Raw genomic sequence first — 57,671 nt, forward strand, 5'->3', positions numbered from 1 at the left:
GGTCTACTACACCAGTGAACGTGAATGGGTCCGCAAGCAGGGTGATAACTACAACGCAGACGGCGGTGGCCATGGTGCTCCGTCCAACTCGCACGGTTAGGAGGCTGAACAATGGATAGCAAACTCTTCCCGGAAGGGGTGCAGCGGTGCTCGTTCGGCCAGTTCCTTATCTGGACTGCCGTGATTCTCGGGTTCTTTACCTGGGGTCTGTATGCCGCCGTTCTCGTACTCTATAACGGAATCGGTACCACCGGACTGGATAACTACTTCGGGTTCGGTGCCTGGATTACCTTTGACCTTGCCGTGATCGCTCTTGGCGCCGGTGCGTTCTTCACCGGTCTGCTCAAGTACATCCTCAAGATCAAACAACTTGAGAAAATCATCAACCTGACGGTTGTTGTCGGATTTATCTGCTATTCCGGCGCAATGCTGGTGTTGACGCTCGATATTGGCCAGCCGGGCCGTGCCTGGTTCGGTTACTGGCATCCGAACGTTCACTCCATGCTGACTGAAGTTATCTTCTGTATCACCTGCTACTGCACCGTTCTGATCATCGAGTTCGTCCCGCTGGTCCTGGAACAGAAGCAGTTGAACAAGATTCCCTTCATCCACGCGCTGGCTCACAACATGCATGTCAACATGGCTCTGTTCGCAGGCCTGGGTGCATTCCTGTCTACCTTCCACCAGGGTTCCCTGGGTGGTATGTACGGTGTCCTGATCGGTCGTCCTTACGCTTTCCGCGAAGGCTTCTTCATCTGGCCCTGGACCTTCTTCCTCTTTGTGCTTTCCGCTGTTGGTACCGGTCCGGTCTTCACCGTCCTGGTCGCCACCTTCATGGAAAAGCTCACCGGCAAGAAGCTCGTGGATTACAAGACCAAGGCCCTCATGGGCAAAATCGCCGGCACCATGCTCAGCGTCTACATGTTCTTCAAGATCATTGACACCTGGGCCTGGGCAACCGGTTACCTGCCTTCTGTCGGTCTGACCTTTGACGACATGTTCTACGGCTTGGTTTACGGTAAGTGGTTGCTGTACACGGAAATCATCATTTGCGGAGTTATTCCTGCCATCATGATGATTACTCCGAGCATTCGCAACCGTCCGGCTATGCTCTATATCGCAGCCATCCTGGCATGTATCGGTGTTTCCATAAACCGCTACGTGTTTACGGTTCAGACCATTGCACAGCCCGCATTGCCTTTTGATAGCTGGCAGGTTTACGCACCCAACTGGGTTGAGTACGCCTCCTCTATCATGATCGTGGCTTACGGCTTCCTGGTTTTGACGCTGGTTTACCGTTATCTGCCGCTGTTCCCTCAGGAACGTGAGCTGAATAACTAGGTTCGAACTCGCTAAGATTAAAGGTCCGCTCGGTAGAGCGGGCCTTTTTTTTCGATAAAGGCAGGTTGGTCTTGCCATGCTTATCGAGTTTTTTTGACGGAATAGTGAGGGCTGACAGGGAGCTATCGCCCCAGATTACTCGTATTCATTATTCTTAATCTCATTGCATGAAAATATATTTATTGTTAATAACCTAGTTTGGAAGAATTGTGTATTATGTGGCTGAATCCGAGGGGTAATGGTTTCAGTTCAATTGTTTTAAATGATTGTGAGTTCTCTAGCTGGCACCAGTTTTCGAGCTGCGTTGAACCTCATTTTTCGTATATTGCGGGGGTGTTTGAATGAAGACCGTGTTGAAGATGATTGTTGCAGCAGCTATACTGGCTTTGCTTCTATCATTGCATGCCTGTGGTGAAGCGCCACAAGAGAAGATGGACAAGCAGAAAGCCCCTGTCACTCCGCACAAATCCACCTTTGTGACTATTGGTACAGGGGGGATCACAGGAGTCTACTATCCGACCGGTGGCGCCATTGCCAAGATCGTCAACAAGAAGAAGGACGTCTACCGCATCCGTGCAACGGTCGAATCCACAGGCGGTTCCGTTTTCAACATCAATGCTGTCGTGGCTGGTGATCTCGAATTCGGTATTGCTCAGTCAGACCGTCAATATCAGGCCATGGAAGGCATCGCCGAGTGGGAAGGCAAGGGCCCTCAGGACAAGCTCCGTTCGGTTTTCTCCATACATCCGGAATGTGTCACCCTTGTTGCAGGGGCGGACACAGGGATTGTCGGTATAAAGGACCTCAAAGGGAAAAGGGTCAACATCGGGAATCCGGGATCTGGCCAGCTCCAAAATTCCATTGACGCGCTTGGGGCTGCCGGGCTGACGCTGAACGATTTGCAGGAATCTGTGAAGATCAAGGCGGCCCAAGCTCCAGGGCTGCTTCAAGATGGTCGGATTGATGCGTTCTTTTATACGGTGGGGCATCCTTCGGGAGCCATCAAGGAAGCATGCGCAGGGTCACGAAAGGTCACCATTGTGCCCATTGTCGGCATTGATTCCCTCTTTACCAAGTATCCGTACTATGCTCCTGCGATTATTCCCATGGGGCATTATCCCAATGCCGTGAATGCAGGAGCTGATGTCTTGACCTTTGGCGTGAAAGCAACGCTTGTTACCTCTGCCGATGTTCCGGACGAGGTCGTTTACGCCATTACAAAGGAAGTCTTTGAGAATTTCGAAGAGTTCAAGGGGTTGCATCCGGCATATGCAACGCTGACCCGGGAGGGCATGCTGCAAGGTTTGTCCGCGCCGATTCATCCTGGTGCCATGCGGTACTACAAGGAAGCAGGACTCAAATAGTGCTGCTTGTCATTGAGAGCTTGTGGAGTTCGGAAGAGGGGCGTTGCTTTTTAATTACGGGGTAAGGTGTGCATGAGTGTTGTTCTTCCATGCTCCGTTTGTCCCTTGTGTTTTGGAGTCGCAAAGCACGGTTGTGGAGGATTGATTCAGTTGCTTTTGATGGGGCTGAAGGCGTTGTTGTTCGGGATGCATGAGGTTGTGTTCACGTGTCGTAGAATGTGTGGAATACGAACTGTTTCTTGACTTTTTTCATATATCGTAGAATATGTTTGTTTGTTCAGGGAAATCTGTCTGACGCGCAGGGGCAAGGCTTCAGACAGCACTCCATCGTTAGTTTTCTTTTATTTACCTCGGAGAATTGTTAAATGGCTATGATAGAAGTGCAGAAGCTGCATAAATGGTATGGCGATTTCCACGTTTTGCAGGGCATTACCGAATCCGTTAACAAGGGCGAGGTGCTTGTAATCTGTGGCCCTTCCGGTTCCGGCAAGTCCACATTCATTCGCTGTATCAATCGGTTGGAAGAATATCAGAAAGGGCAGATTCTCTTTGACGGTAAGGATATCCTCGACAAAGACGTTAATGTCAATGATCTGCGTGCTGAAATCGGCATTGTCTTCCAGCAGTTCAATCTGTACCCGCATCTCTCCGTTCTCAAGAATGTTACCCTGGCTCCCATCAAGGTTCGCAATACCCCAAAGGACGAGGCTGAGGCCATTGCCTTGAGTCTGCTTGAACGAGTGGGCATTCACGATCAGGCCCATAAATATCCCGCAGAACTTTCAGGCGGTCAGCAGCAACGTGTGGCTATTGCCCGCTCTTTGGCCATGAAGCCCAAGGTCATGCTTTTTGATGAACCGACCTCGGCTCTTGACCCGGAGATGATCAACGAGGTCCTGAACGTAATGAAAGACCTTGCGCGCGAAGGTATGACCATGCTTTGTGTCACCCACGAAATGGGTTTTGCCCGCGAGGTGTGCGACCGTGTCCTGTTCATGGACGGTGGCGTAGTGGTGGAGCAGGCTCCCCCGGATGAATTTTTCAAGAACCCGCAAAATGAGCGTACAAAGAACTTCCTGAAGGAAATTCTTTAATTGGTATATAATTATAATCTCAAGAGAGGAGAGAAGATTATGAAACGTTTGGTTATTATTCTGGCTCTGGTGCTGTCTTTCATGTTTGCAGCATCTGTCTCGTTTGCCGGCAAACTCGAAGATGTGAAAGCCAAAGGCGTTTTGGTTTGCGGTGTCAAAGACTCCGTTAACCTGTTCGGCTTCATTGACGCTGACAGCAAGGAACTTGTTGGCTTTGACGTTGATGTCTGCAAGTACATCGCCTCCAAGCTCGGCGTGAAGACCGAGTTCAAGGTTGTTACTTCCAAGAACCGTATCCCCATGCTCGCTCAGGGTTCCGTTGACATGCTGGCCGCCACCATGACGCACAAGTTCTCCCGTGACCAACAGATCGACTTCTCCATCACCTACTTCATGGATGGTCAGAAGCTGCTGGTCAAGAAGGATTCCGGCATCATGTCCACTGACGATCTGGCCAACAAGAAAGTCGGTACCGTCAAGGGTTCCACCTCTGAAAAGAACATCAAGGCTGCCCAGCCCAAGGCTCAGGTCATCTCTTACGACGAGTACCCTCAGGCTTTCATGGCTCTGAAGCAGGGTAAGGTCAAAGCTGTGACCACTGATTCCGGTATCCTGGCTGGCTTGAAAGCTGGCGACGACAACCCCGAAATGTGGGAAATCGTCGGTGACTTCTTCTCCTCCGAGCCTTACGGCCTCGGCGTTCCTTCCAATGATTCCGCTTTCCGCGATTTCGTCAACAAGTCTCTGAACGAAATGTGGCTCGACGGCACCTACCACAAGACCTTCAAGAAGTGGATGGGTTACGACCTGCCCGCAGGTTGGACTCTCGAATTGTGGCCCATGTAAGGCTGATATAGTCTGATTCACCGGGGGCGCATCGTGCGCTCCCGGTTTTGGGTAACCCTTTAAATAAACGGATAACGTTTTGGATTATAATTTTCACTGGGCTCAAATGTTTTCCGGCGAACCCGTTCAATGGATGTGGGAAGGGTTTGTCACGACAATGCAGGTGTCCGTTATATCGCTCATCAGTGCCATGCTGCTTGGTATACTTATATGTCTCATGCGTATGACGCCATTCAAGCCAGTGCAGTGGCTGAGTCTTGCATACACCGAGTTCTTTAGAAATACGCCGTTACTCATTCAGATATTTTTTTGGTACAACGCATCGCATTACGTGCTCCCCGCTGTGGTCAACGAATGGATCAATGATTTGTACTATTGGTTCCCGGGTTCCTTTTCCCTGTTCGGCCATGAGTTTGTCGGTGAGTGGATGCTGTTCAATGCGGAGCTTATTTCAGGTGTGATTGCCCTGACTGTGTATACATCGGCATTTATCGCCGAGGAGATTCGTGCCGGAATCTTTTCCATCCCCAAGAATCAGCTTGAGGCGTCACGGGCAGTGGGGCTTTCATTTTTGCAGGGGTATCGTTTTGTCATTCTCCCGCAGGCCCTGCGTATTGTCATTCCTCCGCTTATTTCCCAGGCATTGAATCTGATCAAGAACTCTTCGCTGGTCATGGTACTTGGAGTTGCCGATATCATGTACCAGGCCACGCAGATTGAATCCTATCATGCCATGCCTTTCGAGGCGTTCACCGTTGCCTTGTTGATTTATCTGGTCATTTCACTGATCGTGTCTTTCTGCATCAACATGTACAACAAGCACTACATGATTCAGGTCATGTACTAGGGGGCATGTGATGCATTGGGAAGTACCTATCCACAACTTTGACTATTTCCTGTACGGGAACACGGTCCTTGATTCGACCTTTCCCTTTATCCACAATCCCGAAGGGCTTGTTGCCAGTGTCATTCTGGCTATCTTCGGTATATTTGGCGCCTTCTGGCTCGGCCTTGCTGCCGGGCTCATGCGTCTCTCGAAAAAATGGTGGGTGAAGTACCCGGCTGTTTGTTATATTGAAATGATACGCGGCATGCCTTTGTTGCTGCTCATTTTCTGGTTCTATTATCTGGCTCCGGTCATCACCGGGCAGACCATGCCTGCTTTTACCACAACGATGTTCTGCTTCATGTTTTTTACTGGAGCGTATGTAGGCGAAATTGTCCGCGCGGGTGTCATTGCTCTGCCCAAAGGACAGATGGAAGCGGCCCGAAGCACTGGGTTGTCTCATTTTCAGGCAATGCAGCTCATCATTTTGCCTCAGGCGTTGCGGAATATGATTCCTTCCTTTGTCAATCAGTTCGTCTCATTGACCAAGGATACGTCGCTGGCCGCCATTCTCGGTGTTATTGAGCTGACCCGTACTGGCGTACAGGTGAACAACAGAGACATGGCTTCGTTTGAAGTCTGGATTACCATTGCCTGTTTGTACTTCATGATCTGCTATGTTCTGACGTCTTACAGTCGTCGTCTGGAAGCACAATTGTCCCGTTATCAGGCGAGAGACAGGTAATTGTCTCGGTGATACGCGGCTGAATTGAAAGAAATATGTACCTATGCGGTTCGGGAATTGTGAAAAAACGTTCCCGGACCGTTCGTTTTTTTGCTATTTACTACATCAGAAATTGAAATAATATGTTCCTTGGAGTGGTCTGTTTTGCGCAAAATAACTCTTCAGAATTTTACAAGACCCGAAGATATCGAGTCTGAATCGTTTCGAATTATTGATTTCGAGGTGCCTGCACCCCGTCCGTTTGAGGGTGCAGAGTGGGAAATTGTTCGCAGAATGATTCACACAACAGCCGATTTCGAGATGTTGGAGCTGGTGCGATTCCACGGTAATGCCGTGGATTCGGGGCTAAAAGCACTCAAATCAGGATGTGTCATTGTATCGGATACCGAGATGGCCAAACGGGGTATGCCTGTCCGTAGGCTTGATCCTCTGGGCTGTGTGGTGCAGTGCCTGATCAATGACAAGCGCGTGGTGGAAAGAGCCGCCCACGAAGGGATTACACGGGCCAAAGCGGCTGTTGATGTCGCAGTAAACGAACTCAAGCCAGCAATCTATGTCATTGGAAATGCGCCGACTGCCTTGATTCGTCTTGTGGAACATATTGATAATGGCATGCCTGTTCCGGCGTTAGTAGTTGGAATGCCAGTCGGTTTTGTGAACGCGGCCGAGTCCAAGGCGTTGCTTATGAGTCGGGATATTCCGTATATAAGTATTGAAGGTCGAAAGGGCGGAAGCGCTTTGGCTGCTTCCGTGATCAATGCTCTGGCGGTTCTGGCTGCGTAATTCATGCTTTTTCGTCCTGAAAAAAACGCTCGAAGAGAAAAACTTCGAGCGTTTTTTTTTGTTTTTCATTTACGTTTTTCGAGAGGGGTAAAAGAATTTTCTAAAACTGTTGGATACTCAGGCAAATCCTGCTAGTTGTTAAAGAAAGTACCTTGGCAATCGAAAAGTACTTTGCGTGAAATTAATGGTGTTTTTCAGGTTTGAACCCGAACAAACCTCATCAGAGCTGGAAGGAGCTATGGCTAGAAAAGACAAAGGGAACAACAAAGTCACTGTGTATCCGGATTGGTGCAAAGGCTGCGGCATTTGTGTTGAATTCTGTCCGGGAAAGGTGCTCAGTCTGAGCATGCAGGGCAAAGCGGAAGTGGAGCACGAAGAGAACTGTATCCGGTGTGGTTTTTGCGAATTGCACTGTCCTGACTTCGCCATTGTGGTCACGGACAAGGAGCCTGTTCAAGAGGATGAACCTAAAGCCGCTGCAAAAAAAGCGACCGGGAAGGGGGCTGAATAGACATGCCCAGACGTAAGAAGCGTAAGGAAATTTTTGCGCTCGGCAACGAGGCCGTTGTCGAAGGCGCATTGTTAGCCGGATGTTCGTTTTATGGTGGATATCCCATTACTCCGTCTACAGAGATCATGGAAATAATGGCGCAGCGTCTACCCATGATCAAAGACGGTGTCTTTATCCAGCTCGAAGATGAAATCGCCTCCATGGGCGCTGTTATCGGCGCTTCCATGGCTGGCCGCAAGGCTATGACAGCGACCAGTGGGCCCGGATTTTCGCTCATGCAGGAGAACCTTGGTTATGCCATTATGGCTGAAGCGCCCATGGTGCTTGTCAATGTCATGCGTGGCGGTCCGTCAACCGGGCTTCCCACCTGCCCGGCACAGGGGGATGTGCAGCAGGCTCGCTGGGGTACCCATGGAGATCACCCCATCATCGTCCTGTCTGCATCCAACGTGCAGGAGTGTCTGGACATGACCATTACCGCCTTCAACATGGCGGAGAAATATCGGACGCCGGTCATTCTGCTGCTGGATGAGGTCACTTCGCACACGCGTGAGAAGATCGAGCTGCCCAATGAGGGCGAGTACGAGGTCTTTTCCCGTTCGGTGCCGAGTATGCCGCCAGAGTGGTACAAGCCCTACGAAGAGACTGTTCGCGGGGTACCGCCCATGCCTCCGATAGGCTCCGGGTACCGTTTTCACGTGACCGGGCTGACCCACGATCGAAACGGGTTCCCCACGCAGAGACCGTCTGAAGTCGTGGAGCTTATGGATCGTATTCACCGGAAGATCGACCAGTTCTTTTATGACATCCAGCTTGTTGATGAAATTCAGACTGATGATTGCGAGATTTGTGTCATTGCCTATGGCAGTGTGGCCCGTTCGGCAGAGCTGGCTGTGCAGCAGGCCCGCGCGAACGGCGTGAAGGCCGGGCTTCTCAAGCTCAAGACCCTGTTTCCGTATCCCAGGCGGCATACCGAAAAGATCCTGGCCAAGGCCAAGACGCTCGTTGTGCCAGAAATGAATATGGGACAGATGTCCCGAGAGGTGAAGCGTGTGAATATGGGGCATGCGTCTGTTCGGACCATCAATAGAATTGATGGACAGATTGTCACGCCCTCTGAAATCCTCAAGGTCATCATGCAGGGGTAATCGACATGAGTAGTATCACTGGAAATGAAGTCATTCATCAATATCTGAGGCATAACAAGAAGTTTCCGCATGTACTGTGCGCAGGGTGCGGCCATGGTATTGTGCTGGGAACGTTGATCCGTTCCATCCATTCGTTGTCGATCCCCAAGGACGATGTTGTGGTTGTGGCCGGTATAGGCTGCTCAGGCCGGCTGGCTGTGTATGTGGATTTCAATACTGTCCATACCACACATGGCCGCGCCTTGAGCTTTGCCACCGGCATTAAAATGGCCAATCCCAAACTGAATGTAATCACCATCATGGGCGACGGAGATGCCCTGTCCATCGGCGGCAACCACTTGATTCATGCAGCCCGTCGAAATATCGGCGTTACGGCTTTGGTGCTCAACAACAATATCTACGGCATGACCGGTGGACAGAGTTCTCCGGCCACTCCGGCAGGTTCCACAACCATGACCAACCCATACGGTCAGCTCGACAAGAGTTTTGATACTGTGGAATTGGCCAGGGGCGCGGGGGCAAACTATGTGGCTCGCGGGACCGTCTTTCACGTTAACAAGCTTGAAAGCATCATGACCGAAGCCATTCAGCGTTCAGGTTTCTCGCTGGTTGAAGCCATTACTCCTTGCCATACCCAGTTCGGTCGCAAGAACAAGTACAAGAGCTCCGTGGACATGTATAAGTGGCTCAAGAAGACCGCAATCCCCGTGGAGCGGTACGAAAAGATGTCCGAAAAGGAACGCGAAGGCCGTATGCCCATCGGTGAGTTCGTGAAAAAGGATCGGACAGGCTTTGAGGAAAAGTATTACGCCATGCAGGCGGATTTCCTCAAGGCGGAAGCCAAGGGGGGCAAGTAGATGAAAGCGCAACAAGAACTCAATCGTTTTGAGATTCGGTTCTCCGGTCTTGGCGGTCAGGGGATCATCACCCTTGGCAAGATCATGGGACAGGGGCTTGCCCTTGGTCATGGGTACAACGTTACCCAGACGCAGAGCTATGGCCCTGAAGCGCGTGGCGGGTCCAGTAAATGCGATCTGGTCATCAGCTCCAATCCCATCAGCTATCCCAAGGCGGAAAGTCTGGATCTGCTCGTGGCGCTTTCTCAGGAGGCGTGCAACAATTATTACCCCTACCTCAAGCCGGGCGGACTCCTTGTTTTGGAAACCGATTTGGTCAAGCAGCCGCCTACCAATCAATTCCTTGGGCTGCCGTATACGACGCTGGCAAAGGACAAGGTCGGCATTGTGCAGGCCATGAATACCGTTGTCCTGGGCTCGTTGTCCATGTTGCTGCCCTTTGTCAATCAGGGCGTTATGCGCAAAAGCCTGGAGTCTGTGCTGCCACCCAAGATCAAGGCTGTCAACACCAAGGCCTTCAATCTTGGCCATCGTCTCGCCAAGAAGGAGTGGGGCGAAGATGCAGGGGATGTCTGGACAGTGGAGTAAGTGTGGTGCAGTCGTGAATACAGTTACAGAATAAACAAAAAGGGCCGTCGGTTATACCGACGGCCCTTTTTGTTTGCGCGCTGTTATTCAAACGACGTCTTCACTGTCGGGCTGAGTCCTTCATCCTTTTTGAGTTGGGGCAGCATTTCCCGGATGTTGTCCGTGATGGGCAGCGTCCAGTTGTGTGCGGAGACCACTGCCGAGTCAACCAGTCTGATGACCTTGGCGGACATGTAGATATATTGATCGGCGATGACATACGACCCGATGAGCATGGCGGATCTGGGCGGCAGGTCATCTCTCAGGGCGCTGCGGTTTGCATAGTCCGTCGCACTTTTCCCTTCGGCATACTGATAGTCGGTCTTGTTGGGTTTGCCATCAGTGATGAGGATGTCGTGTTGGACCAATCGGTCTGCTACCTGTTGCGTCATGACATACCCGAAAATCGCATTGTCGCCGGGGTCTTTCTGGTTGACAAAACGACGGACAAAAACAGCGGACTTCATGGTCAATTCGCCATCGTCAACATTGGCATACAGCACATCCGCCGCTTTGTAGTTCAGTTCTATGATAGGTATCTCAGCTGTGTCGTGGTAGGCGCGCGCCGTGGGAGCATCGTCGAACAGGAAGTCATACGTATCGCCTGCTCCTTCTTTGGTGTCTTCCCAGGCACGGTTGCCGCACCCGTAGACGAAGAAGAGAGCAGTGAGCAGCAGCAGGGTCGTGGTCGTTCGTTTCATGGTGTCCGTCCCGGAGTCACAGTTGAAAGCACATGCCAAAGCGTGAGTACTGATTACTCATACCTTTATTCGGTCAAGCCGGGGATTTCCTTTAGGACCGCACGGATAAGTTTTGTCATCGCGGCCGAGGATTTTTCCGCCTGGGCGATGACTTCATCCAGCGGGGCGTCTTTCATGCAGTCGGGGAGATTCTTGTTGGTCAGGCAGGAGATGCCGAGTACGCGGATTCCCATGTGATGGGCGGCTATGGCCTCCATGCAGGTGGACATGCCTATGGCGTCGGCGCCCATGCGTCTGTACATGCGGGTTTCTGCCGGCGTTTCCATGTTCGGTCCCATGACCTGCATGAATACGCCTCGCTCCAGGCGAATGCCAAGCTCAAGAGCCTTGTCCACTGCCAGAGCGCGCAGAGTGGGATCGTACACGGCGCACATGTCCGGGAAACGGTCGCCCCAGGCGTCTACGTTTTCGCCTCTGAGCGGAGTGTGCCCGGTCAGGTTGATATGGTCCTCGATAAGCATGGGGGAGCCGGTTTCAAAGGACGGGTTGAGTGCGCCTACGGCATTGGTCAGGATCAGTGTTTTGACACCGATTTCGCCAAGCACGCGGATATTGTGTGTAGCTTCCTGGGCCGAGAAGCCTTCATAGAGGTGAAAGCGTCCCTGAAGTGCGATGACAGGTACACCGTCGATGGTGCCATATATGAACTGTCCGGCGTGGCTTTTGACTGTGGAGACCGGGAACTCGTTAATGGCCTCATAGGGGATGGCAATAGGGTTCTCAATGGCCTCGGCAAGACCGCCTAACCCAGTCCCGGTGATGAAAGCAACGGTGCCATCTTGAATTTTGCCTAGCTTTTCTTGTATGTATGCGGCAGAATGATGTATCTTTTTGTGGTATTCCATGTTGACTCCTTCAGTGTGCTGTCGTGTGTGCTCGGGGGAGAGCATGTTGATCAAGCGTATCGAATTGAAATGTAAGGACAGGCTCGCTTTATGGATATTGTGACACTACTTGGACTCGCCGTTGGTTTGTCTTTGATTGGCGGTGCCATTTTACTCGGTGGTGCTGTTGACGTTTTTATCAATATATCCGGTATGATGATTGTTGTTGGCGGCACCCTGGCCTCCATTATGGTGGCCTTCCCGTTTGAAGAGGTTATACAGGCCTTCACCGCTGCGTTCAAGATGTTCGTGCAGCGCAAAAGTAAAGTCCGTGATGTGGTCAACATCATGGTCAAGGTGGCAGAGATCAGCCGCCGCGAAGGTCTTGTCGCCCTGGAAAATGTCCAGACCGAGAATATGGTTCTCAAAAAATCCTGCCAGCTCATCGCGGATAATGCCGATCCTGATCTTATTCGAACAACGCTTTCCATTGAAATCACTTCCATGCGTCGACGGCATCAGGTGGGCCAGGATGTGTTCAAGCGGCTGGCTGCTCTGGCCCCGGCATTTGGTATGATGGGGACACTCATCGGTCTGGTGCAGATGTTGTCCCAACTCAACGATCCCAAGGCCATTGGTCCGGCCATGGCGGTCGCTCTGCTGACGACTTTTTACGGTTCTGCCATGTCTACGCTCTTTTTTATTCCACTGGCAGCCAAGCTCAGAGCGCGTACCTTGCAGGAGCAGTTGCATCTGGAAGTCATTTTTGAGGGTGCCAAATCCATTCTTGAGAACAACAACCCCCGGCTGGTTTATGAAAAGCTCTCGTCTTTCCTGGCACCGGCCGAGCGTGAGAATCAGCGATGAATGATGACAATGATCGGTTGATAAACCTCAGTGACGAAGAGGATGATGGCGGAGGAGAGTGGCTGACCACGTTTGCCGATCTCTCCATGCTGCTACTTGTCTTTTTCGTATTGCTGTACTCGATGTCCACCATAGACAACGAGAAGTTTTCTGATACGTTTTCGTCGGTGACCAAGGCGTTGCAAGGGAAAATGCAGAAGATTTCCACCAGCAAGATTACGCAGAATGAAGCCGGTGTGCTCATTGATCAGGCGCTTATGCGACGTCAGATTATTGAATCCCAGCGCAAGGTTTTTGCCGAGGTCAAAACGCTGCAAACCAAAAAAGGTGTCGAAGGGTTGGTTAGTGCCAATTTCGAAGACGGCATCATCACTCTCCGTGTTCCCGGCGATGTCATGTTCCAGTCCGGCAGGGTGAAGCTCACCCCCAAAGGGGTGCAGATGGTCTTGACGCTCAAGGAATTCTTCATCAAACACAAGGATCAGAATATCAAGATCATCGGGTATACTGATAATATTCGGCCCAGTCAGGGGTCGCGTTTCCATGATAACTGGGAGATATCTGCCATGCGTGCAGTCAATGTTCTCCGAGAGTTGCTCAAGATGGGTCTGGAATCCACTCGTTTGACAGCGACTGGTCTGGCTTACCTCAACCCCCTGTATCCCAATACCTCTGAAGAGTACCGGGCGAAGAATCGCCGGGTGGAGTTCGTGCTTGAAAAACGCGTCTCAGGGAAGTAAGCTGCCTTTGGCGGATAACAGATATTTATGTATTTGGGGGAGATATGGATTTTCAAATAAGTATACCGGATGAAGAAGAACAGCTGCGAAAAGCCTTTCGAACCAAGGTTCCCGGGCTGACTGTTCGATTTCCTTCACTCAATCGCGCATTGGACGTCATGGACCTGAGCGCAACTGGTTTTGCCGTGCTTGATTCTGAAAATGGATTTCAGGAAAAGCAGACCATAGAGATTGAGTTGCTCATCAAGAACAAGCTGTTCATCAGCGGTGCTTCGGCTTTGGTCATGCGGTGTCTGGATAACGGCATCGTGGGCCTCAATTTTGTTGACTTGGAAAGACAAAAGCAGATCAAGCTCGACAAACTGGTGCTTGAAGTACAAAAGCGTCTTATCGCATTGAAAAAGAAAAAACGCGATCAGGACTGATCGGGGTTCGCATGAATATTGATCATCACAAGGTCCTCATAGCCAACCGTGGTGAGATTGCCATGCGTGTCATGGGGGCTTGTCGCCGTTTGGGGTTGGATTTTGTCTGTGTCTCTACGGCTGAAGACAAGGACTCCGGCCATGTGCGTTTCGCCAGGGAATTGGCGGGCGACAGCGCTATATACACCATCACTTCCTATCTTGATGCCAACGAAATATTTGCCGTGGCCGACGCGAGTGAAGCAACAGCTGTTCATCCGGGCTACGGTTTTTTTGCCGAAGACTTCCGGTTTGCCCGGCGTGTTGTGCGCAGGGATCGCCCCATGGAGTTTATCGGTCCTTCCTGGTGGGTCATCCGTGATCTGGGTGACAAGATCAATACAAAGCGTATAGCTCGTAGTCTGGGAGTGCCCACGGTTCCCGGATCGGATCGGCCTGTATATAGCGAAATAGAGGCTGAGGAGATCGCGTCCAGTCTGTTTGATTTTCAGATCAGCCAGGGCATTGCCGATGGTGTGGTCATGGTCAAGGCCTCAGCCGGTGGCGGCGGTATGGGTATTGAGGAAGTGGGCGACTTTGACGAGTTTCGTTCTGTTTTTCGGCGCATCCGCAATTATGCCAAACGCAATTTCGGCGATGAAGGCGTGCTCATTGAGCAGCGGATATTTGATTTTAACCATCTGGAAGTACAGGTGGTCTCGGAGCGCAGCGGCAAAAGACATGTGCATTTCGGCACCCGTAACTGTTCGGTTCAATCTACCGGCAAGCAGAAACGAATTGAAGTCGCTCCAGGGTTTGCACCGGGGGTGATCCCCTATACGTTCGATGCGGCCAGGGTGCTGGAGGAAATCACGCAGCATTCCCTGTCCATGGCCCGTGAGTCCGGCTATGACAACGTCGGCACGTGGGAATGGATCATCACCCCCATGGGTGAGCCGTTTCTTATGGAAGTGAACACCCGTATTCAGGTGGAAAACGGGGTGTCCGCAGTTATTTCTCGTGTCAATGGCGAACCCGTGGACATCATCACCGAGCAGATACGGTTGGCCCTTGGCGCTCCGCTTGGATACGGACAGGATAGCATCGAAACCGCAGGCGTTGGCATCGAGTATCGTATCGTGGCTGAAAACACCGCCAACCGCTTTACGCCTTGCGCCGGACGGATCAAACGCTTCGAATGGAATGCACACGAATGGCTGGATGTGTATACGCAGGTCCCGCTGGATTGCGAGTATGAAATTCCCATGGAATTCGACCCGAACCTGGCATTGGCCATTGTGTGGGGGAAGGATCTGGACGAGGTCAAGGCCAGAGGTTTGCAATTCCTGAACGAGCTGGTTCTGGAAGGTGAGGTCGGCGGAAAAGCGGAGTCATTCTTTAATAATATAAGTTATTTAAAAGATAAAACCACTCAACTCCTGGAGTTCTAGAATGGATGTGGAAAAAAGAATCCAGGATCTCAAGGATCGTTTGACGTACATTCGCGATGTCTTCATCAATCGTGAAGACGACTCCATCCGTCTGCTTTCTCACAAACTTAATGAGTTGCTCGCTCGATACAAGGAAATCCCAGCTGGCGTCGGCAACGACGATCTGGTCAGGATTGAGGATTTGTTCAATTTTTCCGAGCGAAAACTCGATCTTACGCTGACACCCATGGACCGGGTGCGCATTGTTCGTCACCCCCAGCGTGTCTGCCTCAAGGACATTCTCGAAAATGTCTATGACAATTATACCGAAATAGGCGGACGTGGAGAATACAACATCGACCCGAGCATGTGTATTGCACGGGCCGTGTTCTCCCGTAGGGTAGGCGACAAGCTCATCAATCAGATGGTCATGGTTATCGGGCAGGAAAAGGGACATGGCGAGGCCTTTCGCAATGGCGGGTCCGTCAAACCGTGGGGCAATGCCAAGGCGCTCCATTATATGAAGGTGGCGGAGACCGAGAATATCCCTGTGCACACCTATGTCTTTACGCCCGGAGCCTATCCTGTGGAAGACTGGCCCGGTGCTGCACAGCAGATTGCGCGCAATCTCTATGAACTGGCCGCGCTCAAGGCGCCGGTCATCTCTGTCTTTTCAGAGGGAGGATCGGGTGGAGCCGAGGCCGTGGGACTGGCTGATCGCAGGATAATGCTCTCTCATGGATATTATTCTGTTATTTCCCCTGAGGGCGCAGCGGCCATTGAAGGTGGATTGCGTGATGGGAAACGGGCTACCCCGGAACTTATCGAGAAATGTGCCAGACAACTGTGCATCACGGCCGAAGACAATTTGGAAAACGGCTATATCGATCGCATCATTCAGGAGCCTCCGCTCGGGGCCAGACCCAATCATTATGAATTTTTCCGGGAACTGCGACGTGAATTGATTCAGGCCACCAACGAAGCGGTGAGCGGGGTCAAATCCATGAAGCTGTACCGCGCCATGGCCGTCCGTGCCAGCAAGACCGATGACGCCGAATCCATCTACATGCGCTGGACGCTGTCTCCCCGTGCGTTGAATCGTCTTGTGGATTTGCGACAACGTAAATTCAGGGCCATGAGCCGGAATGCCCGGTTGGATGGCACGGGAATCGTCAATCGCGCCATGGCCGCCACAAAGGGAACCATCTGGGCCACCCATTCCTTTCTGCGGTATGATCTGCTTGGCAGGCAGAAAAAACGGTTGGACGCCATGTTCGAGGATCTCGGAGCCGAGGCCCATCTGGTTCGGCACAAGCTGCTCATGCCGCTCAAGAAGACCATGGACAAGGTGCTGCCCGGCGGTCAGGAAGAGAAAAATTCCCGTATCGGAGATGAGTTCAAGGAAAAGTTGACCCGCTTGTCCTGTCCCGAGGATGGGGCCTGTCTTGTGGGCAGCGAATGGGCATGGACCAGCCCTCGCAGTCAGGAGGATAGAACCATCACCTGCCCCAACGTGCGGACACAGCACTGTCCAGACCTGTGGGTGCCTGATCTCTTTGGTGATTTCGCTGGTGTCTGTCCGTCCTGTGGCCACCATTTCCCCATGGAATATCGGTGGTATCTGGAAAATGTTTTTGATTACAGCGTGTCCAAGGAGTTCAACCAGCAGTTGGAATCCGTCAATCCGTTGGGGTATGAGAAGTTCGACCTCAAACTGGATAAGGCAAAGGAAAAGACCGGGTTGAAATCCGCCTGTATTACTTTTGAAACCACCATTGAGGAAGTGGACACCACGGTGGCGGTTTTATGTGCGCCGTTCAGAGGTGGCAGCGTGGGCGCGGCTGAAGGTGAAAAATTTATTCGAGCGACTGAACGCGCACGTCGTAAGCGGCAACCGCTTATCGCCTATGTACATGGCACTGCGGGCATACGAATTCAGGAGGGTGTGAACGGCGTTATCCAGATGCCGCGTTGCACTATTGCGGTGCGGCGGTATATTGATGCCGGTGGACTGTACCTCGTGCTCTATGACACCAATTCCTATGCCGGTCCTGTGGCCAGCTTTCTCGGGTGTTCGCCGTACCAGTTTGCCGTCCAGTCCTCCAACATCGGTTTTGCCGGGCCCGGGGTGATTACCGAGACAACGGGTATAGCCGTGCCGCCGGACTATCATCGAGCCTATCACGCCCTTTCAAGAGGGCATATTCATGGCATTTGGGATCGTCGAGAGGTCAAGAAAAACCTGCATCAATCCCTCTTGACCATGGGCGGTCGTAACCTATACTATCGCTAGCTCAATTGAGGCGTGCCAACGCCTCCAGTGTTTTAAACAAGCTGAAATCATAGAGTGAAATCAAGGAAATATCGTGCTGAATATCAAAGAGTTACTTGATAAGGTCAAAGCGTCTCCCTACCGTGAAATCGTTATCCGTGCACCGCATACCGGCAAGGTTGAGTTTGCCGGACTGAAGCAGGGGGATATGGTTCGTGGTCCTGGTGGAGAGTACATGGAGAAGCCGGGAACTCTGCTTGCCAATCTGACCCGCGAAAAGAACAAGAAGCCCATTCCGGCACCGGAAAAGGGCATTATCGAAGCCGTACATCTTGAGCATGAAGGCAAATTCGTGGAAGCGGGTGAACCTTTGGTAACCATCAAGCACTACCTGACACGCAAGGAAGTCATCGAGCTTATTTTGCAGGAGGCGCTGTATCTTTTCCGTGCGCCTGAACGTGCCAAATACTATTTTGTTCCTGAAGTTGATCAGAAGCTCAAGGTTTCCGGCAAGCGTTCGGTGAAGGTCCATGATGGAATGGAGATTTTGATTGTATCCCGAATGAAGCGGGAAACGCCTCTGGCTTACAGCGGTCCTGAAGGAATTGTGTATTCTGTCTATTTCGGGCGTGGTGAAAATATCGATGAGGGAGAACCCCTGATTGGCATCTGCCCCGAAGATCAGCTGACAGTGATTCAGGACGTGGTGGCTCGCATTCAGAGTGAATGGGAAGAAGAGGAATAACACAAGGGGGGCTTATGGGTAAGGTTCTGCAGATCCGGGTGTCAGCCTGGACGTACAGTGAGGATGAGGTCAAGAAGACCTGGCCCAATCTGTGGCGGCTGATGTGGGAGGATGGTGGTGACGCCATTCGGTCCAAAGGTGTGATGGAACTTGCCAAGGCTGTACACGATGCGGGACGCGCAGGGTTGATTCCTGAAGATGCTGCCGCCGCACTGAAAGAGAAAGCCGCTGAGGTCGAAGTCATTCGTCTCAAGATTGAAAAGGCCTTGAATGACAGAGAGCCCAAGGTGGCCGATTCCCTGAGTTATGAGATTGAAGATTGTCTGGATGCTTTGGAAGACATTGCAGACAAATTTTGATATCTCTTTTACCTCATGAGCAAGTAATTTTTCTAAGGAGTAGATATGGCTGGAAGTATGAATAAAGTGATTCTCATAGGCAGGCTCGGACGTGATCCCGAGTTGTCGTATACACCCGCCGGGCAGGCACGGGCTAAGTTTTCCGTTGCCACGGACGAGGGATATAGGGACAAGCAGACAGGCCAGAAGGTCGAGAAGACCGAGTGGCACAACGTTGTCGCCTGGCGTCAGACAGCTGAGTTCTGCGGCAAGTTCCTTGGCAAGGGCCGTCTGGTCATGGTCGAGGGCAAATTGCAGACCCGCAAATGGCAGGATCAGAACACCGGACAGGATCGGTACATGACGGAAATCGTGGCCGACAATGTCCAGGGTCTGGATCGTGCTCCTGAGGGCCAGTATGCCGGTCAGCAGCAGGGTGGATACCAGCAGCAGAACAATAACTACCAGCAGCAGGGCGGGTACCAACAGCCTCAGCAGGGACAGGGGCAGCCGCAACAAGGTGGACAGCCCCAGCAGCCCCAGCAACCCCAGCAACCGGAAGAGGATCTCGGTCCGGCTTTCCCGTCCGAGGCCAGCGGCATGGACGACGTCCCGTTCTAATCTGCGTTTATACGATGATAAAAAAGGCGGTTCCAATCAGGAACCGCCTTTTTTTATGCTTTTTTGCGGGCGTAGATTGCCGAACTGGAATAAAAGGTGTTGTAGACCAGTGTGAGCAGGCAGGCAAAGATCGCTGAGCCTATGCCGATGAGCACATTGTAATAGGGCGGCGCTGTCAGGGCCAGCCTGATCAGCAGCGTGGCCAGAGCAAAGCCTGAGTTGCGGAAGACCGCGCTGAATTCCGGCAGGAAGCGCTGGGCAATGAGTACGAGCATGATGTCACTGAAAATCAGGACCGTATAGAAGGACTGGAAGAAACTGAACGGGTGATCCCCAGTGAGATAGAGCACTGTGTTCTGAAGGCCCATGTAGACAAAGATTCCGAGCATGATCAAGGCCACGAGCTTCTTGGCAGCGACGAATTTGAATAGAATGGGGCCGCCGCGAATTGTCTCATCGAGGTTGCGTCTGAGCAGCGTGTACACACCCAACAAGGCGAAAATGATCACAGCCCCGCCGCCGTCGGAGATAATGACCCAGAGTTCCTTTTCGTGGCCGGTGATAGAGATTGGTTCCGGGAAATAGGCCAAGGCTTTGAATGCGCTACGGAGCATGATCAAAGCTAGAATTTCAAACTGTTTGCCCACGGCCTTGGATATGGAACAGGGCAGGGTGAAGATGAGACTGACGACTTCAAGTATCAGCACCAGGGTAAAGGCAAGGTTGATGGCCATGTAATGGCTGGAGGGAATCAAATGCGCTTTAGGGCCGGTGATCATGCCCTGTCGTTTCATTTCAATAACGATCAGGGTCAAGGCAAAGATCACGACAAGAAACCCTGCCACAGCGCGTTGGGTTCTGTCGTGTTCCCAGAAGTGGTGCAGGGGGTCGAAAGTATATGTCGCCCATTTATAGACGAAATCCATGGGGTGTCTCATGGGGCTCCTGTAAGATGTGTCGCTTTAGTATGTCATTACGGTACAGTAACGACGATCTAACAGGATTATGACAAGTTGTAAATGGGAATAATTCCTGATAGTCGTCTATATTTCGAACAACATTTCCAGATCGTCTCTGGTGAGGCTCTTCAGTGCAGATTGACCGGGGATGATCGCATTGGCCACATCCTTTTTTTGTTCCTGAAGCTTGAGGATGCGCTCTTCCACAGTATTCTGGCAGATCATCTTGTAGGCAAACACCTGACGTTTCTGGCCGATACGGTGCGTACGGTCTGTGGCCTGATTTTCCACGGCCGGGTTCCACCACGGGTCGTAGTGGATGACATAGTCCGCACTGGTCAGGTTGAGGCCTGTGCCGCCCGCCTTGAGTGAAATGAGGAAAATCGGAATATCCGGACTATCGTTGAAACGATCCACCTGCTCGAAGCGATCCTTTGATGATCCATCCAGATAGGCAAAGGGAATCTCTCGAATCTGCAACCAGTTGCGAATGACGTGGAGCATCTTCACGAACTGGGAGAAGACCAACACCTTGTGTCCACCGTCAATGATATCGACGATAAGATCCTTGAATGCGTCGAACTTGCCTGAGGGCAGGTTGGTGGACACGCCAGGCATGTCGAGTTTGAGCAGACGAGGATGGCAACAGATTTGGCGCAGTTTGAGCAGGGCGTCCAGGATGGACATCTGGCTCTTGGCCATGCCTTTCTCCTCGACATCGCGCAGGACCTGATCCTTGAGCTTCTTGGCCAGAGCATTGTAAAGCTCGCGTTGTTCGTCGACCAGTTCGCAATAATGGGTCGTCTCGATCTTGGGCGGCAGGTCTTTGGCGACTTCCGCCTTGGTGCGGCGAAGAATGAACGGCTTGACGCGGGTGCGCAGGTATTCCAGCGTTTCCTCGTCGCCATCCTTGATGGGTTTGACGATGCCGCGTTGGAAGGAGTGCTGCGACCCGAGGAATCCGGGCATGAGAAATTCAAACAGTGACCACAGCTCAAAGAGATTGTTTTCAATTGGCGTACCAGACAGGCAGACGCGCAGTCCCGCTTGCAGTTTGCGCACGGATCGGGCTGTGATCGTATTGGGATTCTTGATGTTTTGTGCTTCATCAAGAATGACGCTGGCGTATTCGAACTTGAGCAACTCGTCCAGATCACGACGGAGCAGCGCATAGGTCGTGATGACCATGTTCGAATCCTTGATGTGCTGGAAAAGTCCTTCGCGCTTGGCGCCGTAAATGGTCAGCAGCTTCAGCGTCGGAACAAATTTTTGCGCCTCTCGCTCCCAGTTGGGCAACACGGAAGTCGGCACAATGATCAGGTTCGGGCCTTCGATCCCTCTATCCACCAGCGACTGGATGTATGAAAGAGTCTGGATGGTTTTACCCAGCCCCATTTCATCAGCCAGGATGCCGCCGAAACCGTATTCACGCAGGAAGTTGAGATAGCTCAATCCCTGAGCCTGATACGGTCTGAGCGTGGCCTGCAGGGCCTCTGGCTGCTCAATGATCTTGATCTCGTCGAAGTTGTTGATCTTCTCTTTGAGTTTAACGAAAAATTCATCAGTCTGGGCCTGGGGCAGGTCTTCCAGAATCTTTTCAAGAACAGGGGTCTCGAATTGATTGAAGTGCTGCTTGGGTGCCTTTTCCGGGTCAAAGCCAAGCGCCTTGAGTTTGTGGCCCAGCTTGTTGAGCCACGATTCGGGCAGACTTGTGTACGAGCCGTCTTTGAGCTGCACATAGCGTTTGCCCTTGGTCCAGGCTTCCCAGATAACATCGATGGGAACGCGCTGATCGTCGTATTCCACCGACAGTTCGAGGTTGAACCATTTCTCTTCTTCGTCTGTCTCGACCTCGGCCACAACCTGAGGCTGTGTGGTGCGAACTTTGTAGCGAGTCAGGTTCTGTTCGCCGAAAACTCTATAGGCCTCAACCAGTTGCGGGTAATAGTCGAGCAGGAAGTTGATCGCTTCCTCCTGCTCCATGAACCAGATGTGGTTGTTTCTGGCCTGGAAATTCATGTCCTGCAATTCAGCGAACAGCTGTGCTTCCTCATCCTGCGCACGGCGGATAAGATAAGATTTGCCACCCTCATGATAGCTGCCGGTTTGCAGATCCGGGTTGGGACCGGGCATGACGAATTCACCATGTTCGTTGGTGTAGATGTTCTGAATCTTGAGAACCAGCAGGGAACCTTCTTCATCAAGGTACAGCTTGGGATCGTACTCGGCGTCCTGGAAGATGGGGCCGACGCGTTCAAGGAAGTCTTCCTGGCCATACAGGGCGGAAACAGGAATCTGTGTCCAGACGCGGTCCAGGAATTCGGACACGTCCGCATGCGGTACGATGGGTTTCTGCTCCACCATGGCCTGTACGAGCTTGGGTTCTAGCCCGGTCTGTACCGGGTAGAAGGAATTCTTGTAATAAACCCACAGCGGCAGGCGGCCATAGAAATAGATTTCTTCCTCATCGGTGATGGGGAACGGCATCTTGTCTTCACGGGCCAGCAGAATTTCGAAATTCAGACCGTCTTCGCTCAGATGCGGTGACAGTTTGAGCTGCATGGTTTTGGACTCGACAGTCACGGGCTGGTCGGACTCACGCAGATAGAGGTAATATTCTCCCTTGATTGCACGGAAGAACCAGGAGTGCAGGCCAGCCGGGATTTCGACTTTGTGCCCCCAATAGTCCAGATAGTGGCCGATCTGTTCAGCCACGCCTGGCAGAGCCGGTGAGGTGTCGCACCAATCGGAATTCTCTACGATCTGGGCAAGCGTGATTTCGTTCTGCACCTGAGATATGCCGGACTTGTTCTGACGGGCGCGGAAGAAAGCCACCTGAAGGCGACCAAGTTCCGGATAAATTCGATATATGATGTAATGCCGTCCGGCTTCAGGCTCAAGCTCCGTGGCAAAGAACGGACGGAAGGTCTGGCGCCAGTCTGTACGGGGAGTGGGCATTGTTTCATCGGAATCCGTGTCCAGTGATTTCATCAATTTGACCGCAGTGGCAGCCACGTGGCGGCATACGCCGGAGAAAGAGTCCGGGCAATTGCAGTAATAGTTGATGGATTTTTCAGACAGATTCAGACCAATTTCAGACGTATAGTTCTGGAATTCATCGCCATGCACGGAACCGTCGATGTCCCAGTACTGCTCTCGTTTCTTGAGAGCCAGCTTGGCAACACCGTTGGCAGCAACTATTTCATGGGCGCTTTCCAGAATATAATCCGGTACGCTGTTCCCAATGAAATCTTGCAGAATGGATTTGACTATATGTTCTTCGCCGTTGCTCATCAGTATTCTTTAGCTAGTCGAAAGTTAGACAGGGTTCATTACATGTATCTATGGCAATGGGCAAGTGGGATATGTCTGAATTATGGATCATCATGTCCTTGGCTTTTTACATCCGTTGGGCCATAGTGACAACAGCATGCCATATTCATATAATTATATGGTCCAACCAAGCTCAATTTGCAAGGAAAAATGAGACTCACCAACCTGATTATCGTTATCTTTTGTCTGTTCAGCCTCGCCGCCTGCGGAGAGGGGGGAGGGCCTGCTACTCCTGTTAAACCGATACACCCTGCGGATATTCCGGCCCAACCTCAGACGGGGGGCTCATTTGTCGAGGCGAGTATTGGTGAACCAAGCAATCTTATTACCATTTTGTCCACCGATAGGCCATCGCACGAGGTCGCCAGCCGTATTTATGTTAATCTTTTGAAATATGACAAGAATATCAACCTGGTCCCGTATGCTGCGAAGTCCTATGAGGTCCTGGATGGTGGCAAACTGCTGAAATTTACATTGCGGAATGACATTTACTGGACCGATGGGGTGCAGCTCACCGCAGAGGATGTCGAATATACCTACAGGCTGACCATAGACCCCAAGACGCCCACGGCCTATGCAGGCAACTTCAAACAGGTCAAATCATTTCGATTGACCGGGAAGTTCTCGTTTGAAGTCGAATATGAAAAACCCTTTGCAAAGGCACTGGTTTCATGGGCAACGGATATCCTGCCCAAGCATGCTCTTGAGGGTGAGGACCTGCTCAACACGAAATATAGTCGACAACCGTTGGGGGCTGGTCCGTACAAACTCAAGGAGTGGACACCAGGCAGTCAGGTCGTGTTGGAAGCCAATCCGGATTTTTTTGAGGGTAGGCCGTACATTGATGAAGTCGTGTATCGCATCATTCCTGACATGGGCACCCAGTTTCTGGAGCTCAAGGCAGGGAATCTGGATACCGTCAGTCTGAATCCATTGCAGTATCTTTACCAGACATCCGGTCCTGGATGGGATGGGAGTTTCAACAAGTTCAAGTACACGGCCTCGGCTTATTCCTTTTTGGGGTTTAATTTTAAGCATCCGTTTTTTCAAGATGTTCGTGTGCGTCAGGCCATTGATTACGCTATTGACAGGCGCGAGATAATCAAGGGAGTTCTATACGGACTGGGCGAACCGGCCAATGGCCCCTACGAGCCTGGCACTTGGCAGTACAATGTCGATGTAAAACCGAGGAAATTCAATCTTGCCGAGTCTCGTCGTCTGTTGGCAGAGGCGGGATGGAGCGACACTGATGGCGATGGGATACTGGACAAGGACGGAAGGCCGTTTGCCTTTTCCATTATTACCAACCAGGGGAACACCCAGCGCATCAAGTGTGGTATTATCATTCAACATCGGTTGAAAGATCTCGGTATCAAGGTCGAGGTCAGAGCCATTGAATGGGCTGCTTTTTTGAAGGAGTTCATTGACAAGGGACGGTTCGACGCTATTATTTTAGGATGGAATATTCTTCAAGATCCCGATATTTATAATGTATGGCATTCTTCTATGGCCGTTAACGGTGGATTGAACTTTATCCACTATATCAACCCTGAATTGGATGAACTGCTCTCCAAAGGTCGGTACCTGGTGAAGCAGGAAGAGCGCAAACCCATTTATGACAAGGTTCAGCGTATCCTGCATGACGATGTACCGTATTGTTTTCTGTATGTTCCAATGACGTTGCCTATTGTGAAGGCCAGGGTGCAGAATATAACAGCGGCACCTGCCGGGATAGCCTATAATTTCAATCAGTGGTGGATTCCACAAACCTTACAGCATCAACCGTAAAGACCGGAATTTCATGATTCGCATCAATCAGATCACCGAACAGGTGGCTACATATATCGATAAGCCCGATTTGGACCTTATCCAGAGGGCGTATGTTTTTTCCGCACAGGCTCATGATGGTGTCGTGCGGCGGTCTGGTGAGCCGTATATTTCCCATCCCATAAATGTCGCGTATCTTTTGGCCAACATGCAGCTTGACGAAGCCACTGTTGCGGCCGGCCTCCTGCATGACACGGTGGAGGATACCGATACCACGGTTGATGAGATCGAAGAGCTGTTCGGCTCGGACGTGGCTGATATCGTGGATGGCGTCACCAAAATATCCCGGATGGATTTCGAGTCCAAGGCCGTGCAGCAGGCGGAGAATATTCGCAAGCTCATTCTGGCTATGGCCGAGGATATTCGTGTGCTTATGGTTAAGCTGGCCGACAGGCTGCACAACATGCGTACGCTGGAGCACATGAAGCCGGTCAAGCAGCGGCTCATTGCCCAGGAGACCCAGGATATCTATGCGCCGTTGGCCAACCGCCTCGGTTTGCACCGGATCAAGACCGAACTGGAAGATCTCTGTCTGCGCTTTTTGAAACCCGATGTTTTTGAACAGCTCTCGGAAGCTGTGTCCGAACACCGGGCCGCCGGTGAGCCGTATATCGACAAGGTTATCGCTCTCATGCAGAGCATGCTCAAGAAGAACAAGATGCAGGGGCAGGTCTATGGGCGCACCAAGCATCTGCATTCCATTCATGTCAAGATGGAGCAGCAGGGGTTGACGTTTGATGAGATATACGACCTCATCGCCTTTCGTATCATCGTCAAGTCGTTGAAGGACTGTTACGCTGTTCTCGGCCTCATCCATGCGGAATGGCGTCCTGTCCCAGGGCGTTTCAAGGATTATATTTCCATCCCCAAGACGAACATGTATCAGTCGCTCCACTCCACGGTCATCGGGCCGGATGGCGAGCGCATCGAGTTTCAGATTCGTACTGAAGAAATGAACCAGATCGCTGAGTATGGTGTGGCCGCTCACTGGCAGTACAAGGAAGTGGGCAAGGGAGCCAAACGGGGCAAGACCGCCGGGAAGCGGGATGCCGAGCGGTATACCTGGCTCAAGCAGATCATGGACTGGCAGCGGGAGTTGTCTGACCCTCGTGAGTTCATGTCCTCACTGCGGCTGGAGATGTTTCAGGACGAAGTGTACGTATTTACGCCCAATGGTGACATCAAGGAGTTGCCTGACGGGGCCACCCCGGTTGATTTTGCCTACGCCATTCATTCCGAAGTGGGAGATATTTGTGCCGGAGCCAAGGTCAACGGACGAATCGTACCGTTGCATTCGACGCTCAAGAACGGTGACTCCGTGGAAGTCATTACGGACAAGAATCGGGTCCCCAGTCGGGACTGGCTCAAATTCGTCAAGACCGCCAAGGCGCGTACCCGTATCAAGCAGTACATCCGTACCGTGGAACGCGAGCGGGCCATTGCCCTTGGCAAGGATCTGCTGGACAAGGAAGGGCGTCGTACCGGTATCAACGTGCAGAAAGCCATCAAGGATGGCGAGTTCATCCGGTTGGCTGAAGAGTTCAATTGCAGCAGTGTGGATGATCTCCTGACCCAGGTTGGTTTTTCCCGTTTTACACCGCGTAAGGTGTTGAAACGTCTGTACGCCCTTACTCACGACGAGCCGCTGGATGAACGCAAGCTCAAGGACAAGGAAAAGGGCACAGAAGGGGAGAGCAAGAAAAAACCTAAAGCTGACGGGTTGCTGATCTCCGGCGTAGACAATGTGCTTGTTCGTTTCGCGGTCTGCTGCAATCCATTACCCGGTGAGCCTATTGTAGGTTATATCACCCGTGGGCGGGGTGTGACCGTGCATCGTGTCGATTGCCCCAATGTCAAAAGTTTTGAAGATGAGCGGCTCCTTCAGGTGACCTGGGAAGGGATTGAAGAAAAGCCGTATCCAGCCAAGGTCAAAATCAAATGCCTTAACAAGCCCGGCATGCTTGGCAAGATTTGCACCATGCTGGCAGACATGGATGTCAATATTGACTCCGGTAGTTTCAAATCTCACGTGGACGGCACATCTCTTCTGGAGTTTACCGTTGAGGTAAAGGATCTGGATCAGCTCTATTCGGCTCTGGCTGAAGTCAAAAAGCTCAAAGCGGTGCAGGAAGCTCTGCGCGTATCGTGATTGTGCGCCATGGCGGGAGGTATGCCGCTCCCGACATCCCTTACAAATACCAGAAAGCCCGCAGATGAGCGGGCTTTCTGGTTAGAGGGTTGGGGGAGAGGCAGAGACTCAAAATTTACTTGGGGTGACAGGACTTGCAACTGACCGGGACCGGCTTGCCATCTCTCTTCTTCACGATCTTGTGACAGCCGAGACAGCTGTTTTCAGCCTTCTTGGAATGGAACGCTGTATAGTAGGCGGTCTTTTCCTTCTTGCCGGGTTGGTCATGGCAACCAGGGGTAGCACAACTCTGTATGTCACTCTTTCCGTCCCATGTGTGGTGGCAGGTTACACAGTCTATCTTGGCGTCGTCGTGCCGCTTGTGGGAGAAGTCCACCATGGTCTTTGAAGCCGTCATGCCTTCGGGCGGTCCAAGCTTCAAATCTCCGGGAGCATCAGGGGCTGCATTGGCCAACCCTCCTGCCAGGGTCAGCATACAGACTGTGAGTATGGTCATAATGAGGCGATACATGCGTTCCTCCGTTGTTGTGGGTCAGTATCATACGGGATAAGGCAAAGGGTGTGCCATATACTAATGTCTTGAAATATAGTGATTTATATTTTTGAGCGTATGAGAGGAGTACGCTTTTTGCGCACGATGCTCCATTCATGGTCACTGTTTTGTGTACACGTACAGGCTCGTTTCCAATCTGTTCTTTCATGGGGAGGACAGGTACAGGACACAAAAAAGGGGAAGCAGTCTGCTTCCCCTTGTATATTTGTGCGGAATTGAGTCTACATGTCGATGCGAACCCGCTCTGGGCTGAGTCGTCTTTCAAGCCGCTTTGCATAGAGGCTCATGATATAGCTGAAGATGAAGTAGAGTACGAGGATGGTCGTGTAGATTTCAAATGGATAAACCATGAGGCGGTTGTTGACTGCATATCCTGCCCTGAGGAGTTCCATGACACCGATGATATACAGTAGTGATGTGTCCTTGAAAGCGGCAATAAACATGCCCACCAGAGCGGGCAGCATTTGCTTGAGTGCCTGGGGCAGAATGATTTTTCGCATGGTTTGAAAGTAGGTCAAACCTGATGCCTTGGCTGCTTCCACCTGACCGGGCGGAATGTTTTCAATGCCACCACGAACCGTTTCGGCAATGTATGCGCTAAAGAAAAACGTCAAGGCAATGGTGCCGGCCCAGAAGGCTTGGATATATACTTTGAATACGAACGGAAGCACAACCATGTAGAACCAGAAAATGACAAGGATCAGAGGGACCCCACGAAACAATTCAATATAGAGTGTGCACGGAATTCTGAGAACGCGGTTTTTTGCAGATCGTCCCATGCCAATGATAAGACCAATAAAGAAGCTGCCGGTAATGGCTATGATGGCAATAAGGATTGAGCCCGCGAGTCCACCAAAACCCATAAAGAATTCAGTTTCGTCTCCGTTAGGGAAGCGCCAGAACAGCAGGGTCGGAAGGTTGGCCCAGATCACTGTGAAGTTGAAGTGAGCAATAGCCATGCCGATCGCATAGAGGCTATAGGCAAGGCCAGATATAAAGAGAATTTTGGCGAATAAGATGAGTTGTTTGACAGACGTTTTGGTAAGCCGGGTAATAGGAGAAACGGTTCGTTTGTCCGGCGATTTTCTAAAGTACCACAACACATATTCCAATACCTGACCGATCAAATCAAAAGGCCAGAATATGATATCCGCGATTTTGCGCAGAGGGGTAACCTTGTCTCTGGGCATAATTTTCAGCTTTTCGTTTACGACGTACATTATGCCAGCAATAATCAAAGACAAAATGAGATAGATGAGGGTCGCAACCACAATAGCTTCAAATGTACGGTAGGTGAGCGAGAGGACTTCCTGCATGGACCAGAACAGCTCGGTAACACCTATGGTCATGGCCAGAGACGTGTTCTTCATGTTGTTGAGGAATTCACTGCCGAGGGGCGGAATGATCTCGCGGAAAGCCAGGGGCAGGATGATCTTACGCAGGGTTTGAGTGAAGGTCAGGCCGGAAGAATAGGAGGCTTCCAACAATCCCTTGGGGATGGATTGGATGCCTGCGCGGATGATTTCAGCCATGAATGCGCCGGTAAAGATACCACAACCAATAGTAGCGCACCAGAATTCGAAGTCCATTTCAAAGAGTTTGAAACGGATTTCTTCGGGAAAGGCATTGGGCAGGGCAAAGTTCCAGAAAAAAAGTTGGATCATCAGGGGAGTGTTACGGAAAAACTCAACATAACAGGTGGCGAACCAATACACCGGTTTGAACTTTGACAGGCGGGCCAGGCCGAAAATGGTTCCACAGGCAAGCGCGATGAGTGTCGAATAGAAGGTAACTGTCAGAGTCGTATTAAGGCCGTTCAGCATGAGATGGCCCATGTGCCCGTATTGGCCTTCCGTCACAAAAACGGCCCAGTCGAAGTCGTATTTGAATTCGAAAACAAAGGCGAAATAATAGATAACCAGACCGACCATGCCTACTAGGATTGTGTTCTGGACCGGGGGTTTCTCGAAATACGTTTTAATCATCGTACTCTTTTTAGGAAGAAGGTCCCGGAGTCTGCAACTCCGGGACCTGATTAGGCTTTCGCTAGCAGCTTAGGGCCACAGTTCGATCTTGGAAGTCATGGGGAAGGGGTAGGCAGACTTGGGGCCGAACCACTTGTTGTAGATGGTCATGTAAGTGCCATCTTTCCACATGTCCTGGAGGGTAAAGTTGATGGCATCGCGCCATGCAGAGTCGTCCTGGGGCAGACCGATGCCGTAAGGCTCATCGGAAATGAATTCGCCAACCAATTCGTACTTGCCGGGAACCTTGGCAGCATAACCGAGCAGAATGGTGGAATCGGTGGAGATAGCCTGGACTCGACCGGAGTTCAGGGCCTCGAACATGGCGACTTCACCGTCATAACCGGTGACCTTGGGGTTAGCATTGCCAAGGGACTTCAGGTAGGCGGTGGCGTTTACAATGGAGGTGGTGCCCTGCATGGAGCCGATCTTCATGTTTGCCAGATCCTTGACGTCCTTGACAGCGCCTTTCTTGGCCAGGAACTTCTGACCGTCGAAGAAGTAGGTGATGGAGAAGTCGATCTTCTCGTCGCGCACGCGCTTGTGGGTCATGTTGGACAGAACCATGTCCACCTTGGGCGGGTTGGTCTGTACAAAGGAAATGCGGGTGTTGTTGTTCACAACGACCTTTTCGAGCTTGGCACCAAGGCGCTTGGCGATCTCGGTGGCCATGTCGACATCGAAGCCGACCCAGTCGTTCTTCTCATCAATGAAGCCGAAGGGGATACCCTGGTTGGAAATACCGGCTTTGAGAACTTTGGTAGACATCACACGGTCGTAAGTGGGGCCGGCGAAAGCAACGGAAGCTGCCATGACGAGCAGTGCTGCCATAGCAGCGATTTTGAGAACTCTCATTTACCTCTCCTGATAGTTGAGTCCAAACAAATAAGCCCCTTCCGGACACCATATCCGGTCGAGGCATATATTCTTTGCCTAATGGCTGAGAATCTTGCTGAGAAAGTCTTTAGTCCGGTCGCTCTGAGGATTGTTAAAGAATTCCTCAGGGGTGTTTTGTTCGATGAGCAGGCCTTCGTCCATGAAGATGACACGGTCCGCAACTTCGCGCGCAAAGCCCATTTCGTGGGTGACGCAGATCATGGTCATACCCTCGCGAGCAAGCGATTTCATGACATCCAGCACTTCGTTGATCATTTCCGGGTCAAGTGCCGAGGTCGGCTCGTCAAACAGCATGATCTTCGGCTGCATGGCCAGGCCGCGAGCGATGGCGACACGCTGCTGCTGACCACCAGAGAGCTGTGACGGATAGGCACCTGCCTTGTCCGGGATGTCCACCTTCTTGAGCAGTTCCATGCCGATGGCAGTGGCTTCGCCCCGGCTCATGCCGCGGACCATGGTGGGGGCCAGCGTGATGTTGTCGATGACTGTCATGTGCGGGTAGAGGTTGAACTGCTGGAACACGAAGCCGACTTCGGCGCGTAACAGGGTCATGTTGGTTCTCGGATCGGACACATTCATCCCATCTACAGTGATGTCGCCATCCTGAATGGGTTCCAGGCGATTAATACACCGAATCATCGTGGACTTGCCTGACCCGGACGGGCCGCAGACAACGACAACTTCGCCTTTTGCGATATCGAGGTTGATATTTTTGAGGACCTGAAAATCCCCGTACCATTTATTGACGCTTTTGAAAGAAATCACATGTTACTCCAAAAATCGAATTTGGTAAAAATGCAAGAGGACTATTTACCAAAATATGACATAAAAAGCAATCATAATTCGGTGTGAGGTTGTTTCTCTGAACCAAGTTCTGCAATAATGGCAAATCTATGTTTTTTGCCCTTGTTCAACTCTGTTTTTTAACACTCCGTCATGGATTGGGCCAAACCGGCCATGGACGTTTCCTTATACTTTCTGGACATATCGCGTCCTGTCTGGGCCATGGCTTCGATGGCTTTGTCCAGGTTTACCTTTTGATAGGATTCATCCAGCGTGGAAGCGATCAGATAGGCGTTGTATGCCTTGATCGCTCCCATGGCATTCCGTTCAATACACGGTATCTGTACGAAGCCGCCCACCGGGTCACAGGTGAGTCCCAGGTGATGTTCCATTGCTATTTCCGCTGCATTTTCAGTGACCTGGAACTTATATCCGCGGGCATACGCGAGCAGTGCTGCCGCCATGGCCGAGGCCACGCCGACTTCGCCCTGACAACCGACCTCGGCCCCAGAGATGGAGGCGTTGTGCTTGCACAGGAATCCTATGGCGCTAGCGGCGAGGAGTCCCTGTCGAATTTCGTCTGAAAGTGCGCCCATCTGTCGTTTGAGCATGAAAATAATGGCAGGAATGACGCCTGCGGCTCCGCAAGTCGGAGCAGTGACCACGCAATGCCCTGACGCGTTCTCCTCAGATGCGGCCATGGCGTATGCGTTGATCGCCTTGACAAAGCCCGGCCCCTGAAAGTGTTCTTCCTTGGCCTGCGAGTACATGATGGCAGCCTTGCGATGGAGTCCTATGGGACCGGGCAGAACACCTGTAGTTTGTATGCCTTGTTCCACGGCTCGATCCATCACCTCGACGATGTGATCGAGACCCGCATATATTTCAGCTTCCGACATGCCGGTAATGGCTGTCTCGTTGGCCAGCATCAATTCGTGCAGGCGGATGGAGTGTGTGCGGAGGTGTTCCTTGAGTTGCGCCATGTTCTTGTAGGGATAGGCCGGGGCACCGTACTCCGGTTCCTGCCATCCTTCCCAGCGCAGAAAGCCGCCGCCCACAGAGTAGTAGGTCGTATCCAAAAGGATAGTCTCTCCGGCCTTCAGGGCAAAGACCATGGTGTTGGAGTGCGGATAGTCATGCTGAACCGCATCAAAGAGTATATTGGCCGGGCAGTATGTGAGTACCTTGCCGTCGATATCCAGTTCAAAGTCCTGACAGGACTTTTCCACCTCTTCCAATACATTGGGATGGCAGGTGTCGGGCTGGTAGCCGAGCAGACCGGCCATGACGGCGCGGCGGGTACCATGCCCGTCGCCAGTGGCCGACAAAGAACCAAAAAGGCGGATTTCAAGCGTGTCGGCAGCCATTCGCTGTTCTTTGGGCAGAGCGCGGATGCGTTCCATGAAGTCAAATCCGGCCTTCATGGGGGCGATGGTGTGCGAACTGGATGGGCCGGGTCCGATTTTGAAGAGTTCAAATATGGATGTAGTTATGGGCGGCATTAATTCCGTCCTCGTGGGGCGGTATCCGCATAGATCCTGATCGTCTTGTTCATTTTTCCCTCATTCGTGCTGCCCATGTGATTTGCAAAAGCGTGGACGGCACTTCTAGTACGATGCACTGAGATTCATGGAGTTGCAACCATGGAATGACATTTGAGTGAGTGAATGCATGTGCATTGCAAAGGACAGTATGCGAGGTTATTGGTGTACGGAGTCATTTCAGGGACGTCACGTGGAACGGATATTGTATCCGATCCGGGCAGATACGGTACTTTTGACACACGGAACACGTCGATGGATTTATTACAGATTGGGACAACGGGGCATAACCACCTTCTGGCAGCCGCACAGAAATCATTTCGTCTGGCTGAAAAAGCCGAGACCGCACAGGACGCATCCAAAGCGATCGGAGCCGGTGCCCGGCTTTTTTGTATGGCTTGGACTGAATTCCCACTCAACGGGCCTCTTGCTGGAGAATTGGTTCGGCTTTCACAGATTATCCCTGCATTTCAGAAATTGCTTACCCCTGAAGCCGTGCGTCTTGCCGGCGCTGTTGCACAAAAGATGCGCGGTGAGGGCGACCCGGAAATGCAGGAGTTGTTCGTCAGTGGTGACGTGGAGGCCATGAGTGCCCGCATGGAAAAAGGGCTCAAGGGGCGCAATCCTTTGTCGATTGTTCAGCAGGCCATGACCTTCCAAGGGGTTTTGTCCCGGTGGGATTGGCTTGAATCTTTCCTGACTCGTCTGGTTGTTCCCATGGAGCCGGATATTGCCACTTTTTTGCTGGCCGGAGTCCATGTCTCAAATGGTCGGTTTGCTCAGGCTGTTGCCCTGTATGAGGAACTGCTGCTTCGATTCGCTGTGCCCGGGATGCGTTACCGTTTGGCCACAGCCCTCGCCGGTGCCGGAGACAAGGAACGAAGCCTGGCGTTGCTTGGTGATGTGTTGACTGATTTTCCTGAACACACCTCTGCATTGCTTTTTATGGATAGCCTCGTCTTTCCTGCGAAACGGGCCACTCGTCTGGATGGCAAATGCGTGGTCAGTATCTATTCGTATAACAAGGCCGAAGCATTGGCCCGGACCCTGGACAGCGTGCTCGCTTCCGATCTGAGTGACACGGTGGGCGATGTGCGTATTCGCGTGCTCATCAATGGCAGTGAGGATGACAGCCTGCGTGTGGCCGAGGCCGCGAAGGAGCGATTCAATGGACATATGGACGTGGTCTCCCTGCCGGTTAATATCGGTGCACCGGCCGCACGAAACTGGTTGCTCGATGCGGCCCGAAAAGATGGAGCACAGTGGATAACCTATTTGGATGACGATGTTCTGGTGCCTTCGGATTGGTTGCTTGGCCTCGCGTCCGGTACTGAAGAATTCCCTCAAGCCGGAGTATGGGGCTGCCGCGTGATGGATGCGACTTCGCCGACCCTGATTCAACACGGTGACGGTTTTTTGCTTGGACAGGAGGACGCCAAAAGCCGGGGGTATGCGGTCGTGATGCAGGAACCGCTCACAGAGTGCGCGATGCCGTCGCAGTTCGGGTATAGACGGCATGCGGCATCGGTCACAGGCTGTTGCCACCTGTTCAAAGTGGAGACGCTCATACGCCACAGAGGATTTGATCTGCTCTATTCTCCCAGTCAGTTCGATGATCTGGATCTGGACCTCCGGTTGCTTCGGGCGGGCACTCCGGCAGCGTATCTCGGAGATGTCGCAATCAGGCATTTGCGTGTCTCGGATTATGTCAGAGAGCCGTCACAGGCCGCGGTCAGACAAGGCGAAAACCACAGGGCCGTGCTGGAAGGGAGACATGCCGAGCATCTGGATATATTGCTGCGGACGCAGGCTGCATTCGTTACAGCGGATATTGATGCAAAGAGGACACGTCTTCAAGAGGCGGGGGTGCTGCCCATTACAATTTCAGAAAATCTGTCGACCTGCGCCTCTGCTTGAGAGAGAGTTTCAAAGCAGGCAATATGCATTATCGCGTCTCCCTTGTAGACCGAAGGGAGTGATTGAGTGCCAATGACCATTCCACTTTTGGGGGAGATGAGTTCAAAGGATTCATTTCTGAACGGGTCATGTATTGTTCCCAGAATCTCCCCTTTTTTGACACGTTCGCCTAACTTGGCTTTGCCACGGAAGAGACCGCTTGCTGAAGCGCGACACCATGTCCGGTCATGGGCGACCTGAAGTGCGACTTTTCTGCGTTTTGTGGCTTTTCTTTTGGCAAGCATGCCGAGATATTCCATGACCGAAGTGATTCCCCGGACCCCGGCCCGGATGGAAAATTCATCAAAGCAGAGTGCTTCTCCTGCTTCATAGAGCAGTGTTTTCACTCCACAGGCTTCGGCAGCGGAGCGCAATGTGCCCTCTGTCCCGTCAATGTTCAAGGCGATGGGGGAGCCGAATGCTTCCGCCATGTGCAGCACGACTTCATCATCCATGTTGCCGCGCACCTGGGGGAGGTTGGTCCTGTGGTTCGAGCCGGTGTGCAGGTCAATACCGTATTGACACTGTGTGACGATGTTGTCGAACAGGACCAGAGCCAGTTCGGAGGCAAGAGAACCGCCGATTTTCCCCGGGAAGAAACGGTTCAGATCCCGTCTGTCCGGCAAGTAGCGCGTATTGGATATGAATCCGTATATGTTGACGACAGGGATGGCGTAGAGTGTCCCCGCGAGTTTGGAGAGCCGTTTCAATCCGGTCAGTTGACGGACGATTTCAATGCCGTTGAGTTCGTCTCCATGGATAGCGGCACAGACAAACAGACTCGGGCCTTCACGGCGACCATGGAAGACATGCACGGGCATGCCAGAGCCTTGCCGCAAATATGTGTCCGGTACCGGCAGTACGACTGTTTTCTGTGTGCCGGGGGCAATGGTTTGCCCACCTATTTCAATAGGACGTCGTGCCATGGTGCTGACCTTTTTATTCAGTGTATGGACGGATCAGGCTAACCTTTTCCGCGTGTTTTGGTCTTTCCGGGTTTGGCGTTTTTTTCGATGAAGGTTATGATTTTGGCAGCGATATCGATGCCCGTTGCCTTTTCGATGCCTTCGAGGCCGGGAGAGGAGTTCACTTCCATGACTACCGGGCCGTGATTGGAGCGCAGAAGGTCCACGCCACAGATGTTAAGGCCCATGATCTTGGCAGCCCGAACAGCGGTGGAGCGCTCCTCCGGGGTGATTTTTACAGGAATCGCCGAGCCGCCGCGGTGGATGTTGGAGCGGAATTCATCACCGGCCGCAGTGCGCTTCATGGAGGCGACCACCTTGCCGCCGACCACGAAGCAGCGAATGTCCGAGCCCTTGGACTCGTTGATGTATTCCTGCACAAGAATATTGGCCTTGAGTCCCTGGAATGCCTGAATGACGCTCTCGGCGGCCTGACGGTTCTCCGCCAGTACGACTCCGATCCCCTGGGTTCCCTCGATCAGCTTGACTACAAGGGGAGCGCCTCCGACCATGTCGATGAGGTCCCCGGTGAATTTTGTGGAGCTGGCAAATCCGGTGACGGGCAGGCCAATGCCTTTGCGTGAAAGCAGTTGCAGGCTGCGCAGTTTGTCTCTGGATCTGGTGATGGCGATGGATTCATTGACACTGTAAACATCCATCATTTCGAATTGGCGGACAACGGCGGTGCCGAAAAATGTGATCGAAGCCCCAATGCGTGGAATGACGGCATCAACGCCTTCAACCCGTTTCCCTTTGTAGTGGATGCTTGGGTTGTGCGACGTAATATTCATATAACACCGAAGGGGATTGATTACCTCGATTTCATGTCCCGCTTTGATTCCGGCTTCAACTAGTGCGCTGGTGGAATAGAGGCTGCTTTTGCGTGACAAGATGACAATTTTCATTTGATGCTCCCTTCTCTGATGGCCTTTTCGTATATTCTTGCTCCATGTTTCGCGCCCGCCTGCATAGACAGATGAGGGTCGACAATCAGTCGCCCGGACATGGCATTTCTTCCTAATAACATTCTGAATTTCATTTCATCACGATTGGTGAGAGTCAACTCGATTGGCCAGGACCGGCCAGCTATTTGAAGAGTGGTCGCTATGACATACCGTTTCTGGCTTTGTCCACCTGAATTCATCACTTTTCTGCGGTCAACGAGAGGCGCCTTGCAGGGGATTTCGATATCATCGTTTCCCTGCAATGGGTGGATGTTGAAAGAGACGAATTGCATGCCGTCTTCTTCGAACGGAGAGATGTCAAAAGCATGGAGCGCCGAGGTCTTGGCTCCGGTGTCCACCTTTGCCTTGATGGCCGGAACAGCGAGATCCGGCAGAGCAAGCCATTCCCGCCATCCAATGATCATTTTGGGTTCTTTTATCTTCAAACTGGCCCTCCAGTTTTCTTGTCACGACTGAGTCGGTTGGGACTGTTACTTTTGAATGCGAGTCAGCCCTTAAAGTATAGGAATTGAATTGGCAATACAAATTGGATTGCTCGAAAGTCGAATTCGGACCGCATGTTTCAAGGGGGAACCGTGTTCTGAGGCTATGAGATTTCAAGTCTGTGGTGGGTGTTATAATGTGAAGATTTTTCTTTCAAGCGAGAGAAAACATGATAATATGGTGGTTCCTTTAACTTCAACCTGTAAGGAGAACGAGTATGCCCAATATGGATTATCCTGGTCCCTGCCCGAGTTGTATGGGGATTGATGGTTGCCCTACCGATGCTGGTAAACAGGAAGCTGTTGCTCATTATTGCAAGGGCTTGGAGATGGAACTCAACACGTGGAAAGCGCGTCTGTATGATATCCTTGCTTCAGACAAGGGTGCTGACATCGCTGATGAAATAATCCTTATAAAGTCAACTGTGAAGGAGCTGGATGCCATCGCTTCACAGATGATAGATGTCTGCCCTTCATTGGAGGCTCAGGAGAAGATCATTGGCGGGAAACTTGAGGACCTGCGTGTTCACTACACCAAGGCTCTTGGAGTTCTTGCCCCTGGTTGGTTTGGTGGCTAGAGCCTGAGAATACAATCTTGTAAGGCCGCTGATTGTATTGGCGGCCTTTTATTTGTTGTATTCATGAGTGATTCCGTGCTCAGAAAGAACGTGGTGTCGTCATTTTTGCCTACTCAAATTTTATAAAAATTTCTTGCGCATGAAATAGATGAGCATGGCCAGACCGACCACTCCCATGGCGCCTAGGGCGTAGAAGTATCCATATCTCCATGCCAACTCGGGCATGTATTGGAAATTCATCCCATACACTCCTGCAATAAATGTCAGGGGAATGAAAATGGTGGCTATGACGGTCAGGAACTGCATGACATTATTGGTTCGGATTCCAATGAGGGATATCTGGTAGTCAACCATGGACTTCAGAATGTCATGCAAAGCCGTCACCCCTTCAACAATCTGATCCTGATGTCCGGCGGTGTCTCGTAAAAAGGGGAGGACGGTTTCCGGTATTTCGGCATCTTCGTGCATAAGGTTCTTGAATATTTCTCGAACAGGGACAAGGATGTTCCGTAAAAGAATGGTCTCTCTCTTGAGCTCATACAGTTTCCCCAGAAGATCATCAGTCGTTCTTTGTCCGAGTTGGTTCTCCAGGTCCTGGGCAATTTCACTTAGTTGGCCAAGGGTCGCCATTTCGCGGTCAACCAGGGTATCGAGAATCGCTGTCAGCAGGTAGGAACTGTCTGAATTTCGGATACGGCCTTTTCCCTTGTTGATCCTATTGATGAGTCCTGTCAGCAGATCGCTTTCTTTTTCAAGGAAGAGGATAACGAGTCCGTCTCTCCAGAAAATGCTTACCTGTTGGCTTTCCAGATTCTCATTCTTGACATCCACATGCTTCATGACAATAAAGCTCGTATCATCGTCGGCCCAGCTCATTTTTGGCCGTTGACCGGTGTTCATGACATCTTCCAGCGTGAGCAGTGGGAGGTTCAGCGTGGTTCCCATGGATTTGATCATGTCTGGGACATGCACCCCGGTGACGACCAGAAGGTTGATCATGTCCTTTTTCAAGAGGCATTGACTTACGTCTTCATAGCGAGCTTCGACTACCTGTTCTTTATTGTACGCATAGTGGAGCACAAAAGGAGTGAATTCGCGTTTGGCGCCTGCGTAAACAAGTGTGCCTGGAGCTGCGTCGTTTTTGACTTGGTTCCAATGTAAAAAATCAAACATCATTCACTCCTTGATCAATGAATGTATTTCCTTAATGCTTGTTTTGAATACTATACTTATGCCGATTGTGCTGTCCATGTAATATCTGTTTGGAGTCTCTCATGATGGAGTGGTTGAATAATACATATGTGATTAAAACTCTGGAAAGTGTAGCGCTTATGCTGGTTGTCTACACTTTGGCTAAACTCGCGTCTTCCATTGCGACCAAAGAGGGAAAGCGGAACTCGGAAGCGCCGTTTGCCATCAAGTATACGGCGATTTTCTTTTTTGGATTTGCGTTGATTTTTATCTGGCTGGAAGGACTTGGGTCCATTCTGACAGCGTTGACCATTGTTGCGGCTGCGCTGACGATTGTGTCCAAAGAGCTTATCCTCAACTTCCTCGGTTCATTCGTCATTTTCTGGCGTGAGTTGTTTGCCATTGGCGACAGAGTGCAGGTCGGGGATTCGACCGGAGACGTCATAGGCAAGGGGTTGTTCTACTTCACACTTCTTGAGGTGGGAAAGTCGGATTCGGCAGGCCAGAGCACTGGCCGCCTCATCAAGGTCCCCAACGCGCAGGTCTTTACCCTGCCGGTCATCAATGCCACTCGCGGAGCCGGATATGTCTGGAATGAAGTCCAGATTGCTATCCAGAGAACGGATAACTGGGAAAACGGTCGGGAACTGCTCTTACAAGCAGTAGAGCGGTACTACGAAGCCGATGCCATTGATCTCGACAGAATCAAGAAGGTCTTTGAACGCAAGAAGGTCTTCTTCAAATTCTTGACCCCCAGAGTGTACGTCTCTGTTTCCACCGGGGGCATCTGTCTGACTCTGCGGTATCTCTGCCGCTCTCGCATGACACGGGAAAGTCAGGATGCCATCACCACCGATTTCCTGAACAGCATGCAGGATCTCGACATCAAACTGGCTGAAGAGCAACCGTAGGCCCCCCTCTGCACACTCTTTAAGCAGCAAGAGACAAGGTTGCAAAAGCGCAAACAAAAAGGGTTTATGACGATTTGTCATAAACCCTTAATTTTTCTGGTCGGGAGGATTTGAACCTCCGCTCTCTGCTCCCCGAAGGATGCGGTTTGATTTGCGAACCTTATAAATTATTGCTGTCTATCGTTTTGGGCCTTGTAAAAGAGGGCAGGTCAGTGCGTTCATACGCGCTCGGCTTTGTTGCGTGTAACGAACGCCAAATCTATGGGAAAAGACGCGAGCGCACATCCTCCGCTTTACAGGCTCGTACCAGTCATAAGATAGGTCTAAAGTGCAACTAATACAAAACAGTTACAGCAGAAGAAACTCTCTTTGCTTTCTCGACAGCACCCTCAACGTCGTCAGCAAGGGCCAAAGCAACGCCAAGACGACGGACTCCAGCGCATTCGCCTTTTCCGAAGATTAAAACCTTTGTATCTGCTTCACGAAGCGCAACATCAACGCCATCAAAGGCGGGCTTGTCTGATGTTCCATTAGATAGAATCACACTTGAAGCGGCGATTCCGTATTGACGAATACCCGGAATCGGCAAGCCCAGAACAGCTCTCACGTGCAGGGCAAATTCACTTAAATCCTGAGAGATGACAGTCACCAATCCTGTATCGTGAGGGCGAGGAGAAACTTCACTAAAGATAACGTCTTCATCTTTGACAAAAAGTTCAACCCCAAAAAGGCCACGCCCACCTAAGGCGTCTGTTATTTTGCGTGCATATTTTTGAGCTTTCGCAAGGGCCGCTTCACTCATGGGTTGCGGCTGCCAGGATTCACGGTAATCCCCATCTTCTTGTCGGTGCCCAATCGGCTCACAAAACGTTGTCCCATCAATGTGACGCACGGTTAAAAGGGTAATCTCATAATCAAAAGGGACAAATTTTTCGATAATGATACGCCCTTCGCCAGTACGCCCGCCGGACTGAGAGTACTCCCAAGCCTTTTGGATATCAGCCTCACTTTTTACAGTGGATTGTCCTTTCCCAGAAGAACTCATGACAGGCTTGATCACACATGGGATACCGATTTCAGCCACTGCCGCCCGGTATTCTTCTTCTGTATCGGCGAAGCGGTAAGGCGATGTGGTCAGGCCAACCTCCTCAGCAGCAAGACGCCGAATACCTTCACGATCCATTGTCAGCTTAGTCGCATTGGCAGTAGGGACAACATTGAATCCCTCTTTTTCAAGCTCGACCAAAGTAGACGTGGCAATAGCCTCAATCTCAGGCACAATATAGTCTGGCTTCTCTTCAGTAATAACTCGGCGAAGCGCATCACCATCCAACATGGACATGGTATAAGAGCGGTGCGCCACCTGCATGGCTGGGGTGTCTTCGTAGCGATCAACCACAACAACCTCAACGCCAAGACGCTGCGCTTCAATCACAACTTCCTTACCAAGTTCGCCGCCACCAAGAAGCATCATTTTCTTTGCAGATGCAGTTTTGGCTGTTCCTAATATTGTCATAGTAAATCCCTTTGAATTAATTACAATCATGCTTTTGACAGGAAACTTCTATGCCAAATTTCCCCCAAAATTGAAAGGATTTCTCTTTTCGATTTCAGGGTGAATAAAGGTGGAACCTAGCTGGTTTGCGCAATTCCGAAAAGAAGGGTGTGAAGCTAATCGTGCATCTTCTTAAGACGAGGGGGGGGAAAGAGGTGCTGCCTAGTGAATTGAAGAGAGTGGGGTGATTGTAAGCAATAAACAAAAAAGGTTTACGGAGTGTTTCCGTAAACCCATGATTTTTCTGGTCGGGATGAGAGGATTTGAACCTCCGATCTCTGCGTCCCGAAGGATGCGATTTGGTTTGCAGGTCTTGTAATTGTTGGTGTTTATTTCTTGGGCACATGCAAAAGGGGGGTAAAAGGGATCTGGGATGTGCCCCAGTATGTGACCAGGAATTAAGTCTACTGTCCTTGGAACGATCCCGTTAGGGGGGAGTTTGATTCTATTTTTGCATAAAGCTGTTGATAGCTCTGAGCTGGGTTTTGCTTTAAATAAATGAACTTTCCACAAATGGAGACGTCATTGACGACAACAGTGCCGCATAATCCAAATTAAATCGTATATGATCTCCAACATGTAGTGGGGTTGTTGTGGTATCGAGTATTATGTGGTCACTGCTTGAACCCAATATATCCACATCAATCATGGGGGTGAGGCCTTTCACCTGGACATCCTGTCTTCCCATCGCCACAATTGATCTGAGCATTTCGCCCTTGTCCTCAAATATTGGTGTGTCGCCAAAAGCGTCTTGCCCAGCTTTTCCTTCAGGGAGGGAAGGTTTGACTTTAGACTCTATCACTTCTGCGACTAAGGAGAATGCATTAAGGTGAAGACGGTCGATAGGCTTTCTCGAAAGAGTCTCCCTTCCTAGAAGAATTGCCTCACCAAGTCGTATATTATTCACTTTGCTTTTGTTGCCATGTTCAAGCATCCAATTAAAATTGGCAGAATTTCCTCCAGAAATTACAGAGAGTTTGATTCCATATATCCTTTCATACATCTTTGCCAAGCGGGAGAGATTGTCCATGTTGTATTGAGTTGGTACAATTCCATTCAAGCACGTAAGGTTTGTCCCTAAGCCGATGATTTGGATGCCTTTCATTTGGAGAACTTCTTCGATCGTCTTGCCGAGATCCTTGCGGAGTATTCCTTCCCTTAGATCACCCATTTCTACCATGAGAACGATGGTATGGATTTTTTTCTGTGCGATAGCGGTCTTGGAGAGTTCTGCTATGACAGCCAACTCAGTATTGAAACTCACATCAGCGTACATAACAACATCATGTACTTCGCTCGCAGAAGGCGTCCTGATCAAAGTGAAAAGGGCGTTTACATGGGCTTTTTTCATGCGGATTAAGTTTTGAATCCTTGAATCACCGAGAGAAGAAATACCTGCGGTTACTATGGCGTTGGCAATTCTTGGATCTCCAAGAAAGCACTTGGTCACCCCCGTAATTTCAATGCCCCTAGCTCCGAACATTGCGTTCAGATTTTTGGCGTTGTCGTGTATTTTGGACAGATCGATTTCAAGGTAAGGTGTCTTCATTAAGTCAGCTTGACTTGGAGCTGGGGGAAAGTGGTCAATATGTTTGCAATGAGTGAATCGCAGCCGAACTTGAGGATGTCCGTGGTGGGTATTTGAAACTGTTCCTGGTAAGACTCAATCGTTTCGTCCATCTCGGAATCGGACATCTTTTCGTGATTGATGGCGATGCCAATTACAGGAGACTTTGAGAAAACTTCAATAAGTTCGATCTCATCTTGCAGGTCAGGCATTTTGATGTCTGGATAATCGCCGAGGCTTTCTCGTTTTGGTGGGTGCTGAACTATGATCGCTTCAGGTTGTCCACCTCTTATGATGAAGCACGAACTCAAATAGGCAGGGTGACTTAGCGAACCTTGCCCTTCGAGAATAATGACGTCCGGCTGCTTTGCTTCCCAAGCTCCGATAATTGCCTTTTCCATTTCGCCCGAAATGAATTGTTCCTTCAAAGCGTCTAATGGAACCCCGAACTCAGCTCCCTGAATCACACCGGTCTGTCCTGTTGCGATCATTATGGCGTTAAGCCCAAGGTCTTGAAGAGCTTGAGTCAATAGGACTGAGGTTGTTCGTTTTCCCACTGCGCTATCCGTTCCAAGGACGGCAATCTTTGGGCACTCAACCTTGCTGATATCGCCGGTAAATACGCTTCTTTGTTTGATGTCTTGTTGTTTTCTAATGTCATGTAACTGGACATTACATTCGGCGGCTTTTCTGGTGAAGTCTTCATCATCAGTGAGGAAGTCATGAAGTCCATTGACGATGTCGAGACTTCTCTCCATCGCATAAAATATCACATCGCGGTCTGTTGAAGAGAAGGCTCCGGACAAAGGGGCCATGCCATAAATAAATATTGTTACCGAGTCGCCTTTCCTCTCAAGAGCTTCTTGAAGATCTTTGTATATAGGGATTCCATTGGCTTCATCGTCAAGTACTTCTCCTGCGTCCAGGCCAGCTTTCGTACTATCGATGATGCCTGCAATTTCATACTTGTTAGAGTAACGGGTCAGCCCGTTGGCCGTTTTCCCATCCATCTCGCCAAATAAACTTTCGCAGTATACAACTGCAAGCTCCTTATTTATCATAGTAAATCCTTAGTAAAAGATTGGTTTACTAAATTGGTGTGGTGATATCACATTGATAATTTGACGTATGATTTTGTCATGCCAATTTAATAATAATGAAAAGTAATTAAAAATTATCATAGTAACATAACATAGAAATATTATTTACAAGTCATAATTAAATTTTTATTTTTTTTTATTTAACGAATACATGCTTTATGATGATAATATAGTTCAAGATTATATGTTGAAATATGTGCTTTATGTGTTGTAATAATCAGCATAATATATTTCAAAGTTCTCTGTATTTTGAAAAAATAGTATTGAATTTCATTTACTGAAAGCGTGTTGCTTTACTTCCATCAAGAACTGAGTAATTCGTTTATATATCAGCCGTGCACGTGTAGGTGCAGTCCATGCTAGCGCTGGTTTGAATTTGAACAAAGTCTATCGAGGAGCCGTGTACGCATCTTGTACGCGGCTCTTTTTTTTGGCGAATTGGCGCTATACATTATCACTGTTTAGAGAATTTGAATGTCTAAAGAATTGTATGTTGGCAACTTGTTTTGGACCTCCACTGAAGACGAAGTACGTGCAGCTTTTGAAGCTTTCGGCGAAGTCCTTTCCGTGAATCTCATCGAAGATCGTGAAACTGGTCGTCCCAATGGCTTTGGTTTCGTCGAAATGGATGACAACGGTACTCGCGAAGAACGCCCCCGCTGGTAGTTTTCGTAGTTAAGCCCTAAACGGCATTTGCGCCCGTCTTTCTCTTGAAAGACGGGTGCTTTTTTTGAATCTAAATTTGCCGCACCAATCTGTGTTTTTACCTTAGCTTTTATTTCTATTTATCGAATAGGCGAGGCAGTAGCAGGTGGAATTGCAGTTGTTGTTAGCAATGGGGGAACAAAACAAAAAAAGGACTTACAGCTATTTGCTGTAAGTCCTTGATTTTTCTGGTCGGGATGAGAGGATTTGAACCTCCGATCTCTGCGTCCCGAACGCAGCGCTCTACCAGACTGAGCCACATCCCGATTGCGTGAGAGGGGTGTTTAGCTCACGGGTGACGAAAAGGCAAGCCAAAATGTACAACTCGGCGCAAGTTTGTGGACAAAGGTGCTAATTCTGCCTAAAGTTCGGAGATTGAATGACAAAATAATCCTTTCGGGGGTGATCGGCTAAGGGTGTCGCCTGCGGTGAGTGCGATGCTGGAGCTGTATCGTCGGAAGACGGTATATGCTTGCTATCCGGCTTATTTCAAAGGAGATGTATACGTGATCAAAGTGCTCGTTGTGGATGATTCCGCTTTTATGAGAAAAGCCCTCAGCACGATGCTCGATAAAGACCCCGATATTACTGTGGTCGGTACTGCTAATAATGGTCAGGAAGGACTGGACATGGTGCGGAGCCTAGATCCTGATGTCGTGACCATGGATATCGAGATGCCCAAAATGGACGGGCTGACCGCTCTGAGGCATATCATGATGGAGTCGCCGCGACCTGTTCTCATGGTCAGTTCCCTGACTACCGAAGGGGCAGAGTCTACCCTGAAGGCGATGGAGCTCGGGGCTGTTGATTTTATACCGAAGCAGTTGTCCAAGGTTTCGCTGGATATCATCAAAATAGAAAAAGATCTTATTGCCCGGGTCAAGACCGTTGCTCTTCGCAAGATGCGGCATGTGTCGGCTCGTGCCGTGCGGCCCAAACCTGCGCCGGTTGTTCGAAGGCGTCGAGTGGCTGGCAGCAGGCCAGTTCGTGACGTGGTCGCCATTGGCGTATCCACTGGCGGGCCTCCTGTTGTTCAGAAAATTCTGTCATCACTTCCCGAAGATTTCCCGGCCTCGATCGTCATTGCGCAGCATATGCCCGCAGCGTTTACCGGTCCCTTTGCCGCCCGTCTTGATGGTGTCAGCAAGCTCACGGTCAAAGAAGCCGAAACCGGTGATGTTCTGAAACCGGGCCATGTCTTCATTTCTCCTGGCGGCAGGCATCTTGTTCTGGATCAGAAAATAAGCCGAGTGGATGTGGTGGTTACTGATGAACCCGCTGGTGAACTCTATAAACCCTCAGCCAATGTGATGATCAGTTCTGTGGCCAAGGCTGTTGGCAAGCGTGCCCTTGGCGTCATCCTGACCGGCATGGGCTATGATGGCTGCGAAGGGATTCGAGATCTCAAGAGTAAAGGTGGCAGGGCATTGGCGCAAAGTGACTCTACGTGTGTTGTCTATGGCATGCCCAAGGCGATTGTTGATGCGAAGTTGGCTGACGAAATTATTGATCTTGATGATATGTCTAATGCCATCATGGAAAATTTATATAAGTAAACCAGGTGGATTGAACCTCGAAAACCCTACTGGGAGGACTTGAGACATGGCGGATTGTACTGAGTACCTGGTACTTTTGGGCAGCGACAACAAAGAAGTTGTTCGGGAAAGCGCATTTATGGCTGGCGAGGACAACTGTGTCGAAGCCGTGCCCAAACTGGCAGAATTGTTGAAGACACATCATCTGGGCATTCAGGAAGCCGTGGATAGCAGCCTACGCAAAATCGGAGGCAAGGAGACCGTACAGGCGGTCATTCCGTTGCTGCGTTCAGACGAGGCTCCGGTGCGCAATCTATCCATGGATATTCTGCGCGAGGTAGGCAATCAGGACATGGCATCCCTCATCGGGTTGATTCATGATAACGATGCCGACATAAGGATTTTTGTTTCCGATATTCTCGGTTCCACCGGCAATATGCTGGCAGTGGAGCCTTTGTGTGACGCGTTGCTGAGGGACCCTGAAGTCAACGTCCGCTATCAGGCCGCAGTCAGTCTTGGCGAGCTTGGTCTGGAAGAGGCTGCCCCGTGTCTGAATCGGGCCATCGACGATGAGGAGTGGGTTCAATACTCCGTCATCGAAGCGTTGACCAAGATCGGGCACGCAAGCTCCGTGGATGCGCTGGTCAAGGCGTTGGACAGTGCGTCTGATCTGGTGGCTTCCATGATCATAGATTCTCTGGGTGAACTCGGAAACGTCAAGGCTGTTACCCTGTTGCTCAAGCGTATGCCGGATGCGCCGACAGCGTTGCGGAACAAGATCGTCAAGGCTGTGGTCAAGATTCTTGGCGGCAAGTCTTTGACCCTGCTGAGTGAAGGGGAGCGTGAGCGGTTCAGGCAATATCTGCTGGTGGCTCTCGAAGATGAAGATGTGGAAATTCAGGATGCGGCAATTCAGGGCTTGGCCCATGTGGGCGGCGAAGAGGCGTCCAAAGGAATTTTGTCCATCGCCGGCGATCTGGATTATGATCGGGATCAGGATCGGTTGAGCAGCATTACCCAGTCTTTGGCCGAAATCGGCATGACCGAAGCCCTCAACGATGGCCTGCTTGGTGAACATGCTGGTGTAGCGCGTGTTGCCGTTCAGGTGTTGTCACAGATTGCCTTTGATACCAGTGCTGAAGAGGATACGGTCTGCTCCGTGCTGATGGATGCGTTCTGGAAAGCCGGGCTGACCATGCAGCGGGAGATCGTCAGCGTCATCGCCTCTCGTGGAAAGGACTGTGCCAAGGACTTCTTTTCACGAGTGCTCGATGAGCATACGGACGGCACTGTCCTGAAGAGTGCGGTATATTTTCTGGGCGAAAAGCTCAGACTGCCTGAAGTGGCAGAACGTATCTTCCCACTCATGGATCATCAGTATGATGACGTCAAGGAAGCCGCTCTGGAGGCATGTATCGCCATCGGAGACGACAAGGTACGGAGCCACTTCCGTGATATGTTTGAAAGTTTGTCTGCCATCCATCGTCTCATGGCCACGTATGCTCTGGGGAAACTGGGGGCCATGGACAACTTTGATCTGTTGACACAGGCAGCCGAGGATGAAGAGCCTGATATCCGCAAGGTCGCTGTGGAGGCCCTGGCTTCAGCCTCTGAAGCGAGTGAGGCGTGGCGGCCGCTGGTTTTGAGAAGGTTGTCCGATGAAAACAAGGACGTCAGGCTGACCGTCATTGAGATCATGGGCCGGTATTACGACGAGGAAATGATCCCGTATCTGCTGGATGCGTTGAATGACCACGACGACTGGGTAAAAATCCGGGCGATGGATGCTCTGGGTGAACACGCCACGGCGGAAGCGGCGTCGGTCATGATTGATATGTTGAATGATCCAAACCGGTTCGTGGTCATGAAAGCCATTGAGGCTTTGGGGAATATCGGTGGGACACAGGCCTTTACGGCATTGCTTGATGTGACCAACAGCGACGAATATGAACTGGTGAGTGCAGCCGAAGACGCTATCGCCAAGATACAGGAATTCCAGGAGTAGGCGCATTCTATGTCTTCGCTTTTTTCCAAAAGCATATCCCTCGGCAAGGAACACAAGATTTCGGACTCGGAATTCACGAATTTGCGGGATTTTATCTATGCCCAATGCGGTATATATGTTGCTGATAATCGTAAATATCTGCTTGAGAACCGGCTGGGAAACCGACTCAAGAAGCTCAATCTCAAGAATTTTGATGAATACTATAACCTGCTGAGGTTTGATGTCGGAAAGGCCCAGGAGATGAAAAAGCTGTTCGAGGTTATCACTACCAATGAGACCAGTTTTTATCGGAATCCGCCCCAGCTCGATGTTTTTCAAAATGAAGTGCTCAACGAAGTGGTCAGCAAGGCTCGCCATCAGGGCAAGAAGCTTAGAATATGGTCTGCAGGGTGTTCGACAGGCGAGGAACCATACACCATCTCCATGATTATTCATGAGATGTTGAAAAAGGAAGTGCCTACCTGGGACATTCGGATTACGGCAAATGATTTGTCAGAGCGTGTTCTCGAGTCCGCGCGCAGAGCTGTTTATAACGACTACACTTTGCGTACGACGCCGAAGGATGTGGCGGACAGATATTTTGAACTTGAGTCGGGGCAGAACCGTCTAAATCAGGAAGTGAAGCGGTTGGTCAGCTTCGGCCAGATCAATCTGAAGGACCGGATTCAGGTAAAGCGTGTACCGCGTTCGCAGATCGTTTTTTGCAGAAATGTTATTATTTATTTTGATGATGAAATGAAAAAGCAGGTCATTAGTGCATTTTATGATAACCTGTTGCCCGGTGGGTACCTCGTAATCGGGCATTCGGAGTCGTTGCACAATATTACCCGAGCTTTTAAGCCGATTCATTATCCTGGCTCGATCATTTATAAAAAGGAAGAGTAGGATGAGCATGGCTTCGGATGGATTTTTTTGGTATTCGATTTGTTCTTCAAGGGGGAACTATGCCTAAACATATTTTGATAGTGGACGATTCAAAGACTGTGCGAAATCTTGTGGCCTTCATAATGAAAAAAGAAGGTTTCAAGGTCACCACGGCGGAGGACGGTCTGGATGGTTTGGAAAAGCTATATAGCTTGAACCAGGTTGATTTGATCGTTTCCGATGTTAATATGCCCCGTATGGATGGATTGACGTTCATCAAGAATGTCCGCGAGCAGGGAGCTTACAGAGATATTCCCATCGTGGTTTTGTCGACTGAAGGACAGGATAAGGATATTCAAACAGGCCTTACTGTGGGCGCAAATCTGTATATGGTCAAACCCGCCCAGCCTGAAAAACTTGTCAGAAATGTCAAGATGTTGCTTGGATAGAGGTTCCGTTGCAGTGTGCATGGGGTGAGTTACAATCCGAGCGTCTCTGTTCCTGTTTTGGAGCGGGCGTTCACAGCTTTAAGGGAAATCCATGAGTCAGGACTTTCTCGATCAAGAAATTTTAGCCGACTTTTTTCTCGAAGCAAAAGAGCATCTGGAAACAATCGAACCCAACTTGCTCGAACTTGAAAAGAGTCCGGAAAATCTGGCCCTTCTCAATGAGATCTTTCGTCCAATGCATTCTCTCAAGGGAGCTTCCGGCTTTCTTGGTTTGAACAAGATCAATGGATTGGCGCACAAGGCAGAGAATATTCTGGATGAATTGCGTCAGGGGTCCATGCTGGTCACCGAGTCCATCATGGATTTGATTCTTTCAGCCACTGACGCCCTGCGGACCATGGTTGATAATCTGGAGAGCAGTGGCGTGGAAGGGGATGTCGACACCTCCCCGATCATCGCTCAGATTGAATTGGCTCTCAAGGGCGAGCTGGCTGAATCCGCTCCGGCCAATGAGCCTGTCTGTGAACCTGAAACAGTTGTCGCTGTTCAAGAGGAACCAGTTCAGGAGAGTACCTCTGCACCTGAACCTGCACCTGTCATTCAATCCGTCCAGGAGACGGATCAAGTTGGGGAGGAAGCCATGCCCTCATCATTCGACCCACAGCCAGATCCCGACTTTGATGCCACTCCCTATGTCTTGACGACCGTGGGTGAAGGCCATCTGGCCGATTTTCTCGAAGAGGCACAGGAAATTGTGGAGAACCTCAACCGCTGCCTCCTGGCTTTGGAAGGGGATCCCGACGACAGTAATGAACTGATCAATGATACCTTCAGATATTTTCATAATCTGAAAGGCAATAGTGGCATAATAGGCTTCAAGGAACTCAATTCCCTGACTCATGAAGCTGAAACGCTGCTCAATAATGTCCGTAAGGGTGAGATCGCATCCAGCCAGGGGTTGATTGACCTGTTGTTGGCAGCCGTCGATCTCATCGAAATGCTCGTTTCCAAGGTGGACATCGCGACCAATAAGGTCCAGCCGGTGGACACCAGTGTCATGGCTCAGATCCTCCAAAAGGTGACCGGGGATGGCAATGTCGATGCTGTTCGCGGCCTGGGAGGCGTTAAATCCAAGGGGGAAGAGGCCCCGGTCGAGAATGCACCCGTAGCGGATGCTCCGGCAGAAGCCGCTGGCAAGGAATACGACCCCGAAGATATTGCCTTGTTTGTTCAGACCATAAATCAGCAGCTCGAAGGCACTGTGATTGCTTTTGCTATGCTCAGGGAAGATGCCAACCAACGCGAGATCATTGATGGCCTTTTTCGTATTTTTCAGACCATTCATAATTCCACCGGGTACATGGGATTGGATGAGGTCAAGGAGTTCGCCGGTCGGACTGTTGGGCTGGTTGATCAGGCCCGTAATACTGACATGGATTTTTCGTTGATGTTGGATATTCTGGAACAAGAATTCGCAATTCTCAAGGATATGATTCTCAAGGAGATGGAGGTCTTGACCGGTGGCCCTGTCGAAGATCCCACAGTAAACGTAGGCAAGGGCGACGGCGCGGCAGCGTCCGTGACCAATACCGCCTCGATACCTACTGCGCAGCCAGCAGAGGCACCTGCTTCGTCTCCCGCTCCCGAACCGGAGCCAGTGGTCGCACCTCCTGCACCGGTCGCTGAATCCGCGCCGAATCCGGCTTCAAAGCCTGCGTCACAACCGACACCCAAGGCAGCCCCGAAACCGGTTGCCAAGCCCAATGTGCCTGCTGCCAAAAAGGCGGCGGCCGCACCTGCTCCTGCCAAGCACAAGGTGTCGAGTACCATCCGTGTGGACCACCACAAGCTGGACCACCTGATGAACGTCATCGGCGAGTTGATTATCAACCGAAACCGGTACGCCATGCTGGCCCGTGCTCTGGAAGAAGGGCAGGAAGATGTGCATGTGGTCGCTCAGCAGCTCACAGAGACCACCTATGCCATGGCGCGTATTTCAGATGACCTTCAGGACACCATCATGAAGGTACGCATGGTACCGGTTCAGACTGTTTTTTCCCGCTTCCCACGACTTGTTCGTGACCTGAGCCGCAAATCCGGCAAGCAGGTTGAACTGATCATGGAAGGCGAAGAGACCGAATTTGACAAGTCCGTGGTAGAGGAGATCGGCGATCCGCTGGTTCACCTTGTCCGTAATGCTGTTGACCATGGTCTTGAAGGCGAGGAAGAGCGTCTGGCGGCAGGCAAAAAGTCCAAAGGCCATGTCTGGCTCCGCGCTTATCACAAGGGAAATTCCGTTGCCATCGAGGTAGAGGATGACGGACGTGGCATGGACCCGGAAAAGCTTAAGCAGGTGGCTATCCGAAAGGGTGTCATCACCCCGGAGGAAGCCAATGCCATGGATGACCGTGAGGCCTTGGACCTTATCTTTGCTCCCGGTTTTTCATCTGCGGAGAAAGTCACTGACATTTCCGGTAGAGGCGTGGGAATGGATGTGGTCAAGACCAATATCAAGAACCTCAAGGGCAGCGTGAATACGCAGTCTGAAGTGGGCAAGGGGACCAAATTAACCCTGACCCTGCCGCTGACACTGGCGATCATTGATGCTCTCATGGTGCAGGTGGCGGGAGATACGTTTGCCATTCCGCTGGACGCCGTGTCCGAGACCACCAAGATTGAGGTGGAGAAACTCTCCGACGTCAACAACCGTAAGGCGGTGACGTTACGCGGGGAGGTGCTGGGTATCGTCGAGCTGGCCGAACTGCTTGATTTGCCGCAGTCCATGGATGATCGCGACGTATTGCCTATGGTTGTTATCCAAGACAATGACCGTCGGCTTGGTCTGGTTGTGGATCGTCTTCTGGAGCGTCAGGAGATCGTTATCAAACCGCTTGGCCAGTACCTGAACAATTTCAATCTCAAGGGATTGTCCGGTGCCACCATCATGGGCGATGGCTCGGTGGTGCTTATTCTTGATCCGCACGAGATCTATTCTCTGTCCACACAGCTTGGCCGTAAACAGGAGCCACTGTTGGTGGGAGGTTCGTTGCCACGCGGAAAGTAGTTTCAATAAAAAAAAGGCCGGGAAGCAATTATTGCTTCCCGGCCTTTTTTTGTGTCTTTGGCTAGAGCATGGACATGAAATTCATGAACAGCGTTGCGTTTAATGTGTGCATGATCCACAGAAGCGCGGCGGCTACAAAGGCCACACCTTTGAGTCGGAGCGGGGATTCGCTTCTGGCGAGAGCCATCCAGAGGATGACGCAAATCACGCCCAGACCGACCAGCGATGCCCATACATAGGCCAGCGGCGTGTCGAGAACCAGGGTCTTGAAATTCTGGGGGAGCAGGACAAAAAGCCACCCCTGACAGCCGAGAAAGGCGATCATGGGCAGAACCGCCCAACGGGACGCCAGTTTGAGAGCAAAGTTGTAATAATCGCGGCCAAAATCGTCTTTTTCCCGGCGCAGGACAAGATAGGTGACGCTGAGCGCCGCGGCAACAGAGAGAACCAGAAAGACGAACATGGTCGACATGGGCTGGGCCATGGAGATCGCGGTAGCGGTGTTTCCTGCCGCATCTGACCCCATGGTCAGGGCAATGGAGAGCTTGGCATAGATGGCATAGGCGACACAGACCATGGCAGACAGGGTCGAGATCACGCCGAGCAACATATGAACGCTCTTGAGATTGCGCAATTTTTTCCAGGTCGCGAAATACAGAATGCCGACAACAATAAAGACCGCATAGGAAAGCAGGGGAATGAAGAGCGGCGACTTGGTATCAAGGACAAATGAGTTGCCCTGCGGCGACTTGAACAGGAAGATGCCAAGCGTGATTCCATAGATGACAAGCGTGAACAGTGTCAGCATGAGCCCCATGGCGCTGCTCTGTTGTCCATATTTATCGAAAAAGACTTTTTTTTGTGATTTGGCCGAAATCTCTCCGAGCAGGGCGATGGCCGGGCTGCCCAGAGCTGCCATGCCAAGAAGGCTGAAGAAGGCCGGGATCAGCATATAGGTGATCATTCTCAGGGTTTCATTCAGGTCCATGTGGTGGATCTCCAGTTTTGGGGTGCTGTGCGCCGTTGCAGTAGGTGGGGGTTTTTTGCCTGAAAAACGGCTGTCATGCAAGGTTTTGCTTTTGCGATATTCATTGAAGAATTGCTATCGCTTCCTTGCAAAAAATCGCTGTATCGCCTATTCCCTATAAAACGCCCAACCGGAGTATGCGGAGAATCCATCGATGAAATTTTTGAAGTTCCTACTGTTAACCCTCATTGGTCTGTCCATGATTGGTTGTACCGCCACTCGACAGGGAGCCTCCACTGATTCGGCCAGTATGGAATGGCGGCTCAAAAGTCTTGAAGAGAATTTTCTTCATTTCCGTGAAAAGCAGCGTCAGATGTCTGATGAGGATGCGCAGAATCGCGAGAAGATCGATCAGCGTCTGGCAGCTCTTGAGATGGAGATGGCTGCGCTCAAAGGGGATGCACCTGCTTCGGAACCCGCTCCTGGAGCCGAACCGCCCATGGACGACACCTGGGTGACCGACCTGACTCCAGAAGATGACGCCTGGGTCGAAGGGCAGCAGCCTCCCGAGAAGAAAGCGGATCAGAGCGGCGAAGAGAAGCCGTGGGCCACTGTTCCCAAGCCGCCGGCCACCATACCTTCGCCTGAAGTTGTTGACAGGACGCCGAAAGCCGCTCCGAAAGCTGCACCTAAGCCTGTGGTCGCGTCTGCTGGTCCTCAGGATTTGTATGCCAAGGGGTATGGGCAGTACAACAGTGGTGAGTTTGAAGCTGCGCGGGCCACGTTTGACCGGTTCCTGAAACAATATCCCAAGGACAAGCTGGCTGCCAATGCACTGTATTGGAAGGGCGAAACCTATTATTCCCAGAAAAATTTCCCTCAGGCCATCCTGACATTCAAGGAAGTGACAGGCCAGTTCCCCAAGCACGACAAGTCCGCATCTGCCTTGCTCAAGATAGGCATGTCCTATGACAAGGTCGGAGATCGTGATAATGCCGTATTTTACATACGGGCCCTGGAGGAGGATTTTCCCAAATCCGATGCCGCCAGGATTGGTCGCAAGGAGTTGAAGCGGCTTGGTGGCTAGCCACTCTGAATGATACCATGCATGGCCGGGGTCCCTCCTGCGGGATTCCGGTCATGTCTCTTTTCAAGGGATTCCGTTGATGGATCTGCACAAGGATTTTTTCGCCTGTCTCGCTCTCAAGCACACCCCGCGCCTTGGTCCCAAGGTGTGGCGGGAACTTTTTCAGCACTATCCAAGCGCATATGAGGCCGTTCAGGATGCCGCAGCCTGGCCTGCTTTGGGGTTGGCGACCGCGGCTCAGGCTTCCAAATGTCAGGCTGAGGTCTGGCGTGAGAAGGCAGAGGTAGAATATAGGGCGGCCCTGAAGAAGAAAATGGATGTGGTCACCTGGTTCGATCCCCGTTTTCCCGCAAGTTTGAAAGAGATACCTGATCCTCCGGCAATGCTCTATATTCGTGGCGATGTGTCTCTTTTCAGGAATCCCGGCGTGGCCGTTGTCGGTGCGCGTGAATGCACGCCGCTGGGATTGGAAACCGCGGGGAGAATAAGCGCCCAGCTTTCGCGCATCGGCGTGACCGTCATATCCGGGCTGGCGCTTGGCATCGACAGGCAGGCGCATCTCGGTGGACTCAAGGGGGTGGGCAGCACCATCGCCGTGTTGGGGTGTGGGTTGGATGTAGAGTATCCTGCCGATAACATGGATGTCCGGCTGTCGCTCGACACAAAGGGGCTGGTGGTCACGGAATACGGCCCGGGCGTCACACCGAGGGCGGGGTATTTCCCAGTCAGGAATCGTATCATCAGTGCGTTGTCCCTGGGCGTGCTGGTGGCAGAGGCCGCTCATAACAGTGGGAGTTTAATCACCGCACGATTGGCCGGAGAGCAGGGCAGGGATGTTTTTGCCGTACCGGGACCGATTGGTCAGCCTACATTCACCGGGTGCCATCGGCTTATTAAGCAGGGAGCAGCCTTGGTGGAGAGTGCCAATGATATCGTTGAAATCCTGCGCTATGATTTTGCACGGGAGTTGGCGCATGTTCCTGATCCGACCTCAGGTATGAACGAGAACGGCGTTGATCTGGAAGAGGCTGTTGTCAAAAAGAAAGCCAAGCCTAAAGCAAAGAGTGTCGAACCTCCTGCGCCGGTCAGAAGAAGACCGCCTCAGGCTGACAGGGAGGCCATGTCGTTGACCGAGGATGAGAAAAAAGTCCTTGGACTTTTGGATCAGAAGGACAAAATGCATATTGATGCCTTGGGGCGCGCTCTTGATTGGGATTCCCCTGTTGTCAGCAGAATATTGCTCATGCTTGAGATGCGTGGGGCCGTTCAGCAGTTGCCTGGCATGTGGTATCTTGTCCGGGAGGCCTGATGCGTATGAGGGGGAGAGCATTGAAGTCTGTTTTCGTTGATTTGGCATGCAATCCCTACGTTATTTGATATACTTTTATTAATTAGGGTTGCACAGACTTGAGTGAAATCCTCCATCAGTGTATTCCTTCCTTGAAATGTACTACTTCTGACTCGGTAAAAACATGCAGAAAATACCTATCAATCTCGCCGCTCCCGGTATGATGCTGGCCAAGCCTGTGACCAAGGAGAACGGCATGACCATCATGGCTGAAGGCATGGAACTGACGGAGAGCCTCATCAGCAGGCTGGAGTCAATGAAGATCGAACGCATAACCGTCAAGGGTAATCCCGTCGACATGGGCGGGGCCGGGTCCGGGACTAAGTGGGGCGAACGTCTGGAGCGATTGGATGTTCTGTTTCGAAAGCATCCCAAGGACAAATGGATGATGCGTGTTAAAGGTCGTATGGGGCAGTATTTTCAGATCAAGGCTGCGGCCCAGGAAGCCAAGGCCAAGGCCATACAGGCTGCCATGGCGGCTGATGATGAACCGGATGAACCTGTCGAGAGTGAGGGATAGAACATGGCCGAAGATCTGAAAACCAGTATTCGTGGTGAGATCCTTCAGGTCAAGGACCTGCCGACGTTGCCGCATGTTCTTCAGAAGGTCTCCAAGCTTGTGGAAGATCCGGACGCATCCACCGATGCCATAGCCAAGGTCATCTCGACGGATCAGGTGCTCTCGGCCAAAGTGCTCAAGATGGTCAATTCTCCGATCTATGGTTTTCCCGGTCGTATCAGCTCCATCCAGCATGCCCTGGTCCTGCTGGGGTTCAACGTCGTGCGCGGCATTATTATTTCCACATCGGTCTTCGATATGATGGTCCAGGCCATGAAAGGGCTGTGGGAGCACAGCCTCGGGTGCGCGACAGCCTGTAACATCATTGCCCGGCGGGCCGGATTCGAAGATCCGGAAGAGTATGCGGTTGCCGGGTTGCTCCATGATCTCGGGAAGGTTGTCACTGCCGTTCAGTTGCCGGAGGTGCACGCCTCCGTGCTGGAAACAGTAAAGACCAAGGACATGACCTATTTTCAGGCGGAGAAGGACGTTCTCGGGTTCGGCCATGATCGCATCAATGCATGGCTTGCCCGTCACTGGGGATTGCCGCCCAATATTCGTGAATCCATGAGCCGGCATCATGCGCCGCAGATGGCCGAGTTCTACAA

Annotated in this window: 52 protein-coding genes and 1 tRNA gene (2 of these 53 only partly in view); 35 read left to right on the top strand and 18 right to left on the bottom strand. The window is 51.2% G+C overall.

Going from position 1 to position 57,671, the window contains the following annotated elements; all coding sequences use genetic code 11:
• The 12 genes from qrcC to SRBAKS_RS00630 all read left to right on the top strand — a co-directional run.
• A protein-coding gene (qrcC, locus tag SRBAKS_RS00575; RefSeq protein ID WP_229592540.1) for a menaquinone reductase iron-sulfur cluster-binding subunit QrcC crosses the window boundary here: on the top strand, positions 1 to 100 show its 3' portion. It extends 734 nt beyond the left edge of the window; the window shows 100 of its 834 coding nt (coding positions 735-834); the start codon falls outside the window, past its left edge; its stop codon occupies positions 98 to 100.
• A gap of 11 nt (positions 101 to 111) precedes the next feature.
• Positions 112 to 1,341: a menaquinone reductase integral membrane subunit QrcD gene (qrcD, locus tag SRBAKS_RS00580; protein ID WP_229592542.1), complete on the top strand. Its 1,230-nt coding sequence runs from the start codon at positions 112 to 114 to the stop codon at positions 1,339 to 1,341.
• A gap of 341 nt (positions 1,342 to 1,682) precedes the next feature.
• The gene (locus tag SRBAKS_RS00585) at positions 1,683 to 2,705 is read left to right on the top strand and encodes a TAXI family TRAP transporter solute-binding subunit (RefSeq protein ID WP_229592544.1); all 1,023 of its coding nucleotides are present in this window, start codon (positions 1,683 to 1,685) and stop codon (positions 2,703 to 2,705) included.
• A gap of 365 nt (positions 2,706 to 3,070) precedes the next feature.
• Positions 3,071 to 3,799 (top strand): amino acid ABC transporter ATP-binding protein, encoded by a 729-nt coding sequence (locus SRBAKS_RS00590; RefSeq protein ID WP_283816503.1) that lies wholly within the window; start codon positions 3,071 to 3,073, stop codon positions 3,797 to 3,799.
• A gap of 39 nt (positions 3,800 to 3,838) precedes the next feature.
• On the top strand, positions 3,839 to 4,645 hold the full coding sequence (locus tag SRBAKS_RS00595; RefSeq protein WP_229592546.1) for an ABC transporter substrate-binding protein: 807 nt from the start codon (positions 3,839 to 3,841) through the stop codon (positions 4,643 to 4,645).
• 79 nt (positions 4,646 to 4,724) lie between these two features.
• Positions 4,725 to 5,492: an amino acid ABC transporter permease gene (locus SRBAKS_RS00600; protein ID WP_229592548.1), complete on the top strand. Its 768-nt coding sequence runs from the start codon at positions 4,725 to 4,727 to the stop codon at positions 5,490 to 5,492.
• A 10-nt stretch (positions 5,493 to 5,502) separates the two neighbouring features.
• Positions 5,503 to 6,216 (top strand): amino acid ABC transporter permease, encoded by a 714-nt coding sequence (locus SRBAKS_RS00605; RefSeq protein WP_229592550.1) that lies wholly within the window; start codon positions 5,503 to 5,505, stop codon positions 6,214 to 6,216.
• 144 nt (positions 6,217 to 6,360) lie between these two features.
• A complete protein-coding gene (locus SRBAKS_RS00610) occupies positions 6,361 to 6,999 on the top strand; it encodes a precorrin-8X methylmutase (RefSeq protein ID WP_229592552.1) in 639 nt (212 codons plus the stop codon).
• Between the two features lie 238 nt (positions 7,000 to 7,237).
• Positions 7,238 to 7,510, top strand: a complete 273-nt coding sequence (locus SRBAKS_RS00615) for a 4Fe-4S dicluster domain-containing protein (protein WP_229592554.1) — start codon at positions 7,238 to 7,240, stop codon at positions 7,508 to 7,510.
• Between the two features lie 2 nt (positions 7,511 to 7,512).
• Positions 7,513 to 8,658, top strand: a complete 1,146-nt coding sequence (locus SRBAKS_RS00620) for a 2-oxoacid:acceptor oxidoreductase subunit alpha (RefSeq protein WP_229592556.1) — start codon at positions 7,513 to 7,515, stop codon at positions 8,656 to 8,658.
• Positions 8,659 to 8,663: 5 nt separating this feature from the next.
• Positions 8,664 to 9,515, top strand: a complete 852-nt coding sequence (locus tag SRBAKS_RS00625) for a 2-oxoacid:ferredoxin oxidoreductase subunit beta (RefSeq protein ID WP_229592558.1) — start codon at positions 8,664 to 8,666, stop codon at positions 9,513 to 9,515.
• A complete protein-coding gene (locus tag SRBAKS_RS00630; RefSeq protein WP_229592560.1) occupies positions 9,516 to 10,103 on the top strand; it encodes a 2-oxoacid:acceptor oxidoreductase family protein in 588 nt (195 codons plus the stop codon).
• An 83-nt stretch (positions 10,104 to 10,186) separates the two neighbouring features.
• Here the strand turns inward: SRBAKS_RS00630 and SRBAKS_RS00635 are convergent, their stop codons facing one another.
• Together SRBAKS_RS00635 and SRBAKS_RS00640 are read right to left on the bottom strand one after the other, a co-directional pair.
• Positions 10,187 to 10,843 (bottom strand): FlgO family outer membrane protein, encoded by a 657-nt coding sequence (locus SRBAKS_RS00635; protein ID WP_229592562.1) that lies wholly within the window; start codon positions 10,841 to 10,843, stop codon positions 10,187 to 10,189.
• Between the two features lie 65 nt (positions 10,844 to 10,908).
• Positions 10,909 to 11,748: a purine-nucleoside phosphorylase gene (locus tag SRBAKS_RS00640; RefSeq protein WP_229592564.1), complete on the bottom strand. Its 840-nt coding sequence runs from the start codon at positions 11,746 to 11,748 to the stop codon at positions 10,909 to 10,911.
• Between the two features lie 90 nt (positions 11,749 to 11,838).
• Between SRBAKS_RS00640 and SRBAKS_RS00645 the strand changes: the two genes are divergently transcribed.
• The 8 genes from SRBAKS_RS00645 to SRBAKS_RS00680 all read left to right on the top strand — a co-directional run bounded on the left by SRBAKS_RS00645 (position 11,839) and on the right by SRBAKS_RS00680 (position 19,144).
• Positions 11,839 to 12,594, top strand: a complete 756-nt coding sequence (locus SRBAKS_RS00645) for a motility protein A (protein WP_229592566.1) — start codon at positions 11,839 to 11,841, stop codon at positions 12,592 to 12,594.
• Positions 12,591 to 13,334 carry an OmpA/MotB family protein gene (locus tag SRBAKS_RS00650; RefSeq protein WP_229592568.1) on the top strand — a complete coding sequence of 248 codons (744 nt, stop codon included), beginning with the start codon at positions 12,591 to 12,593 and terminating at the stop codon, positions 13,332 to 13,334. Before SRBAKS_RS00645 ends, SRBAKS_RS00650 begins: the two co-directional genes overlap by 4 nt.
• A gap of 44 nt (positions 13,335 to 13,378) precedes the next feature.
• A complete protein-coding gene (locus SRBAKS_RS00655) occupies positions 13,379 to 13,759 on the top strand; it encodes a PilZ domain-containing protein (protein WP_229592570.1) in 381 nt (126 codons plus the stop codon).
• Between the two features lie 11 nt (positions 13,760 to 13,770).
• The gene (locus tag SRBAKS_RS00660) at positions 13,771 to 15,189 is read left to right on the top strand and encodes an ATP-binding protein (RefSeq protein WP_229592572.1); all 1,419 of its coding nucleotides are present in this window, start codon (positions 13,771 to 13,773) and stop codon (positions 15,187 to 15,189) included.
• A gap of 1 nt (position 15,190) precedes the next feature.
• Complete coding sequence (locus SRBAKS_RS00665) at positions 15,191 to 17,461, top strand: acetyl-CoA carboxylase carboxyl transferase subunit alpha/beta (RefSeq protein ID WP_229592574.1); 2,271 nt, start codon at positions 15,191 to 15,193, stop codon at positions 17,459 to 17,461.
• A 73-nt stretch (positions 17,462 to 17,534) separates the two neighbouring features.
• Positions 17,535 to 18,185, top strand: a complete 651-nt coding sequence (locus tag SRBAKS_RS00670) for a biotin attachment protein (protein WP_229592576.1) — start codon at positions 17,535 to 17,537, stop codon at positions 18,183 to 18,185.
• Between the two features lie 14 nt (positions 18,186 to 18,199).
• Positions 18,200 to 18,544, top strand: coding sequence for a hypothetical protein (locus SRBAKS_RS00675; protein WP_229592578.1), 345 nt, complete (start codon positions 18,200 to 18,202; stop codon positions 18,542 to 18,544).
• Positions 18,545 to 18,589: 45 nt separating this feature from the next.
• Positions 18,590 to 19,144, top strand: a complete 555-nt coding sequence (locus SRBAKS_RS00680; protein ID WP_229592580.1) for a single-stranded DNA-binding protein — start codon at positions 18,590 to 18,592, stop codon at positions 19,142 to 19,144.
• A gap of 53 nt (positions 19,145 to 19,197) precedes the next feature.
• Here SRBAKS_RS00680 and SRBAKS_RS00685 read toward each other — a convergent pair whose 3' ends face one another.
• On the bottom strand, positions 19,198 to 20,070 hold the full coding sequence (locus SRBAKS_RS00685; RefSeq protein WP_229592582.1) for a hypothetical protein: 873 nt from the start codon (positions 20,068 to 20,070) through the stop codon (positions 19,198 to 19,200).
• A gap of 117 nt (positions 20,071 to 20,187) precedes the next feature.
• Positions 20,188 to 23,397: a DEAD/DEAH box helicase gene (locus tag SRBAKS_RS00690; protein WP_229592584.1), complete on the bottom strand. Its 3,210-nt coding sequence runs from the start codon at positions 23,395 to 23,397 to the stop codon at positions 20,188 to 20,190.
• Positions 23,398 to 23,586: 189 nt separating this feature from the next.
• On the opposite strand from SRBAKS_RS00690, the gene SRBAKS_RS00695 reads away from it, so the two are divergent.
• Both SRBAKS_RS00695 and SRBAKS_RS00700 read left to right on the top strand, forming a co-directional pair.
• Positions 23,587 to 25,224 (top strand): peptide-binding protein, encoded by a 1,638-nt coding sequence (locus tag SRBAKS_RS00695; protein ID WP_229592586.1) that lies wholly within the window; start codon positions 23,587 to 23,589, stop codon positions 25,222 to 25,224.
• Between the two features lie 13 nt (positions 25,225 to 25,237).
• Positions 25,238 to 27,412, top strand: a complete 2,175-nt coding sequence (locus tag SRBAKS_RS00700) for a RelA/SpoT family protein (protein WP_229592588.1) — start codon at positions 25,238 to 25,240, stop codon at positions 27,410 to 27,412.
• Between the two features lie 115 nt (positions 27,413 to 27,527).
• Here the strand turns inward: SRBAKS_RS00700 and SRBAKS_RS00705 are convergent, their stop codons facing one another.
• The 5 genes from SRBAKS_RS00705 to SRBAKS_RS00725 all read right to left on the bottom strand — a co-directional run bounded on the left by SRBAKS_RS00705 (position 27,528) and on the right by SRBAKS_RS00725 (position 33,171).
• Positions 27,528 to 27,923 carry a cytochrome c3 family protein gene (locus SRBAKS_RS00705; RefSeq protein ID WP_229592590.1) on the bottom strand — a complete coding sequence of 132 codons (396 nt, stop codon included), beginning with the start codon at positions 27,921 to 27,923 and terminating at the stop codon, positions 27,528 to 27,530.
• A 263-nt stretch (positions 27,924 to 28,186) separates the two neighbouring features.
• Positions 28,187 to 29,950: an amino acid ABC transporter permease gene (locus tag SRBAKS_RS00710; RefSeq protein WP_229592592.1), complete on the bottom strand. Its 1,764-nt coding sequence runs from the start codon at positions 29,948 to 29,950 to the stop codon at positions 28,187 to 28,189.
• 69 nt (positions 29,951 to 30,019) lie between these two features.
• A complete protein-coding gene (locus SRBAKS_RS00715; protein ID WP_229592594.1) occupies positions 30,020 to 30,844 on the bottom strand; it encodes an ABC transporter substrate-binding protein in 825 nt (274 codons plus the stop codon).
• 78 nt (positions 30,845 to 30,922) lie between these two features.
• Entirely contained in the window at positions 30,923 to 31,651 is a 729-nt protein-coding gene (locus SRBAKS_RS00720) for an amino acid ABC transporter ATP-binding protein (RefSeq protein ID WP_229592596.1), read from the bottom strand.
• Between the two features lie 158 nt (positions 31,652 to 31,809).
• Positions 31,810 to 33,171: an L-serine ammonia-lyase gene (locus SRBAKS_RS00725; RefSeq protein WP_229592597.1), complete on the bottom strand. Its 1,362-nt coding sequence runs from the start codon at positions 33,169 to 33,171 to the stop codon at positions 31,810 to 31,812.
• A 294-nt stretch (positions 33,172 to 33,465) separates the two neighbouring features.
• Here SRBAKS_RS00725 and SRBAKS_RS00730 point away from each other — a divergent pair, with 294 nt between their 5' ends.
• Positions 33,466 to 35,127, top strand: coding sequence for a glycosyltransferase family 2 protein (locus tag SRBAKS_RS00730; protein WP_229592599.1), 1,662 nt, complete (start codon positions 33,466 to 33,468; stop codon positions 35,125 to 35,127).
• Here the strand turns inward: SRBAKS_RS00730 and SRBAKS_RS00735 are convergent.
• Genes SRBAKS_RS00735 through SRBAKS_RS00745 form a run of 3 tightly spaced genes read right to left on the bottom strand, consistent with a single transcriptional unit; the run spans position 35,064 to position 37,521 of the window.
• Complete coding sequence (locus SRBAKS_RS00735; RefSeq protein WP_229592601.1) at positions 35,064 to 36,092, bottom strand: succinylglutamate desuccinylase/aspartoacylase family protein; 1,029 nt, start codon at positions 36,090 to 36,092, stop codon at positions 35,064 to 35,066. The genes SRBAKS_RS00730 and SRBAKS_RS00735 overlap by 64 nt on opposite strands.
• A 38-nt stretch (positions 36,093 to 36,130) precedes the next feature.
• The gene (gene rimK / locus SRBAKS_RS00740) at positions 36,131 to 37,036 is read right to left on the bottom strand and encodes a 30S ribosomal protein S6--L-glutamate ligase (RefSeq protein WP_229592603.1); all 906 of its coding nucleotides are present in this window, start codon (positions 37,034 to 37,036) and stop codon (positions 36,131 to 36,133) included.
• Positions 37,033 to 37,521, bottom strand: a complete 489-nt coding sequence (locus tag SRBAKS_RS00745; protein WP_229592605.1) for an ATP-dependent zinc protease family protein — start codon at positions 37,519 to 37,521, stop codon at positions 37,033 to 37,035. Before SRBAKS_RS00745 ends, rimK begins: the two co-directional genes overlap by 4 nt.
• 275 nt (positions 37,522 to 37,796) lie before the next feature.
• Here SRBAKS_RS00745 and SRBAKS_RS00750 point away from each other — a divergent pair, with 275 nt between their 5' ends.
• Positions 37,797 to 38,156 carry a hypothetical protein gene (locus SRBAKS_RS00750; protein ID WP_229592607.1) on the top strand — a complete coding sequence of 120 codons (360 nt, stop codon included), beginning with the start codon at positions 37,797 to 37,799 and terminating at the stop codon, positions 38,154 to 38,156.
• 120 nt (positions 38,157 to 38,276) lie between these two features.
• Here the strand turns inward: SRBAKS_RS00750 and corA are convergent, their stop codons facing one another.
• Positions 38,277 to 39,329, bottom strand: coding sequence for a magnesium/cobalt transporter CorA (gene corA, locus SRBAKS_RS00755; RefSeq protein WP_229592609.1), 1,053 nt, complete (start codon positions 39,327 to 39,329; stop codon positions 38,277 to 38,279).
• A 101-nt stretch (positions 39,330 to 39,430) separates the two neighbouring features.
• Here corA and SRBAKS_RS00760 point away from each other — a divergent pair, with 101 nt between their 5' ends.
• Positions 39,431 to 40,258, top strand: a complete 828-nt coding sequence (locus SRBAKS_RS00760) for a mechanosensitive ion channel family protein (RefSeq protein ID WP_229592611.1) — start codon at positions 39,431 to 39,433, stop codon at positions 40,256 to 40,258.
• A gap of 334 nt (positions 40,259 to 40,592) precedes the next feature.
• Here SRBAKS_RS00760 and purT read toward each other — a convergent pair whose 3' ends face one another.
• From purT to SRBAKS_RS00775, 3 genes are all read right to left on the bottom strand, one after another.
• Entirely contained in the window at positions 40,593 to 41,774 is a 1,182-nt protein-coding gene (purT, locus tag SRBAKS_RS00765; RefSeq protein WP_229592613.1) for a formate-dependent phosphoribosylglycinamide formyltransferase, read from the bottom strand.
• Positions 41,775 to 42,303: 529 nt separating this feature from the next.
• On the bottom strand, positions 42,304 to 43,362 hold the full coding sequence (locus SRBAKS_RS00770) for an alanine/ornithine racemase family PLP-dependent enzyme (protein ID WP_229592615.1): 1,059 nt from the start codon (positions 43,360 to 43,362) through the stop codon (positions 42,304 to 42,306).
• Complete coding sequence (locus SRBAKS_RS00775; RefSeq protein WP_229592617.1) at positions 43,362 to 44,441, bottom strand: N-acetyltransferase DgcN family protein; 1,080 nt, start codon at positions 44,439 to 44,441, stop codon at positions 43,362 to 43,364. The genes SRBAKS_RS00770 and SRBAKS_RS00775 overlap by 1 nt, the downstream gene beginning before the upstream one ends.
• Positions 44,442 to 44,954: 513 nt before the next feature.
• On the opposite strand from SRBAKS_RS00775, the gene SRBAKS_RS00780 reads away from it, so the two are divergent.
• Positions 44,955 to 45,146, top strand: a complete 192-nt coding sequence (locus SRBAKS_RS00780) for an RNA recognition motif domain-containing protein (RefSeq protein WP_430708951.1) — start codon at positions 44,955 to 44,957, stop codon at positions 45,144 to 45,146.
• A gap of 228 nt (positions 45,147 to 45,374) precedes the next feature.
• Here SRBAKS_RS00780 and SRBAKS_RS00785 read toward each other — a convergent pair.
• Positions 45,375 to 45,451: transfer RNA gene (locus tag SRBAKS_RS00785), tRNA-Pro, on the bottom strand.
• 240 nt (positions 45,452 to 45,691) lie between these two features.
• Here SRBAKS_RS00785 and SRBAKS_RS00790 point away from each other — a divergent pair.
• From SRBAKS_RS00790 to SRBAKS_RS00810, 5 genes are all read left to right on the top strand, one after another.
• Positions 45,692 to 46,741, top strand: a complete 1,050-nt coding sequence (locus SRBAKS_RS00790; RefSeq protein ID WP_229592619.1) for a protein-glutamate methylesterase/protein-glutamine glutaminase — start codon at positions 45,692 to 45,694, stop codon at positions 46,739 to 46,741.
• A gap of 46 nt (positions 46,742 to 46,787) precedes the next feature.
• Positions 46,788 to 48,725, top strand: coding sequence for a HEAT repeat domain-containing protein (locus SRBAKS_RS00795; RefSeq protein WP_229592621.1), 1,938 nt, complete (start codon positions 46,788 to 46,790; stop codon positions 48,723 to 48,725).
• Positions 48,726 to 48,734: 9 nt separating this feature from the next.
• Positions 48,735 to 49,610, top strand: a complete 876-nt coding sequence (locus tag SRBAKS_RS00800) for a CheR family methyltransferase (protein WP_229592623.1) — start codon at positions 48,735 to 48,737, stop codon at positions 49,608 to 49,610.
• A 59-nt stretch (positions 49,611 to 49,669) separates the two neighbouring features.
• The gene (locus SRBAKS_RS00805) at positions 49,670 to 50,038 is read left to right on the top strand and encodes a response regulator (RefSeq protein WP_229592625.1); all 369 of its coding nucleotides are present in this window, start codon (positions 49,670 to 49,672) and stop codon (positions 50,036 to 50,038) included.
• A 91-nt stretch (positions 50,039 to 50,129) separates the two neighbouring features.
• Positions 50,130 to 53,102 (top strand): chemotaxis protein CheA, encoded by a 2,973-nt coding sequence (locus SRBAKS_RS00810; protein WP_229592627.1) that lies wholly within the window; start codon positions 50,130 to 50,132, stop codon positions 53,100 to 53,102.
• Between the two features lie 61 nt (positions 53,103 to 53,163).
• Here SRBAKS_RS00810 and SRBAKS_RS00815 read toward each other — a convergent pair whose 3' ends face one another.
• The gene (locus SRBAKS_RS00815) at positions 53,164 to 54,090 is read right to left on the bottom strand and encodes a hypothetical protein (RefSeq protein WP_229592629.1); all 927 of its coding nucleotides are present in this window, start codon (positions 54,088 to 54,090) and stop codon (positions 53,164 to 53,166) included.
• A 193-nt stretch (positions 54,091 to 54,283) separates the two neighbouring features.
• Here SRBAKS_RS00815 and ybgF point away from each other — a divergent pair, with 193 nt between their 5' ends.
• The 4 genes from ybgF to SRBAKS_RS00835 all read left to right on the top strand — a co-directional run.
• Entirely contained in the window at positions 54,284 to 55,156 is an 873-nt protein-coding gene (ybgF, locus tag SRBAKS_RS00820) for a tol-pal system protein YbgF (RefSeq protein WP_229592631.1), read from the top strand.
• A 79-nt stretch (positions 55,157 to 55,235) separates the two neighbouring features.
• Positions 55,236 to 56,465, top strand: coding sequence for a DNA-processing protein DprA (gene dprA / locus SRBAKS_RS00825; protein ID WP_229592633.1), 1,230 nt, complete (start codon positions 55,236 to 55,238; stop codon positions 56,463 to 56,465).
• A gap of 163 nt (positions 56,466 to 56,628) precedes the next feature.
• Positions 56,629 to 57,024 carry a hypothetical protein gene (locus tag SRBAKS_RS00830; RefSeq protein WP_229592635.1) on the top strand — a complete coding sequence of 132 codons (396 nt, stop codon included), beginning with the start codon at positions 56,629 to 56,631 and terminating at the stop codon, positions 57,022 to 57,024.
• A 3-nt stretch (positions 57,025 to 57,027) separates the two neighbouring features.
• Positions 57,028 to 57,671, top strand: partial view of an HDOD domain-containing protein gene (locus SRBAKS_RS00835; protein WP_229592637.1) — the 5' portion only. It continues 193 nt past the right edge of the window; the window shows 644 of its 837 coding nt (coding positions 1-644); the start codon lies at positions 57,028 to 57,030; the stop codon falls past the right edge of the window.

It is taken from the genome of Pseudodesulfovibrio sediminis (assembly GCF_020886695.1).
GTDB lineage: Bacteria > Desulfobacterota > Desulfovibrionia > Desulfovibrionales > Desulfovibrionaceae > Pseudodesulfovibrio > Pseudodesulfovibrio sediminis.

Bases quoted from the DNA above. Each gene is read 5' to 3' on its own strand.
- SRBAKS_RS00605 (WP_229592550.1), top strand. From the start codon at position 5,503: ATGCATTGGGAAGTACCTATCCACAACTTTGACTATTTCCTGTACGGG.
- SRBAKS_RS00780 (WP_430708951.1), top strand. From the start codon at position 44,955: ATGTCTAAAGAATTGTATGTTGGCAACTTGTTTTGGACCTCCACTGAA.
- purT (WP_229592613.1), bottom strand. From the start codon at position 41,774: ATGACAATATTAGGAACAGCCAAAACTGCATCTGCAAAGAAAATGATG.
- SRBAKS_RS00760 (WP_229592611.1), top strand. From the start codon at position 39,431: ATGATGGAGTGGTTGAATAATACATATGTGATTAAAACTCTGGAAAGT.
- SRBAKS_RS00660 (WP_229592572.1), top strand. From the start codon at position 13,771: ATGAATATTGATCATCACAAGGTCCTCATAGCCAACCGTGGTGAGATT.
- SRBAKS_RS00625 (WP_229592558.1), top strand. From the start codon at position 8,664: ATGAGTAGTATCACTGGAAATGAAGTCATTCATCAATATCTGAGGCAT.
- SRBAKS_RS00700 (WP_229592588.1), top strand. From the start codon at position 25,238: ATGATTCGCATCAATCAGATCACCGAACAGGTGGCTACATATATCGAT.
- qrcD (WP_229592542.1), top strand. From the start codon at position 112: ATGGATAGCAAACTCTTCCCGGAAGGGGTGCAGCGGTGCTCGTTCGGC.
- ybgF (WP_229592631.1), top strand. From the start codon at position 54,284: ATGAAATTTTTGAAGTTCCTACTGTTAACCCTCATTGGTCTGTCCATG.
- SRBAKS_RS00665 (WP_229592574.1), top strand. From the start codon at position 15,191: ATGGATGTGGAAAAAAGAATCCAGGATCTCAAGGATCGTTTGACGTAC.
- SRBAKS_RS00675 (WP_229592578.1), top strand. From the start codon at position 18,200: ATGGGTAAGGTTCTGCAGATCCGGGTGTCAGCCTGGACGTACAGTGAG.
- SRBAKS_RS00595 (WP_229592546.1), top strand. From the start codon at position 3,839: ATGAAACGTTTGGTTATTATTCTGGCTCTGGTGCTGTCTTTCATGTTT.
- SRBAKS_RS00830 (WP_229592635.1), top strand. From the start codon at position 56,629: ATGCAGAAAATACCTATCAATCTCGCCGCTCCCGGTATGATGCTGGCC.
- corA (WP_229592609.1), bottom strand. From the start codon at position 39,329: ATGTTTGATTTTTTACATTGGAACCAAGTCAAAAACGACGCAGCTCCA.
- dprA (WP_229592633.1), top strand. From the start codon at position 55,236: ATGGATCTGCACAAGGATTTTTTCGCCTGTCTCGCTCTCAAGCACACC.
- rimK (WP_229592603.1), bottom strand. From the start codon at position 37,036: ATGAAAATTGTCATCTTGTCACGCAAAAGCAGCCTCTATTCCACCAGC.
- SRBAKS_RS00730 (WP_229592599.1), top strand. From the start codon at position 33,466: ATGGATTTATTACAGATTGGGACAACGGGGCATAACCACCTTCTGGCA.
- SRBAKS_RS00685 (WP_229592582.1), bottom strand. From the start codon at position 20,070: ATGGATTTCGTCTATAAATGGGCGACATATACTTTCGACCCCCTGCAC.
- SRBAKS_RS00690 (WP_229592584.1), bottom strand. From the start codon at position 23,397: ATGAGCAACGGCGAAGAACATATAGTCAAATCCATTCTGCAAGATTTC.
- SRBAKS_RS00735 (WP_229592601.1), bottom strand. From the start codon at position 36,092: ATGGCACGACGTCCTATTGAAATAGGTGGGCAAACCATTGCCCCCGGC.
- SRBAKS_RS00705 (WP_229592590.1), bottom strand. From the start codon at position 27,923: ATGTATCGCCTCATTATGACCATACTCACAGTCTGTATGCTGACCCTG.
- SRBAKS_RS00615 (WP_229592554.1), top strand. From the start codon at position 7,238: ATGGCTAGAAAAGACAAAGGGAACAACAAAGTCACTGTGTATCCGGAT.
- SRBAKS_RS00640 (WP_229592564.1), bottom strand. From the start codon at position 11,748: ATGGAATACCACAAAAAGATACATCATTCTGCCGCATACATACAAGAA.
- SRBAKS_RS00715 (WP_229592594.1), bottom strand. From the start codon at position 30,844: ATGAGAGTTCTCAAAATCGCTGCTATGGCAGCACTGCTCGTCATGGCA.
- SRBAKS_RS00650 (WP_229592568.1), top strand. From the start codon at position 12,591: ATGAATGATGACAATGATCGGTTGATAAACCTCAGTGACGAAGAGGAT.
- SRBAKS_RS00810 (WP_229592627.1), top strand. From the start codon at position 50,130: ATGAGTCAGGACTTTCTCGATCAAGAAATTTTAGCCGACTTTTTTCTC.
- SRBAKS_RS00750 (WP_229592607.1), top strand. From the start codon at position 37,797: ATGCCCAATATGGATTATCCTGGTCCCTGCCCGAGTTGTATGGGGATT.
- SRBAKS_RS00590 (WP_283816503.1), top strand. From the start codon at position 3,071: ATGGCTATGATAGAAGTGCAGAAGCTGCATAAATGGTATGGCGATTTC.
- SRBAKS_RS00770 (WP_229592615.1), bottom strand. From the start codon at position 43,362: ATGAAGACACCTTACCTTGAAATCGATCTGTCCAAAATACACGACAAC.
- SRBAKS_RS00655 (WP_229592570.1), top strand. From the start codon at position 13,379: ATGGATTTTCAAATAAGTATACCGGATGAAGAAGAACAGCTGCGAAAA.
- SRBAKS_RS00795 (WP_229592621.1), top strand. From the start codon at position 46,788: ATGGCGGATTGTACTGAGTACCTGGTACTTTTGGGCAGCGACAACAAA.
- SRBAKS_RS00695 (WP_229592586.1), top strand. From the start codon at position 23,587: ATGAGACTCACCAACCTGATTATCGTTATCTTTTGTCTGTTCAGCCTC.
- SRBAKS_RS00645 (WP_229592566.1), top strand. From the start codon at position 11,839: ATGGATATTGTGACACTACTTGGACTCGCCGTTGGTTTGTCTTTGATT.
- SRBAKS_RS00815 (WP_229592629.1), bottom strand. From the start codon at position 54,090: ATGGACCTGAATGAAACCCTGAGAATGATCACCTATATGCTGATCCCG.
- SRBAKS_RS00725 (WP_229592597.1), bottom strand. From the start codon at position 33,171: ATGCCGCCCATAACTACATCCATATTTGAACTCTTCAAAATCGGACCC.
- SRBAKS_RS00630 (WP_229592560.1), top strand. From the start codon at position 9,516: ATGAAAGCGCAACAAGAACTCAATCGTTTTGAGATTCGGTTCTCCGGT.
- SRBAKS_RS00800 (WP_229592623.1), top strand. From the start codon at position 48,735: ATGTCTTCGCTTTTTTCCAAAAGCATATCCCTCGGCAAGGAACACAAG.
- SRBAKS_RS00680 (WP_229592580.1), top strand. From the start codon at position 18,590: ATGGCTGGAAGTATGAATAAAGTGATTCTCATAGGCAGGCTCGGACGT.
- SRBAKS_RS00775 (WP_229592617.1), bottom strand. From the start codon at position 44,441: ATGATAAATAAGGAGCTTGCAGTTGTATACTGCGAAAGTTTATTTGGC.
- SRBAKS_RS00635 (WP_229592562.1), bottom strand. From the start codon at position 10,843: ATGAAACGAACGACCACGACCCTGCTGCTGCTCACTGCTCTCTTCTTC.
- SRBAKS_RS00585 (WP_229592544.1), top strand. From the start codon at position 1,683: ATGAAGACCGTGTTGAAGATGATTGTTGCAGCAGCTATACTGGCTTTG.
- SRBAKS_RS00620 (WP_229592556.1), top strand. From the start codon at position 7,513: ATGCCCAGACGTAAGAAGCGTAAGGAAATTTTTGCGCTCGGCAACGAG.
- SRBAKS_RS00710 (WP_229592592.1), bottom strand. From the start codon at position 29,950: ATGATTAAAACGTATTTCGAGAAACCCCCGGTCCAGAACACAATCCTA.
- SRBAKS_RS00805 (WP_229592625.1), top strand. From the start codon at position 49,670: ATGCCTAAACATATTTTGATAGTGGACGATTCAAAGACTGTGCGAAAT.